Raw genomic sequence first — 55,206 nt, forward strand, 5'->3', positions numbered from 1 at the left:
AGAACTCGGCCTTCAGATCGGGCTTGTCGGAACCGCCAGTGCCGGCGCGCGATGGCGCGAAAGACGGCTTGTTGGAATTGCCGAACTTCACGTCGCCGGTCTGCGCCATGAAGCCGTCGATGACGCGGTGGAAGACCACGCCGTCATAGGCGCCTTCGCGCGCCAGTTCCTTGATACGGCCGACATGGCCGGGCGCCAGATCTGGAAACAATTCGATAACGACCTTGCCCTTGGTCGTGTCCATGATAAGCGCGTTCTCGCGGTCCTTGATTTCGGCCATGTCAGAAATATCCTTTTGAACAATTGGGGTTACTTGCCGTCCGCGGCGATGCGCACCTTGATCATGCGATCGGGGTCGGTCACCGTCCCGTTCTGCGCCTCGTCGCCTTTCTTGATGTGGTCCACCAGCTCCATGCCGCTGACGACATAGCCAACGATGGTGTACTGGCCATCGAGCGGCGGTGCCGGCGCGAACATGATGAAGAATTGCGAATTGGCGGAATTCGGATCGTCGGAGCGGGCCATGCCGACCACGCCGCGCTGGTAGTGCTCGGTGCTGGAGAATTCGGCCGGCAGGTCAGGAAGATCGGAGCCGCCGGTGCCGACAGCGTCGGCATTGAAGCCGCTCTTCATGTTGCCGAACTTGACGTCGCCGGTCTGCGCCATGAAGCCGTCGATGACGCGGTGAAAGGCGACGTTGTCGTAGGCGCCCTGGCGCACCAGCTTTTTGATCTGCGCGACGTGCTTCGGCGCAAGGTCGGGCCTCAGCGCGATGGTCACGTCGCCGTCCTTCAGCGTTACGATCATGGTGTTTTCCGGATCGGCGGCAAAGGCCGACACGGATGCGGTCACAAGACCGGCAAGCACGGCAAGCAAGAAGGCAAGCTTTTTCAGCTGCATGGGATCTTTCTCCGAATATCTTCGTTCATGCATGTCGTTACCCAAAGCCGGGTTCCACTTTTGGGTGACATGCATTTATTTCGCGAATTTGGCGGTGAGCGCGCCGGCCACGGCCGCCGGCACGAAGGGGCGGATGTCGCCTCCCATCGAAGCTATCTGGCGCACAAGTGTGGCGGTAATGGTGCGCACTGAAGGGCTGGCCGGCAGGAAAACCGTCTGCAGCTCCGGCGCCATGGTCTCGTTCATGCCGGCCATCTGCATCTCATAGTCAAGATCGGTGCCGTCGCGCAGGCCGCGGATCATGATCGAGGCGCCATGCTTCCTGGCCGCATCGATGACCAACCCGTCGAAGGCGACTACTTTGATACGCGCACCGTCGCTGCCGAATTCCGCCTTCGCGGCCGTTTCGATCAGGCCAACCCGTTCCTCGAAGGAAAACAACGGTTTCTTGCCGGGATGGATGCCGATCGCCGCATAGATTGTATCCGCCACGGCCAGCGACGCCTTCAGCACGTCGAGATGGCCGTTGGTCAGCGGGTCGAAAGAGCCGGCATAAAGGGCGATGCGTTCGGTCATGGCAGGTGCTTCTAGCGAGCCTCTCCCCTAAAGGCAAATCCGATCGCCAGCCCGCCCCATGAACCTTTTGGCCGACGTGAACGACAGATGAATGTGCCGCTCACAACAGCTTCACGCAGTGTTCACTAAGTTGCAGCTGCAGGAGATGAAACCAAACACCCATCTAATCGTTGTTAGGCGCAGGAGAACACGCACATGCTGATCTACATGCTCGCCACCGCAATGACCGCCGCCATGCTGATCGCTACCGTATTCGGGTTGCATCAGGAAGCACAGCGAGTCCGCGCCAAGGCCAATACCAAGCGGTTCGAAGGCTTCGGCAACCGCAAGCCTTATCGCCACCTCTAGATTGCGGGTGTCTTCACACGCCGGCCCATAGGGCTGGCGTCGTCGTGCCAAACTCACTCGACGGATGTATCGGGCTCCCTACCTTCGGCATCGGCAACAGCGCCGCTTTCAGCATCGACACTCTCTTCGATCTCTTCATCCGCTTGCGGTTCTGAAATTCGCTCCACCGAAACGACCTTCTCGCCCTCTGCGGTATTGAAGATGGTAACGCCCTTGGTGGCCCGGCTGGCGAAACGAATGCCGTTCACTGGAACACGGATAACGGTGCCGCCATCCGAAACCAGCATGATCTGATCGTCATTGCCGACCGGGAAGGTCGCCACCAGGCGGCCGATTTCGGCCGTTTTCGAGACGTCGGTGGCGCGAATACCCTTGCCGCCACGGCCAGTCAGGCGGAAATCGTAGGACGATGAACGCTTGCCGTAGCCATATTCCGTCACCGTCAACACGAACTGCTCGTGCGCCTTGAGGAATTCATAGCGGTCGTCGGAAAGCTCCGCCTCTTCGCCGACCTCTTCATTGGTGAGCTGGATTTCTTCCTCCTCGCCGGCCGCGATGTCAGCAGCGAGCCGGCGTTCGGCCACCACCCGCTTGAGGTAGGCGGCACGCTCCGCCGGCGGCGCATCGACATGCTCGATCACCGCCATCGAGATCACCCGGTCGCCATCGGCCATCGCAATGCCGCGCACGCCGACCGAATTGCGGCTCTGGAAGACGCGTACGTCGCTGACCGGAAAGCGGATGCACTGGCCGGAACTTGCCGTCAAAAGCACGTCGTCATTGTCGGTGCAGGTCTCGACGCCGAGGATCTCGTCGCCTTCCTCGTCCAGCTTCATGGCGATCTTGCCGTTGCGGTTGACCTGGACGAAGTCCGACAGCTTGTTGCGACGCACGGTGCCGCGCGTGGTGGCAAACATGACGTCGAGCTCGCCCCAACTCGTCTCATCCTCCGGCAGCGGCATGATCGTGGTGATGCGCTCGCCCTGTTCGAGCGGCAGCATATTGATCAGCGCCTTGCCGCGCGATTGCGGGTTGCCGATCGGCAGGCGCCAGACCTTTTCCTTGTAGACGATGCCGCGCGAGGAGAAGAACAGCACCGGCGTGTGCGTGTTGGCGACGAACAGCCGGGTGACGAAATCCTCTTCCTTGGTCGACATGCCGGAGCGGCCCTTGCCGCCGCGGCGCTGCGCCCGGTAGAGCGACAGCGGCACGCGCTTGATGTAGCCGGAATGGCTGACCGTGACGACCATGTCCTCGCGCTGGATCAGGTCCTCGTCTTCCATGTCCGCCCCGCCCTCGGCGAGCTCGGTACGGCGCGGCGTGCCGAACTCGTCGCGCACGGCGATGAGCTCGTCCTTGACGATCTGCTGGACGCGGGCGCGGGACGAGAGGATGTCCAGGTAGTCCTTGATCTCGTCGCCGATCGTGTTCAGCTCGTCGGCGATCTCGTCGCGGCCGAGCGCGGTCAGGCGCTGCAGGCGCAGTTCGAGGATGGCGCGCGCCTGCTCCTCGGAGAGATTGTAGGTACCGTCCTCGTTGATGCGATGGCGCGGGTCGTCGATCAGAAGAATCAGCGATTCCACGTCGCCCGAAGGCCAGCGCCGCTCCATCAACTGCTCGCGCGCCGTCTGCGGGTCCGGAGCGCTGCGGATCAGCTTGATGACTTCATCGATGTTGGCAACAGCGATGGCAAGGCCGACCAGCACATGGGCGCGGTCGCGCGCCTTGCGCAGCAGGAATTTCGTGCGCCGGCTGATCACCTCCTCACGGAAGGCGACGAACGCCTTCAGCATGTCGGTCAGAGTCAGCAATTCCGGCTTGCCGCCGTTCAGTGCCACCATGTTGGCGCCGAAGGACGTCTGCAGCGGGGTGAAGCGGTAAAGCTGGTTGAGGATGACATCGGCGACCGCGTCGCGCTTCAGTTCGATGACGACGCGGTAGCCCTGGCGGTCACTCTCGTCGCGAATGTCGGAAATGCCTTCGATGCGCTTGTCGCGCACCAGCTCGGCCATCTTCTCGATCATCGACGCCTTGTTCACCTGATAGGGAACCTCGGTGATGACGATCGATTCACGATCGTTGCCGCGCGCCTCGACGTTGACGCGACCGCGCATGACGATGGAGCCGCGGCCGGTCGAATAGGCGCTGTAGATACCGGAGCGGCCGAGCACGATGCCGCCGGTCGGGAAATCCGGCCCCGGAATGATCTCCATCAGTGCCGGAAGGTCGATCGCTGGATTATCGATGAGGGCAATGGCGCCGTTGCAGACCTCGCCCAGATTGTGCGGCGGGATGTTGGTGGCCATGCCGACGGCGATACCGCCGGAGCCGTTGACCAACAGGTTCGGAAAGCGCGCCGGAAGGACTTTCGGTTCGCTGCCCGACGCATCGTAAGTGTCCTGGAAATCGACGGTGTCCTTGTCGATGTCTTCCAGCAACTCATGCGCGACCTTGGTCAGCCGCGATTCCGTGTAGCGCATCGCCGCCGGCGGATCGCCGTCGATCGAGCCGAAATTGCCCTGCCCGTCGATCAGCGGCACGCGCAGCGACCAATCCTGCGCCATGCGCACCAAAGCGTCGTAGATAGAGGCGTCGCCATGCGGATGGTATTTACCCATCACGTCGGCGACCGGGCGTGCCGATTTCACATATTTGCGGTTCCAGTGATAGCCGCTCTCATAGGCGGCGTAGAGGATGCGGCGATGCACTGGCTTGAGGCCGTCGCGCACGTCAGGCAGCGCGCGGCTGACGATCACGCTCATGGCGTAATCGAGATAGGAGCGCTGCATCTCCTCGATGATGGATATCGGCTCGATGCCGGTGGGGCCGCCGTCGGCGCCGCGCGGTGTCTTTTGGTCGGTCAAATCGGATCACAATCTAATCAGGAATCACTTGGTGCTTATATAGGAAGCCAGCCTGAAACTCCAACAATCGCGGCAGTTTTCCAGTGTGGTTTTTAGCGGCAAATTCAAAAGGATAAACCAATTGCGACGATATGGCCGTGGCACCCTTTCACGGGCGTCGCCGGCGGGCGCGATAAGTACCCGGCGCCTCGCCCATCAGCCGCCGGAAACGGCGGTTGAAGGTCGACAGATCGTTGAACCCCGCCGCAAAGGCGATCGCCGAAATCGTCTGATCTGACGTCCGCAGCCGCACGGCTGCCCTGTGCAGCCGCGCTCTCAGCAGGAACTGGTAGGGCGTCATGCCGGCGACGTGCCGGAAGGTGCGCAGGAAATGGTAAGGGCTGGTGGCGGTCTCGTCGGCGAGTTCGGCAAGCGAGATCGGCCGGTCGGCATCGACTTCGATGCGCCGCACCGCTTCGGCAACACGCTTCTGGTCACGGCGGCTCGGCGTCCGTCCCCGATCCGTGGCGCTGCAAGCCGCTGTCACCGCGGCACCGGCAATGCGCAGGGCGAGTTCCTCGAACGCGCCGGTGTCGGCCATCTCGCGCGCCGCCTCCGCTTCGGCAAGCAACGGCACCAGCGCCGGCAAGGGCGGCAGGCGCGGCGTGCCGAAATCGAGCGTCTTCGTGCCCGGCACGTCGGCGACGATCCGCTCCATATAGGCCGGTCCGAAATGGAAGGAGAGGCAGCGGTCGCCGGCGCCATGCTCGTGACCGCATTCATAGCATGTGCCGGGATTGCCGAGCAGGAGCGCGCCCGGCGCCAGCATCGCCGTGCCCTCGCGCGCACGATAGCGGAAGGTGCCGTTGGTTACGGCGGCAACGCAGAAATCCCGATGCTCCTCCTCGAATGGCCTGTCGGCGGCGCTGGCGGTGCAGATGACATCCGACACCTGCCAGCCTCGGCCCGACGCCAGCCTGTGCGCGCTCGTCGTCATCGCCGAAACATAGCAACTTTTCCCAAGCGCAGAACCCCTGTCGGCCTCTATGCTTGCCGGTCTCCTGACAAGATGAGAGCGAAGCCATGTCCAATTCCTTTGCCAAGGCCCTGCACAGCGATGGGCCCGTACCGGCCCTTGCCGAGAAACTGAATCTTTATGGCCGCTTCGTCGGCGCCTGGACGTTCGACGCCACGCGCCATCTCGAGGACGGTCAGGTGCTGACCGGGCGCGGCGAAGTGCATTTCGGCTGGGTGCTCGAAGGCCGCGCGATCCAGGACGTATGGATCCTGCCTGCCCGTGACGCCGGCCCCTCGCCCTCGCTCGGCAAATGGACCTTCTATGGCACGACGTTGCGCGTCTACGATCCCGGCGTTGACGCCTGGCACATCTTCTGGAGCGATCCGCGCAATCAGTACTACAGCCGCCAGCTCGGCCGTGCCGAGGGCGACACCATCATCCAGCAAGGCGCAGACGGCACCGGATCTGCTGTGCGCTGGAGCTTTTCGCGCATCACCGAAAATTCGTTCCGCTGGCTGGGCGAACGCTCACAGGACGACGGCGCCACCTGGCGTCTCGAAGTCGAGTTTCTGGCGCGCCGGGCCGTCAGCCCCTGATCCGCACGGTTTCCACTGGCTCCGCTTTGCTCTACCAATCCCGTTATCCGGCTTTGCCGGCGGGGAGGGTCAGCATGCCGAGCTTCGACAGCCTGTTCAACGCCTTCGTCACCATACTGGTGACGATCGATCCGCCCGGCCTGGCGCCGCTCTTCCTCGCCGTGACTCGCGGCATGAACCGCGAGGAGCGCAACCAGGTCTCCGTGCGCGCCTCGGTCATCGCCTTCCTCGTAATGGCGTTGTTCGCAATCGCCGGCGCGTCGATCCTGTCAGTCTTCGGCATCACTCTGCCGGCCTTCCGCGTCGCCGGCGGCTTTCTGCTGTTCTTCATCGCCTTCGAAATGGTGTTCGAGCGCCGGCAGGACCGCAAGGAGAAGATCGGCGACGTCGCCATCACCAGGGACATGATCCACAACATCGCCGCCTTTCCGCTGGCGATCCCGCTTATTGCCGGTCCCGGCGCGATTTCGGCGACCGTCCTGCTCTCAAGCTCGTTTCAGGGTTTGGGCGCGCAGACAGCCCTTGTCGGCATCATCGCCATCTGCCTCGTCATCACCTACCTGGTGTTCGTGCTGTCAGAGCGCATCGACCGTATCCTCGGCCAAACCGGCCGTTCGATCCTGACAAGGCTGCTCGGCGTCATCCTGGCGGCGCTCGCCGTACAGTTCGTCGCCGACGGCATCAAGGCGCTGATGGCGACGTAGGAACAGCCCTACTTCGCTGTCGTTTCAATGACTTCGAAGTCGTGGGTAATCTCGGCAGTCTTGGCCATCATTGCCGAGGCCGAGCAGTATTTCTCGATCGAAAGCCCGATCGCCCGCTTCACCTTGTCGTGTGATAGCGCCCGGCCCTTGACGACAAAATGCATGTGAATGCGGGTGAACACCCTGGGATCGGCTTCTGCACGGTCGGCATCGAGTTCGACCACGCAATCTTCGACCGCCTCGCGCCCCTTTTCGAGGATATGGATCACGTCATAGGCCGAGCAGCCGCCAGTGCCGATCAGCACCAGTTCCATTGGGCTCGGCCCCGGCGTCTTGCCCTCCGGCCCGAACGCAGTGCCTAGCACCAGCTTGTGCCCATTGGCGGACTCGCCAACGAAAGTGCGCTCCTCGACCCATTTGACCCTTGCCTTCACCTGATACGTCCTTTCACCGCTCAAACGCACAACGTCCCGAAAATCCAAGACAGATTTTCGGGACGCCATTTCGTGGCCAAGGTGCCGGCGCTTTTCGCCGCAAGGGCAGTCCGCCCGAGAAATCAGAACGGGATTTCGTCGTCCAGCTCGCGCGACGAACCACCGCCGCCGCCCTTGTTGGCGCCACCGCGATTGAAACTTTCGCCCGGGCCGGACTGGCCGAAATCGGAACCGCGGCTCGCACCACCACCGGCATAGTTGCCGACCTGGCCGCCGCCCTCGCCCCGCGCATCGAGCATCTGCAGCTCGCCGCGGAATTTCTGCAACACGATTTCGGTCGTATAGCGGTCATTGCCGGTCTGGTCCTGCCATTTGCGCGTCTGCAGTTGGCCCTCGACATAGACCTTCATGCCCTTCTTCAGATACTGCTCGGCCACCTTGGCGATCTGGTCGTTGAAGATCACGACATTGTGCCACTCGGTCTTTTCCTTGCGCTCTCCGGATGTCTTGTCGCGCCAGCTTTCCGACGTCGCGATGCGGATGTTGACGACCGGGTCACCCGAATTCAAGCGGCGGATTTCAGGGTCCGCCCCGAGGTTGCCCACCAGAATGACCTTGTTGACGCTACCCGCCATGATACTTCTCCGCGCTCATCCGAAACCAAATTTTTGTCGCCGCACCTTACAGGCTATGGACAATCCCTGCCTGCCGTCGCCGCCTTTTCCCACAAGGTTTTTGTTCTCTTTTCGTTCTATAGGAGAGGCCCTTCACTGTCAATAGTTGTCAGTAAGAAGTAGTGTCTTGGCGTCGAATTTCCACAGATCATGGGATCGAGGCGACCGCATGAAGATGGTTGCGCATGACGATCAGCCGCAAGAAGAGTGGCGAGCGGGAGTAAAGACCCGCATGCATGTCTCTGCCCGCAACGGCGCAACTCAACTTTGCATATTCGAACAATGGGTCGAACCGGCGGTTGGCGCCCCCACACATTGGCACCCGGTCGAGGAAGTGCTTACCGTCATCGCCGGCAGGGCCGAGATGTGGATCGATGAAGAGCATCTCGTCTTGACTGCCGGACAGTCGCTTGTTGTTGCAGCGCGCAGGCAACATGGCTTCCGAAACGTCGGCTCCGAACTGCTTCACATCCATGCCGTGCTCGCGTCACCAGTTTTCGAGGCGACGTTCAAGGGATCCCCGGACATGGTGAGACGCTGGCTTCCGGCGAGTTTTTAAAACCTCGCCTGTCTTAAAAAACACCGCCTGTCTTAAAAAACACGGCTTGCCAAACAGATAAGTATTGACTTATGCTTTCGGCATGATCGAAGCAGACATTTTTCGGGCACTAGCGGATCCAACGCGTCGCGCCGTCTATGAGCGGCTCGCCGACGGCGAGATGACGGTGTCGGAACTGCGCACTGGCATACCGGTATCGCAGCCGGCGGTATCGCAACATCTCGCAGTGCTGCGCGGCGCCGGCCTCGTGGTCGAGCGCCGGGCCGGTCGCAACGCCTATTACCGCGTCGATCCGAAGGGGCTTGCGCCACTGCTCGGCTGGATCGAACGCTACCGTGCGTTCTGGCCAGAGCGCATCGAAAGGCTCAAGACGGTTTTGAAGGACATGGACCAATGACCAGCCGAGGCAAAGAACGCGCCGAAATGGCCGCAGACAAGATCGAGTTCGAGTGCGAGCTGCCCGAACCGCCGGAAAAGGTGTGGCGGGCGCTGACGGTGCCGGACCTGCTCGCGGCCTGGATGATGCCGAACGACATCAAGCCCGAAATCGGCAACCGCTTTGCCTTTAAAGCGCCGAATGCGCCGATCGAGTGCGAAATCCTCGACGCGGATCCCGGACGGCTGCTGCGCTATTCCTGGCGGGAGCGGCCGGCGCCCGGCGATACGCAGGTGCCGCCCGGCAGCCCCCTGGACAGCGCAATGAGCGACAGCCCAGTGGACAGCATCGTCACCTTTACGCTCGACCGCACCGTTTCCGGCGGCACGCATCTGCGCATCGTCCATGATGGTTTTGCTCGGGCAGCAGCGCCGGAGATCGCGATGGCAGGCGCCGGTTGCCGGCTTTCCTTTGAAGCGCGCACTCCCAGGCACAAGCAGATCGCCGCAAACACCCCGCGCCTCTTCCTGCGCGCGGCCTGAACGACAACAGTCAACGGAGACAACCGATGAGCGGCCTTGCCAATCTGGTGCCGATGGTGATCGAGCAGTCGAGCCGCGGCGAACGTGCCTTCGACATATTTTCGCGGCTGCTGCGCGAGCGCATCGTCTTCATCAACGGGGCGATCGACGACGGCACCTCGGCGCTGGTCTGCGCCCAGCTTCTGTCGTTGGAATCCGACAATCCCGACAAGGAGGTCTCGCTCTACATCAACTCGCCGGGCGGCGTGGTGACCAGCGGTTTCGCCATCTACGATACGATGCAGTATATCAGCTGCCCGGTCTCCACGGTTTGTATGGGCTTCGCCGCCTCGATGGCCTCGTTCCTTTTGATGGCCGGCACACCGGGGCGGCGCATCGCGCTACCCAACACCAGCATCGTGCTGCATCAGCCTCTCGGCGGTTTCCAGGGCCAAGCCTCCGATATCCAGCGCCATGCCGAGGGCATCCTTCGCACCAAGCGGCGCATGACCGATCTTTACGCCCGCCATTGCGGCCGCACCTACGAGGAAGTGGAACGCACGCTCGACCGCGACTTTTTCATGACCGCGCAGGAGGCCAAGGATTGGGGCCTCGTCGACCATGTTTTCGACACTCGCAAGCAGGCCGCATGAACGAGCCGGGCCGGCGGACGGAACTGAGGCGATTGAGCCCCCGCAATTTCAGCGCCATCGGTCTGGTCTTGACGCTATCGCGGCACTATAGTCCGGCGATGACCGCCAGCCGCTCATCCAGCCTGTTATACCTTACTATCGCTACCGTAGCCGGCACGAACATGCTGGTGGGTATGGCACTTGCCCAAGATAATTCGACGTCTTCGCAAAAGGGCACCCTGCCCGGTGTGACCAGCGATTATCGCATCGCCGAGCCAGCGCCGCGGCCTGAGCCTGACGATGTGGCTCCAGGCAGCGGCAACGGCACCTTTAAGATTGGCGATACCGACGTTCGGATTTCCGGTAGCATCACCATCGATGTCGCTACCGGCGGGATCAGGCCCTCCAGCCGCTAAGTTCGCCTGGTGTGAACCACAAATATTGCGCTTCAAACGAACAGCCCCGCCATTGCGTTTGCAACTGACAGGGCTTTCTTGGATCTGAAATCCAAATTGCCGGGAGTGTACTGCCGGCTTTTTATTTCGGATGCTTCGCGGCGTTCAGCCGACGATCCGACTAGCAGTCTCTGATTGTTGTGGGGATCGGCAGGTCAACGTGGGCAGGTAGCGCTAAACGCCTGACCTGGCTACTTATACCTGCCGCGGCTCCAGCGACACGTGGAGCCTCAAGGAACAATCCGGTGGAGTCATGCCTCTGCTCTCCTTCTGTTCGTTGCGACTGTCGTCGTCGAAGCGCTCATCGCATAACCCGCGGCGTCTCGCAGGCTAGCCCCAGGCCGCGAGGCCATCGAAAGACGGCCGGCTTCGTTGACGTGTCGATTCTGCCCCCATGACGCAGGCACGTCAACCTTGAATAGCCGATTACCGAAAAATGTGATCGCGAATCGCTTTGAAGCCGGCTGCGCGGGCAGCTTTTGTCAGGAGCGTGTTCGGCCTTTGTTCTTTCCGCTTGCCCGTTCGCGCGAAAGGCGGTTAAACGCTTTGGTCGAGAGTTGTGGCGTCTCTCGAAAAGGCGGCGAAATTACCTACATAGGGGATGGTCGGGAAAACCCGCCCATCCCACGAATTCCAGATTCTGAGGCGGCGACCGGCGATGGCCGACCATAAATATCTCTCCATTCGCGGGGCACGCGAACACAATCTGAAGAATGTCGATCTCGACCTGCCGCGTGACAGCCTGATCGTCATGACCGGCCTGTCGGGGTCGGGCAAGTCGTCGCTTGCCTTCGACACCATCTATGCCGAGGGCCAGCGCCGCTATGTCGAGAGCCTTTCGGCCTATGCGCGGCAATTCCTCGAAATGATGCAGAAGCCGGACGTCGACCAGATCGACGGCCTGTCGCCGGCCATCTCCATCGAGCAGAAGACCACCTCGAAGAACCCACGTTCGACGGTCGGCACCGTCACCGAGATCTACGATTATATGCGGCTTTTGTTCGCCCGCGTCGGTGTACCCTATTCGCCGGCCACCGGCCTGCCGATCGAGAGCCAGACGGTCTCGCAGATGGTCGACCGGGTGCTTGCGGTCGAGGAAGGCACCCGGCTGTTCATTCTGGCGCCGATGGTGCGCGGCCGCAAAGGCGAGTACCGCAAGGAACTGCTGGAGCTGCAGAAGAAGGGTTTTCAGCGCGTCAAGGTCGACGGCGTCTTCTACGAGATCGCCGACGTGCCGGCGCTGGACAAGAAGTACAAGCACGACATCGACGTTGTCGTCGACCGCATCGTCGTGCGCGGCGATCTGGCGACGCGGCTCGCCGATTCCATCGAGACCGCGCTGAAGCTGGCCGACGGGCTGGCGGTGGCGGAATTTGCCGACAAGCCGCTCGACGCCAGCCAGACCGGCGAGGATTCGGTCAACAAATCGAAGAACGAGACGCATGAACGCATGCTGTTCTCGGAAAAGTTCGCCTGCCCGGTATCCGGCTTCACCATTCCCGAGATCGAGCCCAGGCTATTCTCCTTCAACAATCCGTTCGGCGCCTGCCCGACCTGCGACGGGCTCGGCAGCCAACGCGCCATTGATGCCAGCCTGGTCGTGCCCGACGAGAATGTCTCGCTGCGCGCCGGCGCCGTCAGCCCTTGGGCGAAGTCGAGCTCGCCCTACTATGCGCAGACGCTGGAAGCGCTGGGCGTTGCCTATGGCTTCAAGCTCGGCGACAAGTTCAAGGATTTGAGCGAGGAGGCAAAGCAAGCCGTCCTGCACGGCACCGGCGAGCGCGAAATCACCTTCCATTACGATGACGGCCTGCGCTCCTACAAGACGACGAAAACCTTCGAGGGCGTCATCCCCAACCTCGAGCGCCGCTGGAAGGAGACGGAATCCGCCTGGATGCGCGAGGAGATCGAGCGCTTCATGTCGGCCACGCCCTGCCCGGCCTGCCGCGGCTACCGGCTGAAGCCCGAGGCGCTCGCGGTCAAGATCGCCGGCAAGCACATTGGCGAGGTCACCGAACTGTCCATCCGCAAGGCCGACCAGTGGTTCACCGATCTGCCCGCTTCGCTCAACGACAAGCAGAACGAGATTGCGGTGCGCGTGCTCAAGGAAATCCGAGAGCGGCTGCGCTTCCTCAACGATGTCGGTCTCGACTATCTGACGCTGTCGCGCAACTCCGGCACGCTTTCAGGCGGTGAGAGCCAGCGCATCCGTCTTGCCTCGCAGATCGGCTCCGGCCTGACCGGCGTGCTTTACGTGCTGGACGAACCGTCGATCGGTCTGCACCAGCGCGACAATGCCCGCCTGCTCGACACGCTGAAGCATCTGCGCGACATCGGCAACACGGTCATCGTCGTCGAGCACGACGAGGACGCCATCCTGCATGCCGACTATGTCGTCGATATCGGCCCGGCTGCCGGCATTCATGGCGGCCACATCATCGCCCAGGGCACGCCGCAGCAGATCATGGCGACGCCCGCTTCGATCACCGGTAAATATCTGTCGGGCGAGCTCGAAGTGGCGACGCCGGCAGCGCGGCGTGAGGCCAAGAAGAACCGCCGGCTGAAGGTCGTCGGCGCGCGCGGCAACAATCTGAAGAACGTCACCGCCGAAATCCCGCTCGGCACGTTTACCGCCGTCACCGGCGTATCCGGCGGCGGCAAGTCGACCTTCTTGATCGAGACCCTGTTCAAGGCGGCGTCGCGCCGCATCATGGGCTCTCGCGAGCATCCGGCCGAGCATGACCGAATCGAGGGGCTGGAATTCCTCGACAAGGTCATCGACATCGACCAGTCGCCGATCGGGCGCACCCCGCGCTCCAACCCTGCCACCTATACCGGCGCCTTCACGCCGATTCGCGACTGGTTCGCCGGCCTGCCGGAGGCCAAGGCGCGCGGCTACCAGCCGGGGCGCTTCTCGTTCAACGTCAAGGGCGGCCGCTGCGAGGCCTGCCAGGGCGACGGCGTCATCAAGATCGAGATGCACTTCCTGCCCGACGTCTACGTCACCTGCGACGTCTGCCACGGCAAGCGCTACAACCGCGAGACGCTCGACGTCCTGTTCAAGGGCAAATCAATCGCCGACGTTCTCGACATGACGGTCGAGGAAGGCGTCGATTTCTTCGCCGCCGTGCCCGGCGTGCGCGACAAGCTGGAGACGCTGAAACGGGTCGGCCTCGGCTACATCCATGTTGGCCAGCAGGCAACGACTTTGTCGGGCGGCGAGGCGCAGCGCATCAAGCTTGCCAAGGAACTGTCGCGCAAGGCGACCGGCAAGACGCTCTACATTCTCGATGAGCCAACCACCGGCCTGCATTTCCACGACGTCGCCAAGCTGCTTGAAGTGCTGCACGAGCTGGTCGACCAGGGCAACACGGTCGTCGTCATCGAGCACAATCTAGAGGTGATCAAGACCGCTGACTGGGTGCTCGATCTTGGCCCCGAAGGTGGTGACGGCGGCGGCGAGCTGGTAGCGTCCGGCACGCCTGAGGACATCGTTCGCGAAAAACGCAGCTATACCGGCCAGTTCCTGAGGGAATTGCTGGAGCGGCGCCCCGGAGGCAAGCGCGAAGCGGCGGAGTGATGGCAAAGACCGGTCTCATCACGGTCCAAAGCCGCTTCGGCGTGGCCGAAACGATCGATCGCCTGGTCGGGACTGTGGAACGTGCAGGATTGCTGGTCTTCGCCCGCATTGACCACGCCGCCGGTGCGCGCAGTGTCGAAGCTTCTCTGCGTCCGACCCAGCTTCTGATTTTTGGCAACCCGAAAGGCGGCACGCCGCTGATGCAGGACCGGCAGCTTGTCGGCATCGATCTGCCGGTCAAGGCACTGGCTTGGGAGGACGAGCAAGGCAAGGTCTGGCTCTCCTACAATGACGCGCACTGGCTCGCTGAGCGCCACGGCTTGGGCGACGCCAGTCGCAATGCCGTCGCCGCGATAGCGGCCGGCATGGACAAGGTGATTGCGGCCGCTGCCGGCGCGGGCCAGTTTTGATCATGAGAGCCGCTCGGGCCGATGATCTCCCCACGGTGATCTCGCTCACCACCGACGCCTACGCGCCCTACACTGCCCTGCTCGGCGCACCGCCGATCCCTGTCACCGAGGACTACGCGCCGCGCATAGAACGCGGCGAGGTCTGGCTTTCGGAGCAGGACGGACAGCCGGCCGGCTTGATCGTTCTCGAACGACATGCGGACCATACAATGATCTTCAGCGTCGCCGTTGCGCCCGCCTTTCAGGGCAAGGGTTTCGGCATCGGGCTGCTCGACTGGGCCGAGCAACAGACGCGCTTGTGGAGCTTGCCGGAAATCCGACTCTACACCAATGCCAGAATGGAACGGAACGTTTCGTTGTATAGGGCCTACGGCTTTCGCGAAACGGGTCGCCGGCCCAATCCATATCGGCCAGGATGGACGGTCGTCGACATGGCGAAAGCCGTCGAGACGACCGCCATCGCGTGATCCTTTTCTGCAAACCGGGAGGACGACCATGACTCAATCAGGAACAATCCGCGCCGGTATGGGCGGCTGGACCTTCGAGCCGTGGGACACGTCCTTCTACCCTGACAAATTGTCAAAGGCCAAGCAACTGCATTATGCCAGCCGGCAGGTGCCCACTATCGAGGTCAACGGCACCTATTATTCGAGCTTCAAGGAACCGACCTTCGTCAAATGGGCCAACGAGGCGCCGGATGGTTTCGTCTATTCGCTGAAGGGCAACCGCTTCGTCACCAACCGCCGCGTGCTCGGCGAGGCCGGGGAATCGATCATGCGCTTCCTCGGGTCGGGCGTCGCGGCACTTGGCGACAAGCTCGGGCCGATCCTGTGGCAGTTCGCGCCGACCAAGAAATTCGACCCGGACGATTTCGAGGCCTTCCTCAAGCTGTTGCCGGAAAAGCAGGACGGCGTTGCGCTGCGCCACGCGGTCGAGGTGCGCAACGACAGCTTCATCGTGCCGGAGTTCGCCGCCTTGGCGCGAAAGCACAAGGCCGCCATCGTCTATGCCGACCACGCCAAATATCCGGGGATTGCCGACGTTACCGGCGATTTCATCTATGCGCGGCTGCAGACCGGCAGCGACGACAATCCCGATTGCTATACGCCAAAGGCGCTCGACGAATGGGCGGCGCGCGCAAAAACCTGGGCGGAAGGCAAGGTGCCGGCCGACCTGTCGCGCGCCGATCCTTCAACCGACGCGCCGGTCAAGCCACGCGATGTGTTCGTCTACTTCATCACCGAGGGCAAGGTCCGCGCTCCATTCGGCGCCATCGCGCTGATGAAGCGGGTCGCAGGCTGACGCCCCGCTGTCGGTGGTCCGCCTGGCTTGGTCCTAAACTACCGGCTATGCGGCGCGTTCGTCCGGACGCCGATCAACCCTGACGATCTCGTTAAAGGCATCGAGATCGACATAGAAGACCTTGGTGATCTCCGCGATGAGTTCGTCGTGGTCATACCCCTGCGATTTCAGAATGTTGATGGCTGTCAGGATGTCGACGCGCTCCGTGAGCCGTCGTTTCTGGTAGTCCTCGACATAGCGCTCCATTGACTGGCCCTGGCTCCCAAGCACCCGAAATGTTGGACGACAACAGATCGCTGGAAGGGCTTGCGCGCAAGCGTGCGGACGCAGCCGCGCCTTCCCCTGATCTGCCAAGTTGAAACTGGTACGGAAAGCGGCCGACTCACCAAGGCCAAGCAAAATCTAGCACGCAATCTGCAGCGCGCCAGAGTTGCAAAGTAATGGAATCAATAAGAATTCAGACAGTCAGGAATTTGCGGACGTCCGCCCGGTCGAGATCCTCGGCGGGGCCGGTATGGACGATCTGACCGCGGTCCATGATGTTGACCTCGTCGGCCAATTCCCGGCAGAAGTCGAGATATTGTTCGACCAGAAGCACGGCGATACCGGCCTGGTCGCGCAGATACCGGATGGCGCGGCCGATGTCCTTGATGATCGACGGCTGGATGCCTTCGGTCGGCTCGTCGAGCACCAGCAGCTTCGGCCGCATCACCAGCGCCCTGCCGATGGCAAGCTGCTGCTGCTGGCCGCCGGAAAGATCGCCGCCGCGGCGCGCGAGCATCTGCTTCAGCACCGGAAACAATTCGAAGACGTGACCGGGAATGTTGCGATCGGCGCGCTTCAACGGCGCAAAACCCGATTCGAGGTTTTCCCGCACCGTAAGCAGCGGAAATATCTCCCTGCCCTGCGGCACGAATGCGATGCCCGACCGGGCGCGATCATACGCCGCGCTCCGGTCGAGCGCCTTCCCCTCGAAGGCAACGCTTCCGCTCGTCAGCCGGTGATGGCCGACGATCGATCTCATCAAACTGGTCTTGCCGACGCCGTTGCGGCCGAGCACGCAGGTGATCTTGCCGGCGCCGGCCTTCAGCGAGACGCCGCGCAGCGCCTGGGCAGCGCCGTAGTGCAGCGCGGCATTGGAGACTTCGAGCATGGTCAGCGCTTTCTCCAACGCGTGAAGAACGAAAGATCGAAATGATAGAACGGAACGCGCCAGACCATGTTCATCTCCCCAGATAGACTTCGACGACGCGCTCGTCGGCCGAAACGAAGTCGAGACTGCCCTCGGAAAGCACCGAGCCTTCGTGCAGGCAGGTGACCTTGACGCCGAGCTCGCGCACGAAATGCATGTCGTGCTCGACGACGATGACAGAATGGTCGCGCGCGATGTCCCTGAGCAGCCGCGCGGTTTCCTCGGTCTCGGCGTCGGTCATGCCGGCAACCGGTTCGTCGACCAGCAGCAGCTTCGGATCCTGCGCCAGAAGCATGCCGATCTCGAGCCATTGCTTTTGGCCGTGGCTCAGATTGGCGGCGAGTTCGTCACGCTTGTCGCCAAGCCGAATGATGCCGAGGATGTCGTCGATCTGCCGCACGTCCGCGGCCGAGCGACGGTGGAACAGTGCCGGGAAGATCGAGCGCGGGCCTTTCAGCGCCAGCATCAGATTGTCCTCGATCGTGTGGCTTTCGAAGACCGTTGGCTTCTGGAATTTACGGCCGATGCCCATCATGGCGATTTCGGCCTCGTCGTGTTTGGTTAGGTCGACCTCACCGTTGAAGAAAACTTCACCCGCGTCGGGCCGCGTCTTGCCGGTGACGATGTCCATCATCGTCGTCTTTCCGGCGCCGTTGGGGCCGATGATCGCCCGCATCTCGCCCTTGTCGAGCACCAGCGAAAGGTTGTTGATAGCGCGAAACCCGTCGAAGGAAACCGACACGCCGTCGAGATAGAGGATGGTGTTGCTCTTCGACATCAGGCCATCACTCCGCCGGCTGCGGTTCGGCGCCGGAGGCCGACCAGTCGCCCGGCCTTCTCGCCGCCGAGCGGTCGGTTTTCGGCGGCACCGGCGCATCGGGATCGATGCCGACTTCCTCGGCAACCGAGGCCGCCCGCAGCGCCTTGGCGTTGCCGCGCCAGGAATCCCACATGCCGATGATGCCCTTGGGCAGGAACAGCGTGACGGCGACAAACAGTCCGCCCAGCGCAAACAGCCAGAATTCCGGCAGCACGCCGGTGAACCAGGATTTACCGGCATTGACCAGAAGCGCGCCGATGATCGGCCCGACGATGGTGCCGCGCCCGCCGACGGCCGCCCACACCACCACCTCGATCGAATTGGACGGCTCGAATTCGCCAGGGTTGATGATGCCGACCTGCGGCACGTAAAGCGCACCGGCGATGCCGGCCATCACCGCCGACACGGTGAAGGCGAACAGTTTGACGTTCTCCGCCCGCCAGCCGAGAAAGCGCGTGCGGCTCTCGGCATCGCGCACCGCCATTAAAAGCTTGCCGTACTTGGAACCGACGATTGCCCAGGTGACGAAGACGGCAAACGCCAGCATGACGGCGCTGGCCGCGAACAGCGCCGACCGCGTCATGTCGGCCTGCACGTTGAACCCTAGAATGTCCTTGAAATCAGTCAGGCCGTTGTTGCCGCCGAAACCCATGTCGTTGCGGAAAAACGCAAGCAGCAGCGCATAGGTCATCGCCTGGGTGATGATCGACAGGTAGACGCCGGTGACGCGGCTGCGGAAGGCAAACCAGCCGAAGACGAAGGCGAGCAGGCCGGGCACCGCAAGCACCATGATCGCGGCAAACCAGAAATGGTCGAAACCATACCAGAACCATGGCAATTCCTTGTAGTTAAGGAACACCATGAAATCCGGCAGCAGCGGATTGCCGTAGACGCCGCGCGAGCCGATCTGGCGCATCAGATACATGCCCATCGCATAGCCGCCGAGTGCGAAGAAGGCGCCGTGGCCGAGCGAGAGGATGCCGCAATAGCCCCAGACGAGATCGAGCGCCAAGGCGAGCAGTGCGTAGCAGAGGTATTTGCCGGTGAGCGCGACGATATAGGACGGCACGTAAAACGCACTTGTCGGCGAGACCGCAAGATTGAGCAGCGGCACGACGATTGCAACCGCCAGCAGGATGAAGATGGTGATGGCGACGCGGCGGTCGGCGCCGGCGGCAAAGAAGCGTCCCGTGATCATGCTTCCACCGACCTGCCCTTTAGCGCGAACAGACCGCGCGGGCGTTTCTGGATGAACAGGATGATCAGCACCAGGACGACGATCTTGCCGAGCACCGCTCCGGCATAAGGCTCGAGGAACTTGTTGACGATGCCGAGCGAGAAGGCGCCGACCAGCGTGCCCCAGAGATTGCCGACACCGCCGAAGACGACAACCATGAAGCTGTCGATGATGTAGCCGCGGCCGAGATTGGGCGAGACGTTGTCGATCTGGCTGAGCGCGACACCGGCGATGCCGGCAATGCCGGAGCCGAGTGCAAACGTCAGGGCGTCCACCCACGGCGTCCTGATGCCCATCGAGGCAGCCATGCGGCGATTGGCGGTGACGGCACGCATCTGCAGCCCCCAGGGCGTGCGTTTCATCACGTAGAGCAGCACCGCGAACACGCCGAGCGCGAATACCAGGATCCAGAGCCGGTTCCAGGTCACGGCAAGCTGGCCGATATTGAACGAGCCGGACATCCATGACGGGTTGCCGACCTCCTGGTTGGTCGGTCCGAACATGGTGCGTACGGCCTGCTGCAGGATCAGCGACACACCCCATGTCGCCAGCAGCGTCTCCAGCGGCCGTCCATAGAGGAAGCGGATCAGCCCGCGCTCGATGACAAGGCCGACGAGCGCCGCCACCAGGAAGGCCAGCGGCAGGGCGATGACCAGCGACCAGTCGAACAGGCCGGGAAAGGAATTACGGATAACCTCCTGCACGACGAAGGTCGTGTAGGCGCCGAGCATGACCATCTCGCCATGCGCCATGTTGATGACGCCCATGACGCCGAAAGTGATGGCAAGGCCAATCGCCGCCAGCAGCAGCACCGATCCAAGCGATATGCCATACCAGATATTCTGGCCGGCATCCCACAGCGCCAGCGTCGAATTGATGTTGGATATCGCCGCGGTCGCCGCGTCCTTCACCGCACCTTCGGAACTGGCTTCTACCGACGTGAGCAGCGACACCGCATCGCGGTCGCCGCGCGCACCGATGAGCGCGATCGCCGCCAGTTTGTCGGCCTCCGGCCCGTCGGAAACGAGAATCGATGCGGCGCGGGCCTGTTCTAGCAGCGCCTTGACGCTTGCCACGCTCTCATTGGCGATCGCGGTGTCGAGCGGCTCGATGTTTGCCGCGTCCGGCGTCTTGAACATGGTGTCGGCGGCGGCAATGCGCACGGCCGGGTCCTTGGAGCCGAGCGTCAGCGTGCCCAGCGCGTCGCGGATAACGCGGCGCAGCGTGTTGTTGACCTTGATCTTGCTGATGTCGGCCTTGGCAGCTTCGCCCGATCCTTCGCCGGTAAGCGCATCGAGCAGCTCGATACCGTCGCCGCTCTCCTTGCCGACAAAGACCAGTGAATCGGCCTTGCGCACGTAAAGGCTGCCCTCCGCAAGCGCGGCAAGCGGCCGTGCTACGGCCGGATCGCCGGAAGCCGCAAGCTCGCGCACCACGGCTTCTATCGCCGGAAAATTGGCGGCGGCGGCGAATTTGGCGATGATCGCGCGCAGATCGGCTTCGCTGGCGTTCGACGGCAGCAGCGTCCCCAGGAGGAGCAGCAGCATCAGGCCAATCGCGCGGATCAGGATCATTGGTTTCTGGTGGCCCTTGAAGATTGAATGTCGCCTCCGGGCAGGCTGGAGGAGGAGCCTGCCCGGAGGCTTGCGGGTCTGGGAGGACAGACCGGGAGGATCAGTTGGTTCCCTTGCCGCCGCATTTGCCGGTGGCAACGTTGAAGTTGCCGCAGGACAGAGGCGCGCGCCAATCGGAGATCAGGTCCTTGGAGTCAGGCAGATAGTCGGACCACTCGTCGCCCATCACCAGGCCGGGCGTCTGCGAGACGGTTTCGAACTGGCCGTCGGCCTGGATTTCGCCGATCAGCACCGGCTTGGTGATGTGATGGTTCGGCATCATCGTCGAATAACCGCCGGTCAGGTTCGGCACCGAGACGCCGATCATGGCGTCGATGACCTTGTCCGGATCGGTGGTGCCGGCCTTCTCGACCGCCTTCACCCACATGTTGAAGCCGATATAATGGGCTTCCATCGGGTCGTTGGTGGTGCGCTTGTCGTTCTTGATGAATTTGTGCCAGTCGGCGATGAACTTCGCGTTCTCGGGCGTGTCGACGCTCTCGAAATAATTCCATGCGGCGAGATGGCCGACCAGCGGCGCGGTGTCGAGACCGGCAAGCTCTTCCTCACCAACCGAGAAGGCCATGACCGGAATATCCTCGGCCTTGATGCCCTGGTTGCCGAGCTCCTTGTAGAACGGCACGTTGGCGTCACCGTTGACGGTCGAGACGACGGCGGTCTTCTTGCCGGCCGAACCGAATTTCTTGATCGCCGAGACTTCGGTCTGCCAGTCGGAGAAGCCGAACGGCGTGTAGTTGACCATGATGTCTTCGGCGGCGACGCCCTTGGCCTTCAGGTAGGCCTCGAGGATTTTGTTGGTGGTGCGCGGGTAGACGTAGTCGGTGCCTTCGAGAACCCAGCGCTTCACCGAACCGCCGTCCTCGCTCATCAGATAGTCGACCGCGGGAATGGCTTGCTGGTTCGGCGCCGCACCGGTGTAGAACACGTTGCGCTCGCTCTCCTCGCCTTCGTACTGGACGGGGTAGAACAGGATGTTGTCGAGCTCGCTGAACACCGGCAGCACCGATTTGCGCGACACCGAGGTCCAGCAGCCGAACACCGCGGCGACCTTGTCCTTCGAGATCAGCTCGCGCGCTTTTTCTGCGAACAGCGGCCAGTTGGAAGCCGGATCGACGACCACCGCCTCGAGCTTCTTGCCGAGTAGGCCACCCTTGGCATTCTGCTCTTCGATGAGCATCAGCATGGCGTCCTTCAGCGTCGTCTCCGAGATCGCCATAGTTCCCGACAGCGAATGTAGGATGCCGACCTTGATGGTGTCGTCGGCCGCCTTGGCGGGAATGCTCATCAGCAGACCGGCGGTGACCACGCCGGCCGAAAACATTTTTGTTATTGTCGAGAAACTGCCCCTCATACTTTTAAACTCCCAAGCTGGTTAACTGCATCGGAACAGGACCATGCAACGGCTGTGCCAATCACCGGCGAAAGATCGGAGGGTTTGAGATTTCCCAGCCCTGTCAGTCGGTTAATGTATTAGCCGCAGGAGATGAACCTCGCCTGCCAGGTTTGAAATGAGAAAAGATCACTCGTACCAGCCTAAGTTTTACTCATATACAGGCCAATGCCTGAATTTTGAGCAGCATCATATGAGCGCTGGCGAGGATTGCAGCGCCGCAGCGAAATGAGGCAAGTTCGAACCCTTAAACGAGCGACGCCATGGCCTTCCGAACGTCTTGCATTTTCATCACCATGCTTCTGCTGGCGACGACGACCGCAGCGCGCGCCGGCTTCAGCGACGGCAAGCTGCCGGACGGCTCCTATCATTGCGAAGTCTATCTGCTAGGCATGTTCCTCAGCCTCGGCGACATCACCATCAAGGGAAACGTCTATAGCGGTCCGGTTAGCTTCGGCACCGCGCCGCAGAGTTATAACTACCAGATGGATGCAGACGGGGTGATTACCTGGCTGGGTCCGCTGGGCGGCTACACCAGCGGTGGCAACTCGATCTCGCTTACGCAAGCGACGCTGGAAAGCGGAACCACCCCGTCCTTCGACATCATCATGAAGCAGCCAGACGGCGCCTTTACCGCCTCGACCTGCACGAAGCGTTGAAAAGTACGGAACCTGGCGAGGTTGCCGTACTCCGAAGTAGAAGCCGCCTAGCTCTCCGCCGCCATGTCGAGCGCTAGCCGGGTCATATCGGTGAAAAGGCCCTGGCGTTCGGAATAGTCGGTCTGCTCGCCGGTTGCCACATTGTCGACGACGGTCAGGATCGACAGCGCCCGGGCGCCGAAATCGGCCGCAATGCGGTACAGTGCGCTGGTTTCCATATCCACGGCGAGCGCCCCCTGTGCCTGTGCTTCGGCAAAGCGTTCGCGCCCCAGCGGATGATAAAAAATGTCGCTGCAGATCGTCAGTCCGGCCCGATGGTCGATGCCGAGTTCCGAAGCGCGGGCCAACGCCTGGGCCAACAATGCAGGATCCGGGTCGGCATCGGCACGATAGAGACCAAAAACCTGGCCGCTCTCCGCATTTTCGCCGCGCACCGATTGTGCGATCACCAGGCTGCGCAGCGCCATCTCGGCGGTCAGGCCACCGCAGGTGCCGGTGCGGATCAACGTTTTCGCACCGTAGAAATCCAGCAGCTCGTGCACGTAGACCAGGAATGACGGGACGCCGATGCCGGTGGACTGGACGCTGACAGGCTTGCCGCGAAACAACCCGGTAAAGCCGAGCGCGCCGCGGCGGCGGTTGACGCAGCGCGGCGCTTCCAGAAAGGTCTCCGCCATCCATTCAGCGCGCTGCGGGTCGCCCGGCAGCAGCACCGTGCTTGCGTAGTCGCCTTTGCTAGCCTCGTTGTGTGGCGTCACGGCATGCTTTCCAAAACCCGTCGCCCGTTTCGCCTGCAATCATGGCAGTCTCACGACATTGCGCAAGCGGAGCGTTGGAAGGGTCAGGATTCCAGCATGTCCTTTACGATCGTGGCCAATTGCTTGAGCGAAAACGGCTTCGGCAAGAAGCCGAAATGCGCGTCGGCCGGCAAGTTCTTGGCGAACGCGTCTTCGGCATAGCCGGACACGAAGATAAACTTGATGTCGGGCTGCCGTTTGCGCAATTCGCCAAGCAGCGTCGGGCCATCCATTTCCGGCATCACCACGTCCGACACCACGACGTCGACCTTGCCGCCGAGCGCTTCGTAGACTTCAAGCGCCTCGACGCCCGACGACGCCTCGTGGACGGTGTAGCCGCGCGATTTCAGCGCCCGCATGCCGCCCATGCGCACGGCGTCCTCGTCCTCGACCAGCAGCACCGTGGCCGAGCCCGACAGATCCTTGGCTGAGTCGGCGATCTTGGCAGGGGCGGCCGGCACTTCTCCAGCCTCGCCCGCCTTCCTTGCCTCCGCAATATGCCGCGGCAGGAAGATGCGGAACACGGATCCCTTGCCGACTTCGGAATCGCAGAAGATGAAGCCGCCTGTCTGCTTGATGATGCCATAGACCATGGACAGGCCGAGGCCGGTTCCCTTGCCAACCTCCTTTGTCGTGAAGAAGGGCTCGAAGATCTTTTTCAGCACATCAGTCGCGATGCCGCTGCCGCTGTCCTCGACCTCGACCAGCACATAGTCGGCCGGTGTAAGTTCGCGATAGGAAAAGGTCTTGCATTCCCCGGCGCTGACGTTGCGGGTACGTACGGTGAGTTCGCCGCCGGCCGGCATCGCGTCGCGTGCATTGACCGCCAGATTGACCACCACTTGCTCGAATTGCCCGATATCGACCCTGACCGGCCACAGGTCGCGGCCATGGTCGATCTTGAGCTTGATGTCGTTGCCGACCAGCCGGGCAAGCAGCATCCTGAGATCGGCGAGCACATCGGTCAGGTTGAGCACTTCCGGCCGCAGCGTCTGCTTGCGCGAGAAGGCCAGCAACTGCCGCACCAGCGAGGCCGCCCGGTTGGCATTCTGCTTGATGTTCATGATGTCCGGGAACGACGGATCGGACGGCCGGTGGTTGGTCAAAAGCAGGTCCGAGGCCATGATGATGGCGGTCAGCACATTGTTGAAATCATGCGCGATGCCGCCGGCGAGTTGGCCGACCGCCTGCATCTTCTGGCTCTGCGCCATCTGGCCCTCGAGGGCCTTTTGCTCAGTGGTCTCCACGGCATAGACGATGGCCGATTCCTCGGCGCCCTCGCCACCGGTACCGTCTGCGACCGCGTTGACGTAGAAGCGTATGTGGCGCTCCTCATTGCCGGGCAGCACCGTATCGATCGGCTCGATGTCAGCCTGTTGCTGGCGTGCCTTTTCAAAGGCCGCGGCGAAAGCCGGCCGGTCGCGCTCGTGGATCACCGTATCCAGCCGCACACGCCGATCGACCGCGTCGCGGTCGACGACCGAGGAAAACAGCGACAGGAACGGCGCATTGGTGCGCAGGATGCGGCCGGCATGGTCGACGCCGGCTATCGCCATCGGCGTCGAGTTGAAGAACCGCGTGAAGCGTATTTCCGATGCGCGGAGGTCGGCCGAAGCGTCCTCGCCTTGCGTCCGGTTGAGCACGATGGTGCGAGTCGGGCCGTTGAGCCCCTCTCGGCTGGCCGAGACACGATGCATGAAGCGCACCGGCAGCGCCTCGCCGGTCATCGTCGTCAGATCGAGGTCGATAACGGCATTGCGCGTGGTACCAGCGTCGGCCTTGACCGAACGGACCAGCGCCATGCCGTCGCCGGCGACGATCTCCGGCAGCGTGATGGCGCCGGGAGTGAAGCTGGCCAGGTCGATGCCCAGCCACTCCGCAAGGGTCGCGTTGATATAGGTGACGCGGCCTTCCTGGTCAGCGGAAAAGAAACCGGCCGGCGCATGGTCGAGGTGATCGATGGCCTTTTGCAGGTCGAGAAAGAACCGCTCCTGCTCGGCCCGTTCCTGCGAGATATCGGCAAGCTGCCAGGCAAGCATGGGCAGCCGCTGGCCGGGAACGCTGAACGCGCGGGCACCGACGCGGTACCAGCGCGCGCCCGGTTCGGCGCCTGGCCGAATGGACTGGGCCAGCCGAAACTCGCCGTCGCCCGGCTGGCCGTCGCGCAGGCCCGACGCCAGCCGGTATATGGTCACCGAGGCCTCGGGAACGTCTGAAAGCAAACCTTCGACCGTCTTGAGGTCGGCCGCCGACTCGGCGCCCGTCATATCGGCATAGGTCCGGTTGGCGTAGATGATGCGGCCTTTGGTGTCGGTGACCAGGAGACCTTGCGACATCGAATCGACGAAGGCTTTCGACAGTTCGTCGCTTGTCGAGCGCGGCGTGATGTGCACGAAGCCGATCGCAGTGGCGAACAGAAAGCCGACGCCGATCATCGCCAGCACGCCAAGCATGCCGAGCAGGAATGGATCGCCAAGTCGCTCGCGGAAAAGGCCGAAGACGATCGCTGCCCCTGTCAGGACGACGATGAAGACGATGAGCCGGGTGACCGCGCCCGGTCGCGTGTTCTGGTCGACGATAGGTACCGGATAGAAATCGCCGCGCGCTTCCTTGGCCATGTGCCCCCTGCTCGTGAATTCCGGTGTCGGTTGAATCATATTCTCATGGTCGGGAAAAGGCCCGGCGGCAAATGTCCGCTAAAAATGACGCCGTTCGGCTCCCGGTGCTTCAAGCTGTTCACGAAGCGTGAAAGGCAACTTGCGGTGGCCTGCCGCAACAGTCTAGTGTCGCCTCTCTTCGAAAGCTGATTTTGGGGGAACCAATGCTGCAATGGCTGGATGGCGTGGCGGGTCCTGGTTATGCCGCAGCAATCCTATGGACGTTTGCAGTACTTGTCCTTCTGCTCATCATTCTTCTTATCATCAGGCTGGTCCGCAGCCTGACGTTCGGGACATTCGTCGCCGGCGGCAGGAACCGCAAGACGCGGCTGGCTGTCATGGATGCCACAGCGGTCGACAGTCACCGGCGGCTGGTGCTGGTGCGCCGCGACGATATCGAGCACCTGCTTTTGATCGGTGGCCCGACCGACGTCGTCGTCGAGCGCGACATCAGGCTCTCGGCGCTGCGCCGCCCGGCATTGACCGGAGACAACAGCCACCAGCCGGCAGCAAGGTCGGCTCAGACCACAGCCGCGCCGGCGAGGCAAGCGCCGCCGCAGCCGGCAAGTGCAGCCGCAACGCCCGTCCGAGCCCGCCAGACGGCGACAATCCCGGCAATAATGCCGGCGCCGGCGCCGAAACCGGCATCGAACGTCACACCGTTGCCAAGTTATGGATCCGTCAACGCCAATGCCTCGCGACATGCACCGCCGCCGGCAAGACAGGACTCCCCGGCAAGATACGAGCCGCCGGCACAGCACGAGTCGATTGACGATGCGCTGATGAAGGAGCTGGAGGTTTCCCTCGACGAGCCACGCTTCAGCCAAACGCCGAGCAAGCCGGTGGCGAAGGCATCGCCCTCTCTCGACGACGAGATGACGAAGCTCCTCGGCGAGTTGTCCAATCAGAAAAGATAGGCCGATAGCGAACGGCCAATGAAAATGGCCGGAAAACCGGCCATTGTGAACGCTTTACCGATGCTGCTGTTTTTCCCGGCGACTCAGTCGTCGCGGTAGACCTTCTCGCGCCGCTCATGGCGCTCCTGTGCCTCGATCGACAAGGTGGCGATCGGGCGCGCGTCGAGCCGCTTCAGCGCGATCGGCTCGCCCGTCTCCTCGCAATAACCGTAAGTGCCTTCGTCAAGGCGCTGGAGGGCCGAATCGATCTTGGAGATGAGTTTTCGCTGGCGATCGCGGGCGCGAAGTTCGATGGCGCGGTCGGTTTCGGAGGAGGCGCGATCGGCGAGGTCGGGGTGGTTGGCGTTTTCCTGCTGCAGGATTTCGAGAGTTTCGCGTGCTTCGCGCAAGATGTCGTTCTTCCAGGTGACGAGCTTCATGCGAAAGTAGGATTTCTGCCGCTCGTTCATGAACGGCTCGTCTTCGGAGGGCACGTAATCGGCGGTAACGATGTCGTTCATTCGACTCACCCAACAAACCCCAAATTTGGCGCCTATATATTCGCGGACCGAAAGCTGCACAAGGTCAATCGACAACAGTTTCACGCAATTGTTAGTCTCGGACAAACCAGCATCTGCGATGCCCTTTTTGCGAAGAATACGACCGAATCCGTACATGATTCGCTATGCTTGAGGGGTGCTTGCCATTGCGCACGGAGCTCTTCTGATGGCAAATCCTGCGGCGTGCTGACGGGTTCGGTGCCCGGCACAACGGGGATCCGGTGACCAGACTTTACCTGCTGAGGCATGCGAAGGCCGGCTGGGCGCTGCCTGGCGTGGCTGACTTCGATCGCCCGCTCGATCCATCCGGCTTCGCCGATGCCGAAGCGATGGGCGTGCTGATGCGTTCCCGCAAATACGCACCGGCCCTCACCCTTTGCTCAAGCGCCAAGCGCGCCCGCCAGACGCTGGAAAGCTTGGCTGGCCAGACGGACACGGGCCGGGTGCTGTTCTGTGACACCCTCTACAGCGACGATGCCGCCGCGTACCTCACTGCCATCCGGCAGAATGGCGGGCTGGATGCCTTGCTCGTCATCGGCCACAATCCGATGATTGAGGATCTCGCCATGGCGCTCTCAGGCGACGGCAACGAGACCGCGCGGACCATGCTGAACCACGGCTTCCCGACCTCCGCACTTGCGGTGGTCCGGTTCAACGGCAGACTTGCCGAGGCTGCGCCAGGCACCGGCTATCTCGAAGCCTTCCTGACGCCTGCCGATATCTGAGGCCATTTCAAAGCCGCGCATCAAAGCCTATATCGGATCCTGACCGGCCCGCGAGAACAGATTTGGCATCATCGCTGACGACTTTTACCGACGAGGCGAAGATTGCCTTGGATACGTTGTCAGGCCGCGCTGCCGGGCTTTTCGCTCCGTCACTGCGTCTTGGCGTGACCGGGCTGTCCCGCGCCGGCAAGACGGTGTTCATCTCGGCCCTTGTGCACAATCTGGTCCATGGCGGACGCTTGCCGCTGTTTGAGGCACAAAAATCGGGGCGCATCGCCCGGGCTTTTCTCGAAGAGCAGCCGGACGACGCGGTACCACGCTTCCAGTACGAGGATCACATCGCGGCTCTTGTCGACGATCGCGTCTGGCCGGATTCGACGCGCGCGATTTCCGAACTGAGGCTCACCATCGAATACGAATCGGCCTCTGGCTGGAGCCGCATGTTTTCCGCCGGCAAATTGTCGGTCGACATCGTCGATTATCCCGGCGAATGGCTGCTCGACCTGCCGCTGCTCGGCAAGTCCTACGCCGATTTTTCGCGTGAGGCCTTCGAGATGGCCGTGTTGCCGGTGCGTGTCGACCTTTCGCGGGAATGGCGGACGCTCTCCAATCCGGTCGACCCCAACGCCGAGGCCGACGAGATGACGGCGCGCCGCCTCGCTGAGAGCTTCGCGGCCTATCTCAAGGCCTGCAAACTCGACGAGCGGGCGCTTTCGACCTTGCCGCCCGGCCGCTTCCTGATGCCCGGCGATCTTGAAGGCTCGCCCGCTCTCACCTTCGCGCCGCTGCCGAATCTGGGCGGCCGGCGCGCCCGCTCGGGATCGCTGCAGGCTATGATGGAGCGGCGCTACGAGGCTTACAAGACGCATGTCGTCAAACCGTTCTTTCGCGAACACATCACGCGTCTCGACCGCCAGATCGTGCTCATCGACGCATTGCAGGCATTGAATGCCGGCCCTGGTGCGATGGCCGATCTGGAGCGCGCGGTCACCGAAATCCTGTCCTGTTTCCGGCCCGGCCGGGGCAACTTCCTGACCGACCTGTTTTCGAGGCGTATCGACCGTATATTGGTGGCCGCGACCAAGGCCGACCATCTGCACCACGAAAGCCACGACCGGCTGCAGGCGATCGTGCGGCGGCTAGCCGACCGAGCCGTGGCGCGGGCGAATTTCACCGGCGCCGACGTCGACGTCGTCGCTATGGCTGCCATGCGCGCGACCCGGGAAGGCACGGTCAAGCAGGGCCGCGAGACTTTGCCGGTCATTATCGGCACGCCATTGCGCGGCGAAAAAATCGATGGCGAAACCTTTGACGGAAAGACCGAAACAGCCATATTTCCCGGTGACTTGCCGGAGAAAGTTGATGCGGTGTTCGACTTTTCCGAATCGACCCGCCGGCAGAACAATGACGACCCCGCGATCCGCTTCGTGCGCTTTCGCCCGCCGAAACTCGAGCGCACCGCCGAGGGTGTGACGCTGTCGCTGCCGCATATCAGGCTCGACCGCGCGCTGCAGTTCCTGATCGGAGATCATCTCGCATGAGTGCGCCCCGCAGACCGGCGGCCTTTCGCATAGAGCCGGAGCCCCAGCAGAAGGAAGATTCGACGGCTCACCATGCTGCGTCCGAGGCCGCGCCGGCGCGAAAGCCGCGTACCGTGACGGCGGATCTTGCCGTGGTCACACCGGCGGAGATCGACGTCTTCGACGAGCCTGATATCGTCGCTGCCGAACCGCCGCCGGCGATTGCGCCGCGAAAACGTTCGCCGCTTGGCAGCCTGTTCTTCGGCGCGCTGGGCGTTCTGGTTTCGCTCGCCGTCGGCCTCTGGACCGACCAGCTGATTCGCGACCTGTTCGAGCGCGCCGAGTGGCTGGGCTGGCTGGCTGCCGCTATGGCCGCGATCGCCATCCTGGCGCTTCTGATCATCCTCGTGCGCGAATTCATGGCGATTGCCCGCCTTGCCGAGGTCGAAAAGTTGCAGAAGCGGGCGCTCGATGCGATTGCCCGTGACGATCCGAAGGCCGCCCGCGCCGTGGTCGACGAGTTGTCGGTCTTTGTCTCGGCCAAGCCTGAAACCGCGGCCGGCAGGCGCTCGCTGGCCGAATTGCGCGGCGAGATCATTGACGGCGGCAATCTGGTGCGGCTGGCCGAGACCGAGATACTCGGCCCGCTCGATGCCCGCGCCAGGGTGATGATCCTCGAAGCGGCGAAGCGCGTCTCCCTGGTGACCGCGGTCAGCCCCCGCGCCCTGGTCGACGTCGCTTATGTCGTGTTCGAAGCCGGCCGGTTGATTCGCCGGCTGTCGGATCTTTATGGCGGCCGCCCCGGCACGCTTGGCTTTTTTCGCCTGGCGCGCAGCGTTCTGGCCCATCTCGCGATCACCGGGTCGATCGCCGTCGGCGACAGTTTCGTCCAGCAGATCGTCGGCCACGGCCTTGCCGCCCGGCTCTCGGCCAAGCTCGGCGAAGGCGTCGTCAACGGCATGATGACTGCGCGCATCGGCATTGCAGCGATGGAAACCGCAAGGCCCCTGCCCTTTTACGCGGTCAGGCGGCCCGGATTGGGCGATTTCCTCTCCGCGCTGACCTCCTTTGCAGCAAAGAAAGAAAAAGAAACATCCGCTTCCGGAACGTGACTATTGCCTTGGGGTGACAAAGCATTAACCAATCTTGTCCATGGTCGGAAGCGTCCAAACCAGTCTCTTTGTTGCCGGGTGTCGTCGATGAAAAGCGTTATTCTGTCCAGCGGGCTGCCCGTGGCGCTCGCGCTTGTCGCAACCGTCGGCATTGCCGGAAAGACCTCGGCGGCGGAACCGGACAAGCAGTTCTTTCGGTCGGTCGAAGGCAAGTGGGTCGGCCCCGGGGAAATCGTTGCCGGCAAATACAAGGGCACGAAGTTCACCTGCAGCTTCATCGGCTCGACGCCTGACGGCAAGGTCGGCATGTCGCTCGACGGCGGCTGCCGGGTAGGCATGTTCACCCAGCAGATGTCGGCAACGATCGAACACAAGGGCCGGCAGGGCTACAAGGGCAGCTTTATGGGCGGGGCCGCCGGCTCCGGCCTCGACATTATCGGCGGCAATGTCGTCGATGTGCACAAGGTGGTTTTCACCATCAATCGCAATCAGTTGCGCGGCGTGATGCAGGCGCTTGTCCCCGACGACAATTCGATGACGGTGACCGTTGCCGTGCGCGTCGACCAGCAGCTGGTCCCGGTCATCGGCATGAAGTTGAAGCGGGTCGATACGGTAGAAGTTGGCTCCATCTCTCCGAACTGAGCCCCGGCATGAAAAAAGGCGGCAGACAAACGGCGCCGCCCTCTTTGACATGCAACTGGGCGCTCAGGCTTTGATCGCGGCAATCAGCTCGTCATAGGCCTTGCAGGCGTCGGCCGCTGTCGTGCCGCTCTGATATTTGGTTGTGACCGCCTGGACCTTGGCCCCGAGGTCGGCTGCCTTGGCCGGATTCTTGGTAATCGCAGCCTGAAGTGCCGCAGTCATGTCCTGGGCCTTCTTGGTCAGCATCTCGGTTGTGCACTCCGGCGCCTTCGAACAGGCAGAACCGGCAAGTGCCGCGATGCCAACGGCAAGCAGCAAAAACGTCTTCATGTCAGTCATCTCCTCAAAAAAGGGCCGCGACTTGATCGTCGCTCGCCCTTCACTGGCCGAAGCCGGGCGTCCTTAGCGCCGGATTGCTGGAACAAGCAACGCCCGGGAGCCCATTATCCTGTTCAGTGCGCCTGCAATATCGCCTTCACAACGCGCCGGATTCGCACTGTTCGATCCGCCCCGTAGCCCCTATCTTGGCCGCTTGTTGCAAGAGAGCGGGACGGCAGGCATGGCGGCAGAGGCATCGAACGGCGATCTGATCCAGGTGGTGGCGCTGCTTGCCGCCGGCGTCATTGCGGTGCCGATCTTCAGGCGTTTGGGACTTGGCTCCATCCTCGGCTATTTGGCGGCCGGCGTCGTGATCGGCCCATTCGGCCTGCGCATTTTTTCCGAATCGGAAGCCATTCTTCATGTCGCCGAACTCGGCGTCGTTATGTTCCTGTTCATCATCGGGCTGGAGATGCAGCCATCACGGCTATGGGGCCTGCGCCGCGAGATTTTCGGGCTTGGCGCGCTGCAGGTCGGCGTCTGCGCGGTCCTGCTGACCGGCGTCGGCCTTGCGGGAGGTTTCCCGATCGCGCAATCCTTCGTCGCCGGCGCCGGTTTCGTACTCACCTCGACGGCAATCGTCATGCAATTGCTGGAAGAACGCGGCGACCTGGCCACGCCCAAGGGCCAGCGCATCGTCTCGGTCCTGCTTTTGGAAGACCTGGCCATCGTGCCATTGCTGGCGCTGATCGCCTTCCTCGCGCCGGGCGGCGCCGATATGAGCCTGTCGGATCGGTTGACGGAGGTCGGCATCGGCCTTGCCGCGATCGTCGGGCTGGTGCTTGCAGGACGCTATCTGCTCAATCCGTTCTTCCGTATCCTGGCGGATGCGCGCGCCCGTGAGGTGATGACCGCAGCCGCCCTTCTGGTCGTGCTCGGGTCGGCGCTCGCCATGCAGCTTTCCGGCCTGTCGATGGCCATGGGCGCCTTCCTGGCCGGCGTGCTTTTGTCGGAATCGACCTTCCGCCATCAGCTGGAGGCCGACATCGAACCGTTCCGCGGCATTCTGCTCGGACTGTTCTTCCTCGCTGTCGGCATGTCGCTCGACCTGCATGTGGTCGTCGTCAACTGGCAGCTCATTGCCATCTATGTCGTCGCCTACATGATGATGAAGGCGATCGGCATCTATATCGTCGCCCGCATTCTCAAAACCGGCCACCGGGAAGCGCTCGAGCGCGCGGTCTTCATGGCGCAAGGCGGCGAATTCGCCTTCGTCCTCTATTCCGCAGCGGCGGCTGTCGGTATCATCGATAGCCAGGCCAATGCGATGCTGACCGCCATCGTCATCATTTCCATGGTGCTGACGCCCTTAGCGATCATAGCATTGCGGTATCTGACGCCACGCGACGAGCAGTCGCTTGAAGGCGTCGATGTCGCCGAAGGCCTGACCGGCAGCGTGCTGATCATCGGCTTTGGCCGGTTCGGCCAGATCGCCAGTCAGCCGCTTTTGTTGCGCGGGATTGATGTGTCGATCATCGACAATGAGGTCGAGATGATCCAGGCGGCGGCCGATTTCGGCTTCAAGGTCTATTACGGCGACGGCACGCGGCTGGACATCCTGCGTGCCGCGGGAGCCGGGCGCGCACGCGCCGTGCTGATCTGCGTTGACAAGCCCGATGCCGCCGTGCGCATCGCCGAGCTCATCAAGGCGGAGTTTCCGTTGCTGACGGTGCTGGCGCGGGCTTTCGACCGCGGCACGGCGTTGCAGCTCATTCGTGCCGGCGTCGACTATCAGCTCCGCGAGACGTTCGAATCGGCGCTTGTCTTCGGCGGCTCGACACTGGAAGCTCTCGGCGTCGATCCGGAAGAGGTCGCCGAGGTAGTCGAGGACGTCCGCCGCCGCGATGCTGCCCGTTTCGAACTTCAACAGGCAGAAGGCATCCGCGCCGGGCGGCGCTTCCTCAAAGGCAATATCGGCACCCCCATCCCGACGCCGCTCAGCACGCCACGGCGCGTGGGCCAGGCGCTCAACGAGGAGACCGCCGGCGTGCTGCAGAAATCCGAACCGGCCGATTAAACGTTGGAAAGACGCGAATGATGAACGAACTGGACGAGCGCGCTGTCTCCATCACCAGATTCTGGCGCGACGCCGGGGAGGACGCGTGGTTCGAGAAGAACGACGCCTTTGATGCCGACTTCCGCACCCGGTTTCTCGATCTGCACTTTGCCGCCGCCCGCCGCGAATGCGACGGCTGGTCCGAACACGCCGAAGGATCGCTGGCACTGATGATCCTGCTCGACCAGTTTCCGCGAAACTGCTTTCGCGCCACCGGCCACATGTACGCCACGGACCCGCTGGCGCGGCATTTCGCCGGGAAAGCGATCGCTGCCGGCCATGACCTTGCACTCGACGAAGAGCTCCGCGTTTTTCTCTATCTGCCCTATGAGCATTCGGAGGACCTCGCCGATCAGCTCAAATCGGCAGAGCTTACCGCCGCCAAAGCCCCGATCTATCTGAAATATGCGATCGAGCATCGCGACATTATCCAGCGCTTCGGCCGCTTTCCGCATCGAAACAGGATGCTTGGCCGCGAGACGACACCGGACGAACAAATGTTCCTCGACGGAGGTGGGTTCTCCGGTTGATTTCAGGCACCGATGGCGGCAGCGTCAGGTTTTCCACCAATCCCGGCCTGACGGCAGCCGTTCAATGCCCGATGTGTCGACGGCGGCCAGCCGCTCCGATACGCTCTTGCCGTCGACCACAAGCTCCGGCGCAATTTCTGCCAGCGGCGCCAGCACGAAGGCGCGCTCCAGCATGCGCGGATGCGGCACCTCCAGTCCGGTCTCGTGGATGATGCGGTCGCCGAACACCAGAATGTCGATATCGATCAGGCGTGGACCCCAGCGCTCCTCGCGCACCCGCTTCAGTTTTCGCTCGGCGTCGAGGCAAAGGTCGAGCAAAGCCCGTGGCGCGAGCGCGGTCGAGATTTCGGCCGCCGCGTTGAGGAAATCCGGCTGATCGAGCTTGCCCCAGGGCGGCGTGCGGTAGAGCGACGAAACGGCAACGACGCGCGTTCTCTCGTTGACATCCAGAATGCCCAGTGCCGCAGCCATCGACTTCGACGGATCACCGAGATTGCCGCCAAGGCTGAGATAGACGGTGTTGTTGTTGTTGTTACTATTCTGGCCAGACAACGGTCACCTCGACATGATCGAGCACACCCGGCACCGGGGCGTTCGGCTTGCGCACGGTGATCTCGGCCTTTTTGATCTGCGGAAACCGCGCCGTCAGCGCCCTCGCCACTTCGAGCGCCAGCGCTTCGATCAGAAAGCGCCGTTCGCCGGTAATGATCTTCTCGATGACCGCAAAGGCGATGCCGTAATTGACGGTGTCCTCGATGGAATCCTCGACCAGCGCCCGCCCGGGATCCACCGTGAGTGCCGCATCGACATAAAAGCGCTGGCCGAGCGTCTCTTCTTCGTCCAGCACACCGTGCCGGGCAAAGAAGGCGCAGTTCTTCATGCGGATGACATACATGGCTCAGCTTTCCCCGATCTCACGTGCCAGCATAGCATCGGCGATGGCCAGCGCATCCACGTTGATTGCGACATCGTGGACGCGAAAGAGATGCGCGCCTTTGAGCCTCAGGATGACGCTGGTGGCCGCGGTCCCGGCGCCTCTTGCGGCTGCGTCGCGGCCGGTGACGGTGCCGATAAAGCGCTTTCGCGATGTGCCGGCCATCAGTGGAAAACCCAGCGCATGAAGTTCGGAAAACCGTGCCATCAGGTCAAGATTTTCCGCTGCCGTCTCCTTGGCGAAGCCGAAGCCCGGATCGAGCACGATATGATCGTCGGCAACACCGCTCCGCCGCGCGATTTCCAGCGACTTCCTGAGGAAGAAGAGCTGATCGGCAATCACGTCGGGCAGTTTCTGCCGGTCCCGTCCCGTGTGCATGACGACAAGGCCAGCGCCGGTTTCGGCCGCGACGCGGGCAATGCCCGGTTCGCGCTGCAGGCCCCAGACGTCATTGACGATATGCGCGCCGGCTTGGACGGCAAGCCGGGCCGTATCCTCGCGATAGGTATCGACCGAGATCAGCGTTCCGCCAGACGTCGCGAGCGCCTCGATGACCGGCAATATGCGAGCCTGCTCTTCCTTTGCGGAGACCGCAGACGCCCCGGGACGTGTCGATTCTCCGCCGATGTCGATGACGGAGGCCCCCTCCTCGACCATGCGGCGCGCCTGGGCCACTGCTTTTTCCGGCGCATCGAACAGGCCGCCGTCGGAAAAACTGTCCGGCGTGATGTTGAGGATGCCGACGACCACGGCCTTGCCGCCAAGGTCGAGATGGCGTCCGTGCGCCAACTGCCATCGCCCTGTCATCATTGCCCATCAACCATGTTCGATCCCGCGGCGTGGCGGGGGATCAATTCCGTTGCGCCGAGGACGGCGGTAAAGCAAGGTGGGGAAAGAGGCAACACGATGAAACGATCCCTCCTTTGCGCCCTGATGCTCGCTCTGACCGCATTCCCGGCCGGCGCTGCAACTCTCGTCAAGACATATAGTTATTTCCCGATCGGCGGCAGGACGCTCGACGACATCGAGACCCAGCTGTCGAAACTCGGGCCTCAGGTGAAAAGCACCGGGTCGCGGCATCCGGGAGCTACCCAGATGGCGTTCACCACCCGCGTCAGCTATGCGCAAAAGCCGGGCTCGTGCTGGATTGCCGACGCTGTCGTCACCGTCAAGGTCAAGGTCATCCTTCCTGAGTGGCGCCGCCCGCGCAAAGCCGATGCCGGCGTCAGGCTGTTCTGGGATACGTTGTCCGCCGACATCAAGCGCCATGAGGAACGCCACGTCGAGATTGCCAAGAACCACGGCCGCGAACTAGAAGACGCCTTGAAGGCGAGCTACCCGGAAAAGACCTGCGAACTGGCAAAGGCCAAGGCCGCAAAAATCACTGCGGCCATGCTTGCCAAACACGACCAGGACCAGATGCGCTTCGATCGTGTCGAAAGCGCCAATTTCCAAAGCCGCATCCTGCGGCTTTTGCACTATCGCATCGAGCGCATTGAGAACGGCCGACTCGCTCCCGGCTGAACTCCGCGTCGTCGGACAAAGCCAATTTTGCCGAAACATAGTGCCAGCTTCGGAAAACTTTCGAGCCGCTGTCGAAATCGGCCTATAGCGAACGACATATGCCAGGTTCGCAGGGATCAGCCTCCGGCAAACGCCAATCGGCGTACTAGATGCTTCCCAGCCCGTCGCGGACGTGCACGCAGGCATAATGGATGAACGGATATGGACCAGGCTGTCGACAAGCAAACGATGGTGGAAACCAGCGCGCCGCTGACCGAAACCGAGAAAAACGCCATCATCGGCGGCGTGCTTTTGTCGATGCTGCTGGCGGCGCTCGACCAGACCATCGTCGCGCCGGCGATGCCGACGATGGCACGTCTGCTCGGGCATGCCGAATATCTGCCATGGATCGTGACCGGCTATCTTCTGACCGCGACCGCCGTGGCGCCGCTCTACGGCAAGATCTCCGATATTTATGGTCGCCGGCCGACCGTCTATGCTGCAATCCTGATCTTTCTCGCCGGCTCGCTGGTCAGCGCCACGGCCCCTAACATGCTGGTCCTGGTTGTCGGCCGGGCGATCCAGGGCGCCGGCGGCGGCGGGCTGTTCGCCCTGACGCAGACCGTGATCGGCGACCTCGTGCCGCCGCGCGAGCGGGCCCGATACGCCGCCTGGATCTCGGGCACATGGGCCGTCGCCAGCATCGCCGGGCCGCTGCTCGGCGGCACCTTCGCCGAACATCTGCATTGGTCGCTGATCTTCTGGATCAACATTCCGCTCGGCCTGCTGGCCATGGCGATCATCAACAACCCGCTCAAGAAGCTGCCGATCGCCGCAAAACATCACCGCATCGACGGCCTCGGCGCGCTGCTTCTGGTCGCGGCCACCTCGCTGCTGCTGCTTGCCTTGAACTGGGGCGGCAGCGAGTATCCGTGGCTGTCGCCTGAAATCCTTGGACTGCTCGCCTGCTCAGCGGTGTTCTGGAGCGCGTTCGCGCTGCGGCTCATGCGCGCGGCCGAACCGCTGATCTCGCTCGAAGTGCTCGGCAATCCGATCGTTCTCGCCGGCACATTGTCGATGTTCCTGCTGCAGGCCGCCAATGTCGGCTTGTCAGTCTATCTGCCGGTCTACCTGCAATCGGTCGTCGGCCTGTCGGTCAGTCAATCGGGCACCGCGTTGCTTGGGCTGATGCTCGGCACGGTGGCCGGTGCGACATTCAGCGCGCGAATGATCCCGCGCTTTTTCCACTATAAGCGCATTGCCATGATCGGAACTGTTTTCTCGATCCTGTGCCTCGGCGTGCTCAGCCTGGTCGCCGGGCACGCCTCACTTTTGCTCGTCGAGGTGTTGACGACCTGCGTAGGCCTGGGTACAGGCACGACCTTTCCGGTTGCCACCGTCTCGGTCCAGAACGCCGTCGATCGCATGCACCTTGGCGTAGCGACCGGCGTTCTCACCTTCCTGCGCTCGCTGGGCAGCGCGCTTGGCGTCGCTATGCTCGGTGCCGTCGCCCTTGGTTACGGGCTGCCGCTGGCCAGCGAAGGCACTCAGCCGGCCGGCCATATCGCTTCGGCCATGCCGTTCGTGATGATCTTTCTTGCCGCGGCCGCGATCTTGCTGTTGTCGCTCATCACGCTCTGGCTGATGCCGGAGAAAACGCTTCGCGGCCATGCCGAGGCTGTGGCCCCAACCCTGGCCGAATAGACCTGTCCGGCGAAATCCGGCGAGCTTCAGTCGACCACGCCGAGCTTCTTGTGCAGGCTGGTCGACGAGGTCGTATACTGGAATACGATGCGCTCGCCGGGGCTGACGATGCGCTTGGCCGCTTGCGCCATCAAGGCGACCTCGTGGAAGCCCGACAGGATCAGCTTCAGCTTGCCGGGGTACCAGTTGATGTCGCCGACGGCGAAGATGCCGGGCACCGACGTCTGGAATTTTTCGGTGTCGACCGGGATCAGGTTCTCGTGAAGGTTGAGGCCCCATTCGGCGATTGGGCCGAGCTTCATCGTCAGGCCGAAGAACGGCAGCATCCGCGTACACGGCACTTCGATATCGCCCTCCGGCCCCTTGATGGTGGCGGAGGCGAGCTGGCCGTCGGCGCCGGTCAGGCCAGTCACCTGTCCAACCTGGAATTCCAGCTGCTTCATCTCCTGCATGGCGTACATCTTGTTGACGCTGTCGGGCGCTGCGCGGAATTCGGGCCGCCGGTGCACCAGCGTCACGCTCTTGGCGACCGGCTGCAGGTTCAGCGTCCAGTCGAGCGCCGAATCGCCGCCGCCGACGATGACGAGGTCGTGGCCGCGAAAGTCCTCCATCCGGCGCACCGAGTAGAACACGCTCTTGCCTTCATAGGGTTCGATGCCTGGAATCGGCGGCCGCTTCGGCTGGAACGAACCGCCGCCGGCGGCAATCACCACAATTTTGGCTTCGAACACCTCGTTTTCGTCGGTAATGACGCGGAAGCTGCCGTCCTCCAATCTTTCCAGGCTCGAAACCATGCGGCTATAGGTGAATTCGGGCTTGAACGGCGCGATCTGCTCAAGCAGCTTGTCGACCAGGCCTTGCGCCGAGATCGAGGGCCAAGCCGGAATGTCGTAGATCGGCTTTTCCGGGTAGAGTTCGGCGCATTGCCCGCCGGGCCGGTCGAGTATGTCGATCAGATGGCACTTCATGTCGAAGAGGCCGAGCTCGAATACGGCAAACAGGCCGACAGGCCCTGCCCCGACAATGAGTACGTCCGTCTTGGTGATAGCGGTCATGAAGCATGCGCCTTTATGGGAAAACGGCGCGACACTGCATGACCATTGGTCCGCTGCCAAGCGGCAGCCGCAAAAATCGGCTTCAGCCCTGGCGGGCCGGCACGCGCACGACCAGCCCGTCGAGGGCGTCGCGCACCTTGATCTGGCATGACAGCCGCGAGTTCGGCTGGACCTCGTAGGCGAAATCCAGCATGTCCTCTTCCATGGCTTCCGGCTCGCCGACCTCCGCCGTCCAGGCTTCGTCGACATAAACATGGCAGGTCGCGCAGGCGCAGGCGCCGCCGCATTCCGCTTCTATTCCCGGCACCGCATTGCGGATCGCATTTTCCATGACGGTCGAGCCGTTTTCGGCATCCACGTCAAAATGCGTGCCGTCATGGGCGATGAAGGTCAGCTTGGTCATTTGTCACCTGAAGGGAGTCTGAGCCGACATAATCACTCTGCCGGACAAGTCAACTGCGGCGCCAAAGCGCCGCTGTGTGGCGTTTTGGGAATAAGCGCTATCGGCTGATGGCGGCGACGAAGTCGCGCACTTCTTCGATCAGCGAGCCAAGCCGCTTCAGCGTGCTGGCGTCTTCGGGCCGGCATTCGATCGCGCTGGCGCAATCGGCAATGGCGAAGGCGCCGACCCCGCGCGCCGAGCCTTTGAGCCCGTGTGCCAATAGCAGCCGCTGCCTGACATCCGCATCGACGATCTTGTCGCGCACCGACAGCGCCTGCTGCACGAACAGAGCCAGCACCTCCTGCTCGAGGCTCCGATCGCCCATCGTCTGGCGCGCAAGATGCGCCAGGTCGATCGGCCGCGCCCCGGCTGTCCCCGACACGTCGCCGCCGGGCATCGAGAAGGCAATGCCGTTTTCGCCACGTATCACTTTGAGACTCCGTTCTTCGACCGCCGCAAAAACTAGGCGTATCCGGTGGACAACGGGTTAATGATTGGCCCGGAAAAATGTCGCGATAACGGCGCCAGAATCACGGCTGTGTTAACCTTATATTTAAAGTTTTACGTATCGGGCGGAATGCATGTTTTCTTTACCCGGCTGTGTCATTACGATACGACAGGTCCATTTTCAGCCTCCTGCGCGGGACACGCTAGGCACAATCAATAAGCAGAACCATAAGTCCCGCGGCAGCTTGTACAGGGTAGCGAAGGCATGGCGAAGAAACCAACGACGACAAGAACGCTCGACAGCGACGTAGCCAGGGAACTTGAAAAGGCACTTGAGATCGATCTGAGCGGCGATGCCGGCGGCGACTTCGACATGGCTGCATCCATGGAAGATCTCGAAGCGCAAATATCGCAAGCCGCCGACGAGCTGGCGCGCGAAGGTCGCAGCCAGAACGAAGCGCCTGCCCTGGACCAGACCCAGAACGCGGCACCTGCCGCCAATCAAAGCCAGATCGCAAATCCCGCGCCAAAGGCCAAGCAGGCTGAGTTGCGTCCTGTCGCAACGCGCAATGGCTCGCAGCCGGCAGCTTTCTCGCCGGCCAACGACGATCGTCAAAAAGATTATAAGACGCTCCTGCACACCCTCAATCGGCGCGCCTCGAACACGATCTACTGGGTCGTGGCTTTCGTTTCGCTGGCCTGGATCGCCGGCGCTGGCGGCCTTGCGAACCTGTTGTTCGGACCTGGCATCTGGAACATCCGCACCTTCGATCAGTTTTTCGCCCGTCCGGAGCTGATCGGCCTGGCGGTCGCGGCAATCGTGCCCGTCATCCTGTTCTGGGCATTCGCAGTGATGATTCGGCGCGCTCAGGAGATGCGCCTTGCCGCGCAGTCGATGACCGAGGTGGCCTTCCGTCTGGCCGAGCCGGAAAATCTTGCCCAGGATCGCGTCATGATGATCGGCCAAGCGGTTCGCCGCGAGGTGGCAGCCATGGGCGAAGGCATCGAACGCACGCTTGCGCGTGCCGTCGAGCTCGAAACGCTGGTCCACAGCGAGGTGAACCAGATCGAGCGCTCCTATTCAGAGAACGAGTCCCGCATCCGCTCGCTGGTCGACGGGCTGGGCAGCGAGCGCGAAGCGGTCGTCACCCATGCCGAGCGCGTGCGCGCCTCGATCACCGGCGCCCACGAGACACTGAAAGACGAGATCAACGCCGCCAGCGATATCATTCGCGACAGCATTCTCAACGCCTCGACCAAGCTGTCGATGACGATCAACGAATCCGGCGATACGCTGATCGACAGGATCAACGGAAGCTCGTTGTCGATCTTCGATTCGGTGGAAGGCCGGCTCGAATCGATCACCGATCGGCTGTCGACGTCGGGCGAGGCCTTCGCCAGCCTGCTCGACACCCGGATCGCCAAGCTGACGGACACCACCGATGGCCTGACGCGGTCACTGACCGACCTGCTCGACGACCGCACGAGCGGCATGGTGTCGCTGCTCGGCGGTGCCGCCCGCACACTCAATTCGGAATTCGAAGCCAGCCTCAACGGCATCGAGCGGACGCTTGCCGAACGTGGCCAGGCGCTGATCAGCGAGTTCCAGACCCGCGCCGAGGCGCTCGACACCGGCACGCAGAAGCTCAACGCCGCGCTGGAGGCTCGCGCACGCCAGATCAACGAGACGCTGGTCGAGCGCGCGCGCGAAATCGCCCACACCTTCCAGGATAGCAAGGAGACGCTGTCGGCGATGATCGATCAGGGCAAGACCCAGATCGGCGCCGACATGGCCGACATCATTTCATCGACCTCGACCATGCTTGAAGCCCGCGCCGGCGATTTCGCCGGGCGCATGGAAGCGGCGCGCCATGTTGTATCGCGTTCGTTCGATACGGACATCCAGCGGCTTGCCGATGCTCGCGCCGGCATCGAGGAAGCCGTCGAGAACCACAGCCGCAAGCTTTCCGAAAGCCGCGACCGGATGGCGGCGGCAATGCAGGCCGATCTGGCGAAGTTCGCCGAAGGTCGCGCCGAAATCGACGCAGCGGTGGCTAACCAGGTGCAGAAGCTAGCCGAAGGCCGCGGCCTGATCTCGCGCGCCCTTGAAGAGGATCTGCGCAAGGTCAACGAATCGCGCGCAGCGATCGACGCCTCGCTGGGCAGCCATCTCGAAAGCCTTGAAGAGGGTCGCAACAGGCTTGCCCAGGCCTTGAACGAAGACTCTGGAAAACTCGTGCAAGCCCGCACGATAATTGATGAAATGGTTGCCGGGCACGTCGGCAAGCTCGCCGAAGGCCGCAGCATCCTTTCGCGCGCGCTCGAGGCCGACCTCGGCAAGCTGGCAGAGAGTCGCGCCAGCATCGACGGCCTCGTCGCCGGTCAGGTCGAAAAGATCGCCGAGGGCCGCGCCATACTCGCCAGTGCGCTGGAAGCCGACATTGCCGGCATCAATGGCCTCATCGAGGCCCATTCGGCGAAATTGGCGCAAGACCGCAGCGGGCTTTCCCAGTCACTCGATAACGACCTGTCCGACATCAGGAGCCTGATCGCCGATCATTCGGGCAGGCTCGCCGATGATCGCAGCCTGCTTTCGAAGACGCTTGAAGACGATCTTGCCAAGCTGGCCGAAAGTCGGTCGAGCATCGACGGGCTGGTTGCCGGCCAGGTCGAGAAGCTGGCCGAAGGCCGCGACATCCTCAAGCGCGCGCTGGAATCGGACCTGAACGCTATCAAGGGCGTCATCGCCGGCCAGTCCGAAAAGCTGGCGGAAGACCGTGGCCAGTTGTCGCGGGCACTGGAGAGCGACCTGCAGGCCGTGCGGGGCGTTGTCTCCGATCACATGAACAAGCTCACCGAAGACCGTTCGACCCTTTCGAAGGCGCTCGAAGACGATCTCGCCAAGTTGGCCGAAAGCCGCTCGAGCATCGATGTGATGGTTGCCGGCCAGGTCGAAAAGCTGGCAGAGGGCCGCGACATCCTCAAGCGTGCGCTCGAAGCCGATCTGAGCACCGTCAAGGGCGTTATCGCCAGTCAATCCGAGAAGCTGGCGGAGGATCGCGGTCAGCTGTCACGGGCACTGGAGACCGATCTCGAGACCGTGCGGGGCGTCGTCTCCGATCATATGAACAAGCTCGCCGAGGACCGTTCGGCCCTGTCGAAGGCGCTCGAGGACGATCTCGCCAGGCTGGCAGAGAGCCGGTCGAGCATCGACGGGCTGGTCGCAGGCCAGGTCGAGAAGCTGGCCGAGGGTCGCGACATCCTCAAGCGCGCGCTGGAAGACGATCTTGCCAAGCTGGCCGAAAGCCGCTCGAGCATCGACGGACTGGTTTCCGGCCAGGTCGAGAAGCTGGCCGAAGGCCGCGACATCCTCAAGCGCGCCTTGGAGGCCGATCTCAGCACGATCAGGGGCGCCATCGCCGATCAGTCGCAGCTATTGACCGATAATCGCGCGCAGTTTTCGCGTGCGCTGGAAGCCGATCTCGGCAACGTCAACAGCCTTGTCGCAACCCACGCAGAGAAGCTCGTCCAGGACCGCTCGACCCTGTCGAAGGCGCTCGAGGACGATCTCGCCAAGCTGGCCGAAAGCCGCTCGAGCATCGATGGGCTGGTTGCCGGCCAGGTTGAGAAACTGGCGGAAGGCCGCGACATCCTCAGGCGCGCGTTGGAAGCCGATCTGGAGAGGCTTGCAATGAGCCGCAGCGAAGTCGACGAGATCGTCGCCGGTCATGTCGGCAAGCTGAGCGAGGGCCGCGACATGCTGACCCGCGCATTGCAGGACGATCTCTCCAGGCTCGCCGAAACGCGCAAGGATGTCGACCGTTCGCTGTCCGGCCATATCGACCAGATCGCCGCCAGGAGCACCGACATCTCCGATGCGATCGCTGCGGACGTAGAAAAGATCGAGCAGGCGTTCAGCCGGCAGACAGGCATCATTGAAGAGCGCGCCAGCACAATGGAGCGAGCGCTGTCGACGGGTGTCGACAACGTGCGCAGTGTGCTCGAAAGAAGCGCGGTCTTCGTCGCCGGCGCGCTGCGCGAGAAGGTCATGGAAGTTACCAGCGCGCTGCATGAGCAGGCGGGCGCGGCATTCAGCGATGCCGACCGCAAGATCGCCGAGCGCGCCGAGCAGACCTCGGCCGCCCTGCTCGCCAGGGCGGAGGACATCGCCCGCACCTTCGAGGAGGCAGATCGTCGCCTCGCCGCCCGCGCCGAGGATACGTCGAGCGCACTGATTGCCCGCGTCGACGACACGTCGAACAGCTTGCTCGCGCGTGCCCAGGAAACGGCCGATCAGCTGGCAGCCAGAGCAAGTGAGATTGCCGGCACCTTCGACGCGGCGGACCACAGGCTGGTCTCTCGAGCCATCGAAACGGCCCAGTCGCTGGCGGCACGTGCCGGCGACATCCTGCGCAATTTCGAAACGGCCGACGAGCGGCTGGGCGTGCGCATCGGCGAATCCGCCGAAGCGCTCGCGGCACGCGCGTCGGATCTCGGTCGCATTTTCGATGCCGCCGACCAGCAACTTATTTCGCGCATTGCCGAAGGCTCCGAAGCACTTTCGGCCCGTGCGTCCGAGATCGGCCGCATCTTCGAGGAGGCGGATCATCGTCTGGTGTCCCGCATTGCTGACAGCAGCACCGCCATCGGCGAACATGCCGACACCATTGTCGGTGCCTTCGCCAGCACCGAGCAGCGGGTTGCCGAACGCGCCAGGCAGACTGGCCAGGAACTCGCCGTCCATGCCCGTGAAATCGAGCAACTGCTTGCCGGTGCCGACGAACGCCTGGCATCGAGTGCCGCCGCCACAGCGGTCCGCGTCGAGGAGCAGGTCGCCGGCGTCGAGAACCGCCTCGCCTACTCCGCCGAGACAATGGGCCAAAAGCTCAATGAACAGGTCTCGAATGCCGAGGCGCAGTTGGTCTCGCGCGCCAACTCGATCGCCGAAACCTTCACCGCGGTCGGCCAGCATATCGGCCAGAGCACCAATGACGCTGCAAAGACCATCGGTGCCAATACTCGCGAGCTCAATACGATGCTTGCGGCACGTTCGGCCGAAATATCGAAAATCCTGGACGAGACGGCACGGCCTCTGGTCGAGCGCTTCGCCCAGGGCGGCTCCGAGCTGCAAAAGAGCATGGAAGAGGTCACCGAACGTGCGACCGAGAAGCTGCGCACTCAAAACGCCGCCCTCGTCGACGCCCTCGCCAGCCGTACGGCCGAAACCCTGTCGGCCGTCGAAGGCGCGCGCTCGACGCTTGCCGACAGCGTTGCCGACCTCATCGGCCGCATGACCACCTCCAGCTCGCAGCTCGGTCAGTTGATCGAGCAGGCGGCGACCAATCTCGGCCAGGTCGACGAACGCCTGACCGGGAGCACGCAAAGCTTCGCGGCGACCACGGAAAAGACCGCGCAGACCTTCGCCAGTTCGGCGCGTCTGGTCGATTCGAACACGACGCGGCTCACCGAGCTGTCGTCGTCGACCTTGCGCGAGGTTGCTTCAATCGCCACCAAGTTCGACGAGCACAGCCGGTTGCTTTCCAGTGCCTCGGACCTGTTGAGCTCGGCCCAGAGCAATCTTGAGCACACGCTCGAAAGGCAATCGTCGCTGGAGGACCTTGCCGTCGGTCTTGTCAAGAAATCGGAAGATCTCGAAAGGGTCATGCGCTCGTTCGAGAATCTGGTCGGCCAGACGCTGCAGAACGCCGAAGGCAAGACGCTGGAATCCGCCGACAAGATCCGTACCGCGATTTCCGAAGTGGTCGATTCGGCAACCAAGCGCTTTGCCGATGCGACCGAGGAGATGCGGCGTACCGCCGGCTCGATCAAGAGCGAGCTCGACCTCACCCGGGCCGAGCTTAAGAAAGGCGTCATCGAGATGCCGGAAGAGGCAAAGGAATCAACCACGGCTATCCGCCGTGCCGTTTCAGAGCAGATCAACGCGCTGAAGGAACTTTCTGAAATCGTTGCGAAATCTGGCCGCAGCGCCGACAGTTCGGAACAGCGCAACCTGCGTCCGGCGCCGCAAGCGCCTGCCGCACGCCCCGCCGAACCGCCACGTCGCCCGGCTCCGGCTCCCGAACAGCGCCGTGCACCGCAGGCGCCTTCGGGCGAGACGGCGCTGCGCGGCACGCTCGACCTCGAACGTCCCGCAGACCAAGCGCCGCGCCAGCGCGACCCCAACGGCCGCACGCCGCAGGGCGGTTGGGTGCGTGACCTCCTGACCGGTGCATCACGCGAAGACGACGCCAAGCCGGCAGCGCCTGCCGAAGCGCCGCGCCCGGCTCCCGCTGCGCGGTCGCCGCTTCATGTCGTGGAATCGCTGAACTCGCTCTCGGTCGATATCGCACGCGCCATCGATCACGATGCCTCGATCGAGCTGTGGAACCGCTACCGGCGCGGCGAGCGCGACGTCTTCACGCGCCGACTTTACACGCTGAAGGGCCAGCAGACGTTCGACGAGATCCGCCGCAAATATCAGTCGGAGGCGGAGTTCCGCGCTGCTGTCGATCGTTACTGTGACGATTTCGAAAAGCTGCTCAAGGACGTGTCGCGCAACGACCGCGACAACATCATGGCACAGACCTACCTGACGTCGGATACCGGCAAGGTCTACACCATGCTGGCCCACGCCAGCGGCCGCCTGCACTAAGCGGGCGACAGAGAACAAACGAAAAGGCGGGATTTCCCGCCTTTTTCATGCCGTACTGAATTCCATTGGCGCTGTAGAGTGCCGTGCCGGCAGTTCCGGCTGTGTCAGATCACGGTGTCGGTCCAGCGGACGATTTGCCCGGCCGCATCGCCGAACGCGGCATCGAGCGCGCCGACATAGGCCTGGTTGCCATGGCCCGAAACGGGCGCGATGGCGCTAAACGTCTTCGAAGCGCGCACTTCACCGTTGCGGTCATTCAACAGGCGCACGAACAGCTCGACCTCGGCATGTTCGCCGCCATCGACACGCACCTCGAACGAGCGGATCTCGACGATCACCTGATAGTCGATCGCCAGCCCCTCGCCTGGCTTGCCGACGCCGGTGAAGCTGCCCGAGCGCTGGAACGTCTCTGCCAGCCGCGCCTGTACGATCATCGGCAGCCGGTCGGCCCATTGCGCGCCCTTGAGATACTGGATCGATCGCGGCGATGGCTTGATGACGATGTTCTGGCTGTCCAGCGCCTTGAGCGCCGATGGCTGGGCGATGAGGATCTGGCGACGGCTGTGGGCACGCGCTTCCAGCGACGGCGCCGAAAGCTCGAACGTATCCAGCGGCGCCGGCTTGCCGCCCAGCGCCGCGCAGCCGGCGAGCGAAAGTGCCAGCAGTGCCGCTCCGGCCTTGAACCCACTCGATCTGACGCTGCCTGAACTGATCGACTTCAAACGCGATCCCCCCCGGATCGTGGAAACAATGCGCATCTGCCAGCTATGTTCTTGCGGTGGGCGCAGGCCGAAGTCAACGGCGCACCCTGCCGTCGAACTGCCGGACCTCACCCTCGCCGCCGGACAGGATCCGCTGTGGATTGCGGCTGAGGTCGGTCACCGCCTCTTCGATGCGGTTGATCGAACGACGGCTGTCCTGGACCAGCGATTCGACGTTTTGCAGCCCCTGTCCCGAGAACCGCGCCAGATTGTCGGTGATGGTGCCGAGGCGGGCGTTCAGCGTGTCGGCGACCTGCTTGAACGATTTGAGCGTCGCCCTGGCATCGGCCATGACGCCGTCGGCCTGACCGGAGCCGAGCAGTTTGTCGACCTTGGCAAGGATACCGTCGACTCGCACCGAGGCATCGTTGAGGCGTCCTGCGAGCTGGTGCGCGTCTTTGATGGTTTCGTCGATGTCGTCGGCCCGGTTGGCGAACTTGTTGGTCACCTTGGCGATGTCGGCGGCAGCTTCATTGGCGTTTTCGCTGGCCTTCTGGATATTGGCCAGCGCGGTGCGAACCTCAGCCGGATCGATGCCGTCGAGAACGCCGTCGACCTTGGCCAGCGTGCCTTGCGTCTTCTGGGCGAAGTCGTTGATCGAGCCTACCGCGGTGTCCACGTTCTTGATGACCGTGTCGAACTGCTTGCTGGTTTCCTTGAGGTTGGAAGTGACCGTGTCGACATTGGCGACGATGCTCTTGATCTGGTCCTTGTCGACGGCGTTGAGTAGCCCTTCCGCCGCCTTCAGGGTGCCGTCGAGCTTGCCCGAAACACCCTTCAGTTCGTCCGCCAGCGAGCTGACGCTGGCCAGGAACTTGTCGACGCCGTCCGCATTCCTGGCCAGTGCATCGGAGAAGGTCTGGACATTGTTGACGGTCTGCGTCAGCGGCCCGCGAACATCCTTGGTGAAGCCTTCGAGCTCCGAAAGGACCTTGTCGGCGCGGGTGAAGATGTTCTGCGCCGTCTGCAGCAGGTTGGTGACCGCCGACGGGTTGGCAACGATCTCGGCGACACGGCCTTCCTTTTCCGCCTCGTCGAGGAGTTTTGGCTCCTTGGGGTCGGCGCCCTTGAGCTCGATGTTGGCCTGGCCGGTGAGGCCGGCAAGCCCGATATCGGCCTGCGTCGACTTGGTGATAGGCGTATTCCGGTCTATTTCGGTGTCGGCGATAGCAGCGGTCGGATTGTCGACGTCGATATAGACACGGCGCACGTCGCCGACTTTGACGCCATTGAACAGCACGAAACTGCCACGGCCGAGGCCCGAAGCGGAGCCTGGAATGCGCACGCGCAGCACCGTCGTCTCACCCTTTTCGCCGATCGCCGCCGTCCAATAGACGAAAGCGAAAGCCGCGAGGATCGCGGCCAGCGTGAAAATGCCGACAATGACGTAGTTGGCCCTGGTTTCCATTGCTCACTTATGGCTATGCGCGCGCCGCAAGATCAAGTTGCCGGGCGCGTTTTCCGCGGAAATAGGATTTTACCCAGGGTTCCTCGCTCCTGAGCATGTCGTCGATCGTGCCCTCGACCAGCACTTTCTTGTTGCCGAGCACCGCCACGCGGTCGCACGCGGTAAACAGCGTGTCGAGATCGTGCGTGACCATATACACGGTCAAATCCATCGTATCGCGCAGTTTGACGACCAATTCGTCGAACTCAGCCGCGCTGATCGGATCGAGCCCGGACGTCGGTTCGTCGAGGAAAACGATATCCGGGTCGAGTGCCAGGGCGCGCGCCAGCGCAGCACGCTTGATCATGCCGCCGGAGAGCTCGGAGGGGAATTTCTGCGCCGCCTCCGGCGGCAATCCGACCAGCTCGACCTTGAGCATGGCAAGTTCGTCCATCAGCTTCTTCGGCAAATCGAGATATTCGCGCATCGGCACCTGGACGTTTTCGAGGACGGTCAGCGCCGAAAACAGCGCACCATGCTGGAACAGCACGCCAAGCCGCATGTCGATGCGAAGGCGCTCCCTTTCGGTTGCCCTCTCGACGTCGACCCCGAACAGTTTGATTGTTCCCGATTGCTTGCGCGTCAAGCCAAGGATGGTGCGCAAGAGAACAGATTTGCCCGCACCGGAGGCACCGACGAAGCCGAGAATCTCCCCGCGCCAGATATCGAGCGACAGTTTGTCGAGAACGACCTGATCGGCGAACGACACCGTGACGTCGTGCGCCGACAGCACGATCTCGTCTTCTTTGGCTTTCGCCGCCACCTTGGTCGTGTTTGTGCCCGGCAGCGCCATCTCAGAACTCGATCGCTGCATAGAACATGGCGAAAAGCCCGTCGAGGATAATGACCACGAAGATCGACTTCACCACGGAGGCGGTCACATGCTGGCCAAGCGATTCGGCGCTGCCGCCAACCTTCATGCCCTCGACCGAGGCAATTATGCCGATGATCATGGCCATGAACGGCGCCTTGATCAGGCCGGCAAAGATGGTGCTGAGGTCGATTGCGACACGCAGTCGGTCGATGAACGCTGCCGGTGCAATATCGGAGTAGAGCCATGCAGCCAAAATGCCGCCGCCCAGCGCGGCAAAGTTGGCGATGATCGTCAGGCAAGGCAGCGCGACGACCAGCGCGACCAGCCGCGGAAACACCAGCACGCCGATTGGATTAAGACCGATCACCTTCAGCGCATCGACCTCCTCGCGCATCTTCATCGAGCCGATCTCGGCGGTGATCGCACTGCCGGAGCGGCCGGCGATCATGATCGCCGTCATCAGCACGCCGAGCTCGCGCAGGATCAGCACCCCGACCAGGTCGACGACGAAGATGTCGGCGCCGAAATAGCTGAGCTGATAAGCGCCTTGCTGGGCGACGATCGCACCGACGATGGCCGACATCAGCACGACTACCGGTATGGCGCCGACACCCATGCGATCGATCTGGTTGAAGATCGCCGCCATGTTGACGGCATGGCCACGGCCAAGCTTCATCTGCGAGCCGCGTATCGTGGCGCCGAGGATATTCATTGCGGCCAGGAAATCGTCGCGCATCTCATAAACGCGCCGGCCAACCGCCTCGAGCCCGCGAATGATGATGTTGGGCGGCTTTGCCGGACCTGATTCGGGCTCGCGTCGGACCGCATCACCGACGGCGCCGAGCAGGATCGAGGCAATCTCGCTTTGCCCCTGCATCGTGATCTCGACGCTCTTCTTTTCGAAGCTGCTGACCAGGCGGTCGATCAGCCACGCCCCGGCAGTGTCCATCTTCTCGATTTGTGAAAGGTCGAGCGCCAGCGTCTTGAAGCCGCCGCGCTTCTCGATCTTACGCATCTCGGCATCGACCAGGGCAACGGTACGTGTCGTCCAGGTTCCCGAGAAAGCGCAGCCGAGAACGTCGCCCTCCTCGCCGATCGCGATGCGCGGCTGGTGGTCGGGCTCCTTGGCAGGGCCGCTTGCGTCGCGTTTGCGGATGGTCAACATGGCATCCTGTTTAGCCTGACGGGGCCGACCTGTCGATTTGCCGATATCCTCCTTGTCGCACAGCTGGAGCAGAAAAATATGGCGCGTGTCATTTCGGTCGAGGCCGAGCGCTTTCCGATAGCCGGGACCTTTACCATTTCGCGCGGCTCGAAGACCGAAGCGGAGGTGATTTCCTGCGCCATCACCGAAAACGGCCGTACAGGCCGCGGCGAATGCGTTCCTTACAAGCGCTATGGCGAAACCATGGAGGGTGTGCGCGACGCGATCGAGGCGATGCGCAGCGAGATCGCGCGCGGCATCAGCCGCATCGCCCTGCTCGATGCCATGCCTGCCGGCGCGGCACGCAGTGCCATCGACTGCGCGCTCTGGGACCTGGAAGCGAAGATCAGCGGAACACCGGTGGCGCATACGATACGAACCGTTCCGTTACGACCGCTTGAGACGGCGTATACATTGTCGCTCGCCGAGCCGGGGGCGATGGCGGCGCAGGCCCGCGCTAACGCCCAGCGCCCGCTACTCAAGGTCAAGATCGGCGGCGACAACGACATCGCGCGCATCCGTGCAGTGACGGCGGCAGCACCCGACAGCCGAATCATTCTCGACGCCAATGAGGGCTGGAATGACGACAATATCGTCGCAAACCTCGCCTTTGCCGCCGAGCACGGTATCGCCTTGATCGAACAGCCGCTGCCGGCGGGACATGACGGTGTTCTTCGCCACATCGCGCATCCGGTACCGATCTGTGCCGACGAAAGCGTGCACGAGGCGAAGGACCTTGAAGCGCTTGTCGGCCTTTACGACGCCGTCAACATCAAGCTCGACAAATCGGGTGGCCTGACCGCTGCACTCGTGCTTCGCGACCGCGCCCGCGAACTGGGTCTTGGTGTCATGGTCGGTTGTATGGTCGGCACATCGCTTGCGATGGCGCCGGCCGTGCTGTTGGCGCAGGATGCCGATTTCGTCGATCTCGACGGTCCGCTGCTGCTGGCCCGCGACCGCGTTCCCGGTCTCGTCTACCAAGGTTCGCTGGTGTCACCGCCCGAGCGGGCGCTGTGGGGCTGAACGCGCGGCAAGCCCGATCAGAGTCAGGCCCGTCAGAGCGATCGGGATCATCGCAAAGAAGCCATTCGCGCCGAAGCGGTCGTAAAGAGGACCGGAAATCAGCGTCGCCGCCGCCATGAAGAAGCCATTGGAGAAGTAGGCGATGCCTTGCGCCGCCCCGGTGCGTTCTTCCGCGACCGTCTCACCGATCATCTTTTGCAGGCCGATCAGCACCAGCGCCACCGAAACCGCGTGCAGCGTCTGGATCGCGAAAAACCCGCCAACGCCAAGCCCAAGCGGCCAGATCAGCGGAAAGGCGAACCAGCGCACGATTGCGCCAATCCCGGCAATCAGCATGATCGAGACGACCGAGAAGGAGGCGAAAGCGCGGGTGAAAACGACGAACATGCATATCTCGGCGACGACGCCCCACCCCCACAGAAGCCCGACAACCGAATCGCTGATGCCGATCGACTTCCAGTAGATCGACACGAAACCGTAGAGAAATGCGTGGCTGGCGGTGATGACGCCGACGCCTGTCGAAAAATAGAGGAAGTACCGGTTGAGGAGTTTCGGTGCCGATTGCTGGATATCGGCGGCCGAAAGCGGCGAGGCGCGGCGTGGACGGCCGAGGCGCGGCGCAATCAGTCCGGCGGCTAGCGCGGCACACAGCGCCGCGAAGATGATCACCGGGACAGCCTGGGCACCGCTCGCCGACAGGATGAAACCGCCGGCGAGATTGGCGCAGAGATAGGAGATCGAGCCCCATTTGCGCATGCTTGCGTAATTCGAGCCGAAGCGGCGAACACCTGAAAGGGCGAGCGAATCGGCAATCGGCGAATGCGGCGTCCAGACGACCGTCAGGGCCAACGACACGGCAAGTACCGTTGCGTAGGTCGGCGGCAGGAGGTAGCCGGCGGACAGGATCAGCGATGCGGCGACCAGCGCAACATAGACATTGGCGCGGTCGCTCGCTTTGTCTGCCAGCGCAGTAAGAAAAGGCGTCGTCGCCACGCGCAGGAACATCGGCGCGGCGAGGATCACGGCTATCTGTTCGGCATGGAACCCCTTCGCCTGCAGCCACAGCGGGAAATACGGCACATGCGTCCCGAGCGGAACGAAGAGCGTGAAGAAGATCAAGCTCATTCGCAGTTCGAAATGGCGTGGCTTGACGAGTTGTTCGGGCGAAAGCGGCGGCAGCGAGGACATTGACAGGCGATCCGTCGGCACGGCATTCAGCCGGGTCGGCCCGCCACACCTGCCGCTGCTTAACACGGCGAAAAAGTCGATGAAACCGCTGGACTAACCGATTGAAGCGAGGTGCGGCCGGATTTGGTCAAGCCGCCTGGACTGCCCTGCCCTTGATGTCGATCGGCACGAGCACCTCGCTGCCGACCGGAGTCTCCGGCAGGACATGCGCCCAGTGCAGGATCTCCATCCGGCCGTCAAAATGCTCGACCACCGCCGTGCAGCTCTCCACCCAATCGCCGGTGTTGATATATTGCACGTCCTCATAGCTTTCGATCGCGGCATGGTGGATGTGCCCGCAGATCACGCCGTCGACATGCGAGCGGCGCGCCTCCTCGGTCAGCACGGTCTGGAACGAGCCGATGAAATTCACCGCCTTCTTGACCTTGACCTTGGCCCAGGACGAGAACGACCAGTAAGGCAGGCCGAGCACCTGGCGCAGGCGCGTGATGACGCGGTTGACCAGCATCGCCGCGTCATAGGCGTAGTCGCCGAGATAGGCCAGCCAGCGCGCATTATGGACGACGGTGTCGAACTGGTCGCCATGGATGACGAGAAGGCGTTTGCCATCGGCGGTCTCATGGATGGCGCGGTCGGCGACGACAATGCCGCCGAAATGAACGCCCTGGAACTGGCGCGCGAACTCGTCGTGATTGCCGGCGATGTAGGTGATGCTGGCGCCCTTGCGCGCCTTGCGCAGCAATTTCTGGATGACGTCATTGTGGCTCTGCGGCCAATGCCAGCTTCGTCTCAAGCGCCAGCCGTCGACGATGTCGCCGACGAGATAGATGATATCGGCATCGTGATGGCGCAGGAAATCGATCAGGAACTCGGCCTTCGCCGCCTTCGATCCGAGATGGACGTCGGAGATGAACATGCTGCGGAAAGTGCGGGGCTCTGCGCCGGACATCATTTGTCACCGTTGCTTTCGCGTGAGCCTATGCCCCGATTCATGCAACAAGCGTATGACGGTTGCGATTGGTCCAGCCATACGGGTAGGTTGCCGCGGCAATCAGAGGAGAAAACCACCATGGATCTCGGCATTCGCGGCAAGAAGGCCATCGTCTGCGCTTCGAGCAAAGGCTTGGGACGCGGCTGTGCCATGGCACTGGCAGAGGCAGGTTGCGATCTGGTCGTCAATGGCCGCAACGCCGACGTGCTGGCCAAAACTGCCGCTGAACTGCGCGAGAAATTCGGCGTCAAGGTGACCGAAATCGTCGGCGACATATCCAAGCCCGATGTCCAGAAGGCGCTGCTTGC

55 protein-coding genes (2 of these 55 running past the window's edge) are annotated in these 55,206 nt (G+C 62.7%); 26 read left to right on the forward strand and 29 right to left on the reverse strand.

The genetic code is table 11. The features are described 5' to 3' along the window. The 3 genes from NKJ23_RS24220 to coaD all read right to left on the reverse strand — a co-directional run. A protein-coding gene (locus NKJ23_RS24220; RefSeq protein WP_352682882.1) for a peptidylprolyl isomerase crosses the window boundary here: on the reverse strand, positions 1–280 show its 5' portion. It extends 233 nt beyond the left edge of the window; only the first 280 of its 513 coding nucleotides appear in the window; it begins with the start codon at positions 278–280; its stop codon lies beyond the left edge, outside the window. Positions 281–309: 29 nt separating this feature from the next. Next, complete coding sequence (locus tag NKJ23_RS24225; protein WP_352682884.1) at positions 310–900, reverse strand: peptidylprolyl isomerase; 591 nt, start codon at positions 898–900, stop codon at positions 310–312. Between the two features lie 75 nt (positions 901–975). Further along, positions 976–1,476, reverse strand: a complete 501-nt coding sequence (gene coaD, locus NKJ23_RS24230) for a pantetheine-phosphate adenylyltransferase (protein WP_352448768.1) — start codon at positions 1,474–1,476, stop codon at positions 976–978. Between the two features lie 195 nt (positions 1,477–1,671). Here coaD and NKJ23_RS24235 point away from each other — a divergent pair, with 195 nt between their 5' ends. After that, positions 1,672–1,824, forward strand: a complete 153-nt coding sequence (locus tag NKJ23_RS24235; RefSeq protein ID WP_352448767.1) for a hypothetical protein — start codon at positions 1,672–1,674, stop codon at positions 1,822–1,824. Between the two features lie 53 nt (positions 1,825–1,877). Here NKJ23_RS24235 and gyrA read toward each other — a convergent pair whose 3' ends face one another. Both gyrA and NKJ23_RS24245 read right to left on the reverse strand, forming a co-directional pair. Further along, positions 1,878–4,688 (reverse strand): DNA gyrase subunit A, encoded by a 2,811-nt coding sequence (gene gyrA / locus NKJ23_RS24240; protein ID WP_352620072.1) that lies wholly within the window; start codon positions 4,686–4,688, stop codon positions 1,878–1,880. 148 nt (positions 4,689–4,836) lie between these two features. Beyond that, positions 4,837–5,664 carry a helix-turn-helix transcriptional regulator gene (locus tag NKJ23_RS24245; protein WP_352682886.1) on the reverse strand — a complete coding sequence of 276 codons (828 nt, stop codon included), beginning with the start codon at positions 5,662–5,664 and terminating at the stop codon, positions 4,837–4,839. Between the two features lie 86 nt (positions 5,665–5,750). On the opposite strand from NKJ23_RS24245, the gene NKJ23_RS24250 reads away from it, so the two are divergent. Continuing rightward, positions 5,751–6,281 carry a hypothetical protein gene (locus NKJ23_RS24250; protein ID WP_352455708.1) on the forward strand — a complete coding sequence of 177 codons (531 nt, stop codon included), beginning with the start codon at positions 5,751–5,753 and terminating at the stop codon, positions 6,279–6,281. 74 nt (positions 6,282–6,355) lie between these two features. Further along, positions 6,356–6,985, forward strand: a complete 630-nt coding sequence (locus tag NKJ23_RS24255; protein WP_023674869.1) for a MarC family protein — start codon at positions 6,356–6,358, stop codon at positions 6,983–6,985. Positions 6,986–6,993: 8 nt separating this feature from the next. Here the strand turns inward: NKJ23_RS24255 and NKJ23_RS24260 are convergent, their stop codons facing one another. Both NKJ23_RS24260 and NKJ23_RS24265 read right to left on the reverse strand, forming a co-directional pair. Next, on the reverse strand, positions 6,994–7,419 hold the full coding sequence (locus NKJ23_RS24260; protein WP_352682888.1) for an OsmC family protein: 426 nt from the start codon (positions 7,417–7,419) through the stop codon (positions 6,994–6,996). 122 nt (positions 7,420–7,541) lie between these two features. Further along, positions 7,542–8,054 (reverse strand): single-stranded DNA-binding protein, encoded by a 513-nt coding sequence (locus tag NKJ23_RS24265; protein WP_352448761.1) that lies wholly within the window; start codon positions 8,052–8,054, stop codon positions 7,542–7,544. A gap of 208 nt (positions 8,055–8,262) precedes the next feature. Between NKJ23_RS24265 and NKJ23_RS24270 the strand changes: the two genes are divergently transcribed. The 9 genes from NKJ23_RS24270 to NKJ23_RS24310 all read left to right on the forward strand — a co-directional run bounded on the left by NKJ23_RS24270 (position 8,263) and on the right by NKJ23_RS24310 (position 15,928). Next, the gene (locus NKJ23_RS24270) at positions 8,263–8,652 is read left to right on the forward strand and encodes a cupin domain-containing protein (RefSeq protein WP_352682890.1); all 390 of its coding nucleotides are present in this window, start codon (positions 8,263–8,265) and stop codon (positions 8,650–8,652) included. Positions 8,653–8,734: 82 nt separating this feature from the next. Next, the gene (locus NKJ23_RS24275; protein ID WP_352448759.1) at positions 8,735–9,049 is read left to right on the forward strand and encodes an ArsR/SmtB family transcription factor; all 315 of its coding nucleotides are present in this window, start codon (positions 8,735–8,737) and stop codon (positions 9,047–9,049) included. Next, a complete protein-coding gene (locus tag NKJ23_RS24280) occupies positions 9,046–9,570 on the forward strand; it encodes an SRPBCC family protein (protein ID WP_352682892.1) in 525 nt (174 codons plus the stop codon). The genes NKJ23_RS24275 and NKJ23_RS24280 overlap by 4 nt, the downstream gene beginning before the upstream one ends. Before the next feature lie 26 nt (positions 9,571–9,596). After that, positions 9,597–10,202, forward strand: a complete 606-nt coding sequence (locus tag NKJ23_RS24285; protein ID WP_352502501.1) for an ATP-dependent Clp protease proteolytic subunit — start codon at positions 9,597–9,599, stop codon at positions 10,200–10,202. Continuing rightward, positions 10,199–10,597 carry a hypothetical protein gene (locus NKJ23_RS24290; protein ID WP_352682894.1) on the forward strand — a complete coding sequence of 133 codons (399 nt, stop codon included), beginning with the start codon at positions 10,199–10,201 and terminating at the stop codon, positions 10,595–10,597. Before NKJ23_RS24285 ends, NKJ23_RS24290 begins: the two co-directional genes overlap by 4 nt. A 697-nt stretch (positions 10,598–11,294) precedes the next feature. Then, entirely contained in the window at positions 11,295–14,216 is a 2,922-nt protein-coding gene (gene uvrA / locus NKJ23_RS24295; protein WP_352682896.1) for an excinuclease ABC subunit UvrA, read from the forward strand. Then, entirely contained in the window at positions 14,216–14,626 is a 411-nt protein-coding gene (locus NKJ23_RS24300) for a DUF302 domain-containing protein (RefSeq protein WP_352682897.1), read from the forward strand. The genes uvrA and NKJ23_RS24300 overlap by 1 nt, the downstream gene beginning before the upstream one ends. Beyond that, entirely contained in the window at positions 14,623–15,093 is a 471-nt protein-coding gene (locus NKJ23_RS24305; RefSeq protein WP_352682899.1) for a GNAT family N-acetyltransferase, read from the forward strand. Before NKJ23_RS24300 ends, NKJ23_RS24305 begins: the two co-directional genes overlap by 4 nt. A gap of 28 nt (positions 15,094–15,121) precedes the next feature. After that, positions 15,122–15,928, forward strand: a complete 807-nt coding sequence (locus NKJ23_RS24310; RefSeq protein WP_352682901.1) for a DUF72 domain-containing protein — start codon at positions 15,122–15,124, stop codon at positions 15,926–15,928. 45 nt (positions 15,929–15,973) lie between these two features. Here NKJ23_RS24310 and NKJ23_RS24315 read toward each other — a convergent pair whose 3' ends face one another. From NKJ23_RS24315 to urtA, 6 genes are all read right to left on the reverse strand, one after another. Then, the gene (locus tag NKJ23_RS24315) at positions 15,974–16,174 is read right to left on the reverse strand and encodes a hypothetical protein (RefSeq protein WP_023674857.1); all 201 of its coding nucleotides are present in this window, start codon (positions 16,172–16,174) and stop codon (positions 15,974–15,976) included. Positions 16,175–16,385: 211 nt separating this feature from the next. Continuing rightward, complete coding sequence (gene urtE / locus NKJ23_RS24320; protein ID WP_352682903.1) at positions 16,386–17,081, reverse strand: urea ABC transporter ATP-binding subunit UrtE; 696 nt, start codon at positions 17,079–17,081, stop codon at positions 16,386–16,388. Between the two features lie 70 nt (positions 17,082–17,151). Then, entirely contained in the window at positions 17,152–17,898 is a 747-nt protein-coding gene (urtD, locus tag NKJ23_RS24325) for an urea ABC transporter ATP-binding protein UrtD (protein ID WP_023674855.1), read from the reverse strand. 7 nt (positions 17,899–17,905) lie between these two features. Then, positions 17,906–19,138, reverse strand: a complete 1,233-nt coding sequence (gene urtC / locus NKJ23_RS24330; RefSeq protein WP_352455696.1) for an urea ABC transporter permease subunit UrtC — start codon at positions 19,136–19,138, stop codon at positions 17,906–17,908. Beyond that, the gene (urtB, locus tag NKJ23_RS24335) at positions 19,135–20,751 is read right to left on the reverse strand and encodes an urea ABC transporter permease subunit UrtB (protein ID WP_352682905.1); all 1,617 of its coding nucleotides are present in this window, start codon (positions 20,749–20,751) and stop codon (positions 19,135–19,137) included. Before urtB ends, urtC begins: the two co-directional genes overlap by 4 nt. 100 nt (positions 20,752–20,851) lie before the next feature. Next, positions 20,852–22,162: an urea ABC transporter substrate-binding protein gene (urtA, locus tag NKJ23_RS24340; protein WP_352682907.1), complete on the reverse strand. Its 1,311-nt coding sequence runs from the start codon at positions 22,160–22,162 to the stop codon at positions 20,852–20,854. Positions 22,163–22,464: 302 nt separating this feature from the next. On the opposite strand from urtA, the gene NKJ23_RS24345 reads away from it, so the two are divergent. Continuing rightward, positions 22,465–22,860, forward strand: coding sequence for a hypothetical protein (locus NKJ23_RS24345; RefSeq protein WP_352682909.1), 396 nt, complete (start codon positions 22,465–22,467; stop codon positions 22,858–22,860). 47 nt (positions 22,861–22,907) lie between these two features. Here the strand turns inward: NKJ23_RS24345 and NKJ23_RS24350 are convergent, their stop codons facing one another. Both NKJ23_RS24350 and cckA read right to left on the reverse strand, forming a co-directional pair. Further along, positions 22,908–23,618 (reverse strand): purine-nucleoside phosphorylase, encoded by a 711-nt coding sequence (locus tag NKJ23_RS24350; protein ID WP_352682911.1) that lies wholly within the window; start codon positions 23,616–23,618, stop codon positions 22,908–22,910. Between the two features lie 83 nt (positions 23,619–23,701). After that, entirely contained in the window at positions 23,702–26,275 is a 2,574-nt protein-coding gene (gene cckA, locus NKJ23_RS24355; protein ID WP_352682913.1) for a cell cycle histidine kinase CckA, read from the reverse strand. 203 nt (positions 26,276–26,478) lie between these two features. Here cckA and NKJ23_RS24360 point away from each other — a divergent pair, with 203 nt between their 5' ends. Then, a complete protein-coding gene (locus NKJ23_RS24360) occupies positions 26,479–27,231 on the forward strand; it encodes a hypothetical protein (RefSeq protein ID WP_352682915.1) in 753 nt (250 codons plus the stop codon). An 83-nt stretch (positions 27,232–27,314) separates the two neighbouring features. Here the strand turns inward: NKJ23_RS24360 and dksA are convergent, their stop codons facing one another. Further along, entirely contained in the window at positions 27,315–27,731 is a 417-nt protein-coding gene (gene dksA, locus NKJ23_RS24365) for an RNA polymerase-binding protein DksA (RefSeq protein WP_023674847.1), read from the reverse strand. A 260-nt stretch (positions 27,732–27,991) separates the two neighbouring features. On the opposite strand from dksA, the gene NKJ23_RS24370 reads away from it, so the two are divergent. From NKJ23_RS24370 to NKJ23_RS24385, 4 genes are all read left to right on the forward strand, one after another. After that, positions 27,992–28,495, forward strand: coding sequence for a SixA phosphatase family protein (locus NKJ23_RS24370; protein ID WP_352682917.1), 504 nt, complete (start codon positions 27,992–27,994; stop codon positions 28,493–28,495). A 62-nt stretch (positions 28,496–28,557) separates the two neighbouring features. Further along, complete coding sequence (locus tag NKJ23_RS24375) at positions 28,558–30,036, forward strand: YcjX family GTP-binding protein (RefSeq protein ID WP_352682919.1); 1,479 nt, start codon at positions 28,558–28,560, stop codon at positions 30,034–30,036. After that, a complete protein-coding gene (locus NKJ23_RS24380; RefSeq protein ID WP_352682921.1) occupies positions 30,033–31,127 on the forward strand; it encodes a YcjF family protein in 1,095 nt (364 codons plus the stop codon). The genes NKJ23_RS24375 and NKJ23_RS24380 overlap by 4 nt, the downstream gene beginning before the upstream one ends. Before the next feature lie 87 nt (positions 31,128–31,214). Beyond that, positions 31,215–31,769: a hypothetical protein gene (locus tag NKJ23_RS24385; protein WP_352682923.1), complete on the forward strand. Its 555-nt coding sequence runs from the start codon at positions 31,215–31,217 to the stop codon at positions 31,767–31,769. Between the two features lie 63 nt (positions 31,770–31,832). Here the strand turns inward: NKJ23_RS24385 and NKJ23_RS24390 are convergent, their stop codons facing one another. Further along, a complete protein-coding gene (locus NKJ23_RS24390; RefSeq protein ID WP_352682925.1) occupies positions 31,833–32,099 on the reverse strand; it encodes a hypothetical protein in 267 nt (88 codons plus the stop codon). A gap of 229 nt (positions 32,100–32,328) precedes the next feature. Between NKJ23_RS24390 and NKJ23_RS24395 the strand changes: the two genes are divergently transcribed. Then, positions 32,329–34,164, forward strand: coding sequence for a monovalent cation:proton antiporter-2 (CPA2) family protein (locus NKJ23_RS24395; protein WP_352682927.1), 1,836 nt, complete (start codon positions 32,329–32,331; stop codon positions 34,162–34,164). Positions 34,165–34,181: 17 nt separating this feature from the next. Continuing rightward, on the forward strand, positions 34,182–34,733 hold the full coding sequence (locus tag NKJ23_RS24400; RefSeq protein ID WP_502894566.1) for a DUF924 family protein: 552 nt from the start codon (positions 34,182–34,184) through the stop codon (positions 34,731–34,733). A gap of 24 nt (positions 34,734–34,757) precedes the next feature. On the opposite strand, the gene folK is transcribed toward NKJ23_RS24400, so the two are convergent. From folK to folP, 3 genes are read right to left on the reverse strand one after another with little or no spacing between them, the layout of a single operon-like run. Beyond that, positions 34,758–35,285 (reverse strand): 2-amino-4-hydroxy-6-hydroxymethyldihydropteridine diphosphokinase, encoded by a 528-nt coding sequence (gene folK / locus NKJ23_RS24405; RefSeq protein WP_352682928.1) that lies wholly within the window; start codon positions 35,283–35,285, stop codon positions 34,758–34,760. Then, on the reverse strand, positions 35,269–35,628 hold the full coding sequence (folB, locus tag NKJ23_RS24410) for a dihydroneopterin aldolase (RefSeq protein ID WP_023674838.1): 360 nt from the start codon (positions 35,626–35,628) through the stop codon (positions 35,269–35,271). The genes folK and folB overlap by 17 nt, the downstream gene beginning before the upstream one ends. Before the next feature lie 3 nt (positions 35,629–35,631). Next, positions 35,632–36,477: a dihydropteroate synthase gene (gene folP, locus NKJ23_RS24415; RefSeq protein ID WP_352568756.1), complete on the reverse strand. Its 846-nt coding sequence runs from the start codon at positions 36,475–36,477 to the stop codon at positions 35,632–35,634. A 96-nt stretch (positions 36,478–36,573) separates the two neighbouring features. On the opposite strand from folP, the gene NKJ23_RS24420 reads away from it, so the two are divergent. Next, on the forward strand, positions 36,574–37,191 hold the full coding sequence (locus NKJ23_RS24420) for a DUF922 domain-containing Zn-dependent protease (protein ID WP_023674836.1): 618 nt from the start codon (positions 36,574–36,576) through the stop codon (positions 37,189–37,191). Between the two features lie 201 nt (positions 37,192–37,392). Continuing rightward, positions 37,393–38,874, forward strand: a complete 1,482-nt coding sequence (locus NKJ23_RS24425; RefSeq protein WP_352455682.1) for an MDR family MFS transporter — start codon at positions 37,393–37,395, stop codon at positions 38,872–38,874. Between the two features lie 26 nt (positions 38,875–38,900). Here NKJ23_RS24425 and NKJ23_RS24430 read toward each other — a convergent pair whose 3' ends face one another. The 3 genes from NKJ23_RS24430 to NKJ23_RS24440 form a co-directional block, all read right to left on the reverse strand. Next, the gene (locus NKJ23_RS24430) at positions 38,901–39,929 is read right to left on the reverse strand and encodes an NAD(P)/FAD-dependent oxidoreductase (RefSeq protein WP_352682930.1); all 1,029 of its coding nucleotides are present in this window, start codon (positions 39,927–39,929) and stop codon (positions 38,901–38,903) included. An 82-nt stretch (positions 39,930–40,011) separates the two neighbouring features. Beyond that, on the reverse strand, positions 40,012–40,332 hold the full coding sequence (locus tag NKJ23_RS24435; RefSeq protein ID WP_023674833.1) for a 2Fe-2S iron-sulfur cluster-binding protein: 321 nt from the start codon (positions 40,330–40,332) through the stop codon (positions 40,012–40,014). A 97-nt stretch (positions 40,333–40,429) separates the two neighbouring features. Beyond that, positions 40,430–40,798: an Hpt domain-containing protein gene (locus NKJ23_RS24440; RefSeq protein WP_292660938.1), complete on the reverse strand. Its 369-nt coding sequence runs from the start codon at positions 40,796–40,798 to the stop codon at positions 40,430–40,432. A gap of 285 nt (positions 40,799–41,083) precedes the next feature. On the opposite strand from NKJ23_RS24440, the gene NKJ23_RS24445 reads away from it, so the two are divergent. After that, a complete protein-coding gene (locus NKJ23_RS24445; protein WP_352682932.1) occupies positions 41,084–47,470 on the forward strand; it encodes an apolipoprotein A-IV repeat region-like domain-containing protein in 6,387 nt (2,128 codons plus the stop codon). A 104-nt stretch (positions 47,471–47,574) separates the two neighbouring features. Here NKJ23_RS24445 and NKJ23_RS24450 read toward each other — a convergent pair whose 3' ends face one another. The 4 genes from NKJ23_RS24450 to NKJ23_RS24465 are packed head-to-tail and all read right to left on the reverse strand — an operon-like array spanning position 47,575 to position 51,657. Then, entirely contained in the window at positions 47,575–48,228 is a 654-nt protein-coding gene (locus NKJ23_RS24450) for an ABC-type transport auxiliary lipoprotein family protein (protein ID WP_352682934.1), read from the reverse strand. 37 nt (positions 48,229–48,265) lie between these two features. Continuing rightward, positions 48,266–49,639, reverse strand: a complete 1,374-nt coding sequence (locus NKJ23_RS24455; protein WP_352540616.1) for an MlaD family protein — start codon at positions 49,637–49,639, stop codon at positions 48,266–48,268. A gap of 13 nt (positions 49,640–49,652) precedes the next feature. After that, complete coding sequence (locus tag NKJ23_RS24460) at positions 49,653–50,471, reverse strand: ABC transporter ATP-binding protein (protein WP_352682936.1); 819 nt, start codon at positions 50,469–50,471, stop codon at positions 49,653–49,655. Position 50,472: 1 nt separating this feature from the next. Further along, positions 50,473–51,657: an MlaE family ABC transporter permease gene (locus tag NKJ23_RS24465; RefSeq protein WP_352682938.1), complete on the reverse strand. Its 1,185-nt coding sequence runs from the start codon at positions 51,655–51,657 to the stop codon at positions 50,473–50,475. Between the two features lie 78 nt (positions 51,658–51,735). Between NKJ23_RS24465 and dgcA the strand changes: the two genes are divergently transcribed. Continuing rightward, positions 51,736–52,719: an N-acetyl-D-Glu racemase DgcA gene (dgcA, locus tag NKJ23_RS24470; protein WP_352682940.1), complete on the forward strand. Its 984-nt coding sequence runs from the start codon at positions 51,736–51,738 to the stop codon at positions 52,717–52,719. On the opposite strand, the gene NKJ23_RS24475 is transcribed toward dgcA, so the two are convergent. Then, positions 52,690–53,907 carry an MFS transporter gene (locus NKJ23_RS24475; RefSeq protein ID WP_352682942.1) on the reverse strand — a complete coding sequence of 406 codons (1,218 nt, stop codon included), beginning with the start codon at positions 53,905–53,907 and terminating at the stop codon, positions 52,690–52,692. The two genes, dgcA and NKJ23_RS24475, sit on opposite strands and share 30 nt — an antisense overlap. Here NKJ23_RS24475 and NKJ23_RS24480 point away from each other — a divergent pair. Then, positions 53,825–54,004, forward strand: a complete 180-nt coding sequence (locus NKJ23_RS24480) for a hypothetical protein (protein WP_352682949.1) — start codon at positions 53,825–53,827, stop codon at positions 54,002–54,004. The genes NKJ23_RS24475 and NKJ23_RS24480 overlap by 83 nt on opposite strands. Before the next feature lie 30 nt (positions 54,005–54,034). On the opposite strand, the gene NKJ23_RS24485 is transcribed toward NKJ23_RS24480, so the two are convergent. Beyond that, complete coding sequence (locus tag NKJ23_RS24485) at positions 54,035–54,856, reverse strand: UDP-2,3-diacylglucosamine diphosphatase (RefSeq protein ID WP_352682944.1); 822 nt, start codon at positions 54,854–54,856, stop codon at positions 54,035–54,037. A gap of 120 nt (positions 54,857–54,976) precedes the next feature. Between NKJ23_RS24485 and NKJ23_RS24490 the strand changes: the two genes are divergently transcribed. Next, on the forward strand, positions 54,977–55,206 hold the 5' portion of the coding sequence (locus NKJ23_RS24490) for an SDR family oxidoreductase (RefSeq protein WP_352682946.1). 550 nt of this gene lie beyond the right edge of the window; only the first 230 of its 780 coding nucleotides appear in the window; its start codon is at positions 54,977–54,979; the stop codon falls past the right edge of the window.

This window comes from Mesorhizobium sp. M0184, from assembly GCF_040322215.1.
In the GTDB taxonomy this organism is placed as follows: domain Bacteria; phylum Pseudomonadota; class Alphaproteobacteria; order Rhizobiales; family Rhizobiaceae; genus Mesorhizobium.

What these genes read in the sequence shown, in the direction of transcription:
- coaD (WP_352448768.1), bottom strand. Translation starts at nt 1,476, where the DNA reads ATGACCGAACGCATCGCCCTTTATGCCGGCTCTTTCGACCCGCTGACC.
- NKJ23_RS24445 (WP_352682932.1), top strand. Translation starts at nt 41,084, where the DNA reads ATGGCGAAGAAACCAACGACGACAAGAACGCTCGACAGCGACGTAGCC.
- NKJ23_RS24455 (WP_352540616.1), bottom strand. Translation starts at nt 49,639, where the DNA reads ATGGAAACCAGGGCCAACTACGTCATTGTCGGCATTTTCACGCTGGCC.
- NKJ23_RS24280 (WP_352682892.1), top strand. Translation starts at nt 9,046, where the DNA reads ATGACCAGCCGAGGCAAAGAACGCGCCGAAATGGCCGCAGACAAGATC.
- NKJ23_RS24420 (WP_023674836.1), top strand. Translation starts at nt 36,574, where the DNA reads ATGAAACGATCCCTCCTTTGCGCCCTGATGCTCGCTCTGACCGCATTC.
- NKJ23_RS24270 (WP_352682890.1), top strand. Translation starts at nt 8,263, where the DNA reads ATGAAGATGGTTGCGCATGACGATCAGCCGCAAGAAGAGTGGCGAGCG.
- NKJ23_RS24475 (WP_352682942.1), bottom strand. Translation starts at nt 53,907, where the DNA reads ATGTCCTCGCTGCCGCCGCTTTCGCCCGAACAACTCGTCAAGCCACGC.
- NKJ23_RS24275 (WP_352448759.1), top strand. Translation starts at nt 8,735, where the DNA reads ATGATCGAAGCAGACATTTTTCGGGCACTAGCGGATCCAACGCGTCGC.
- NKJ23_RS24450 (WP_352682934.1), bottom strand. Translation starts at nt 48,228, where the DNA reads ATGCGCATTGTTTCCACGATCCGGGGGGGATCGCGTTTGAAGTCGATC.
- NKJ23_RS24425 (WP_352455682.1), top strand. Translation starts at nt 37,393, where the DNA reads ATGGACCAGGCTGTCGACAAGCAAACGATGGTGGAAACCAGCGCGCCG.
- NKJ23_RS24360 (WP_352682915.1), top strand. Translation starts at nt 26,479, where the DNA reads ATGCTGCAATGGCTGGATGGCGTGGCGGGTCCTGGTTATGCCGCAGCA.
- NKJ23_RS24380 (WP_352682921.1), top strand. Translation starts at nt 30,033, where the DNA reads ATGAGTGCGCCCCGCAGACCGGCGGCCTTTCGCATAGAGCCGGAGCCC.
- NKJ23_RS24285 (WP_352502501.1), top strand. Translation starts at nt 9,597, where the DNA reads ATGAGCGGCCTTGCCAATCTGGTGCCGATGGTGATCGAGCAGTCGAGC.
- NKJ23_RS24255 (WP_023674869.1), top strand. Translation starts at nt 6,356, where the DNA reads ATGCCGAGCTTCGACAGCCTGTTCAACGCCTTCGTCACCATACTGGTG.
- uvrA (WP_352682896.1), top strand. Translation starts at nt 11,295, where the DNA reads ATGGCCGACCATAAATATCTCTCCATTCGCGGGGCACGCGAACACAAT.
- NKJ23_RS24385 (WP_352682923.1), top strand. Translation starts at nt 31,215, where the DNA reads ATGAAAAGCGTTATTCTGTCCAGCGGGCTGCCCGTGGCGCTCGCGCTT.
- NKJ23_RS24465 (WP_352682938.1), bottom strand. Translation starts at nt 51,657, where the DNA reads ATGTTGACCATCCGCAAACGCGACGCAAGCGGCCCTGCCAAGGAGCCC.
- cckA (WP_352682913.1), bottom strand. Translation starts at nt 26,275, where the DNA reads ATGGCCAAGGAAGCGCGCGGCGATTTCTATCCGGTACCTATCGTCGAC.
- urtA (WP_352682907.1), bottom strand. Translation starts at nt 22,162, where the DNA reads ATGAGGGGCAGTTTCTCGACAATAACAAAAATGTTTTCGGCCGGCGTG.
- NKJ23_RS24315 (WP_023674857.1), bottom strand. Translation starts at nt 16,174, where the DNA reads ATGGAGCGCTATGTCGAGGACTACCAGAAACGACGGCTCACGGAGCGC.
- dgcA (WP_352682940.1), top strand. Translation starts at nt 51,736, where the DNA reads ATGGCGCGTGTCATTTCGGTCGAGGCCGAGCGCTTTCCGATAGCCGGG.
- NKJ23_RS24265 (WP_352448761.1), bottom strand. Translation starts at nt 8,054, where the DNA reads ATGGCGGGTAGCGTCAACAAGGTCATTCTGGTGGGCAACCTCGGGGCG.
- NKJ23_RS24300 (WP_352682897.1), top strand. Translation starts at nt 14,216, where the DNA reads ATGGCAAAGACCGGTCTCATCACGGTCCAAAGCCGCTTCGGCGTGGCC.
- NKJ23_RS24430 (WP_352682930.1), bottom strand. Translation starts at nt 39,929, where the DNA reads ATGACCGCTATCACCAAGACGGACGTACTCATTGTCGGGGCAGGGCCT.
- folB (WP_023674838.1), bottom strand. Translation starts at nt 35,628, where the DNA reads ATGTATGTCATCCGCATGAAGAACTGCGCCTTCTTTGCCCGGCACGGT.
- urtB (WP_352682905.1), bottom strand. Translation starts at nt 20,751, where the DNA reads ATGATCCTGATCCGCGCGATTGGCCTGATGCTGCTGCTCCTCCTGGGG.
- NKJ23_RS24435 (WP_023674833.1), bottom strand. Translation starts at nt 40,332, where the DNA reads ATGACCAAGCTGACCTTCATCGCCCATGACGGCACGCATTTTGACGTG.
- NKJ23_RS24345 (WP_352682909.1), top strand. Translation starts at nt 22,465, where the DNA reads ATGGCCTTCCGAACGTCTTGCATTTTCATCACCATGCTTCTGCTGGCG.
- folP (WP_352568756.1), bottom strand. Translation starts at nt 36,477, where the DNA reads ATGATGACAGGGCGATGGCAGTTGGCGCACGGACGCCATCTCGACCTT.
- urtD (WP_023674855.1), bottom strand. Translation starts at nt 17,898, where the DNA reads ATGTCGAAGAGCAACACCATCCTCTATCTCGACGGCGTGTCGGTTTCC.
- urtE (WP_352682903.1), bottom strand. Translation starts at nt 17,081, where the DNA reads ATGCTCGAAGTCTCCAATGCCGCGCTGCACTACGGCGCTGCCCAGGCG.
- NKJ23_RS24290 (WP_352682894.1), top strand. Translation starts at nt 10,199, where the DNA reads ATGAACGAGCCGGGCCGGCGGACGGAACTGAGGCGATTGAGCCCCCGC.
- urtC (WP_352455696.1), bottom strand. Translation starts at nt 19,138, where the DNA reads ATGATCACGGGACGCTTCTTTGCCGCCGGCGCCGACCGCCGCGTCGCC.
- NKJ23_RS24235 (WP_352448767.1), top strand. Translation starts at nt 1,672, where the DNA reads ATGCTGATCTACATGCTCGCCACCGCAATGACCGCCGCCATGCTGATC.
- NKJ23_RS24460 (WP_352682936.1), bottom strand. Translation starts at nt 50,471, where the DNA reads ATGGCGCTGCCGGGCACAAACACGACCAAGGTGGCGGCGAAAGCCAAA.
- NKJ23_RS24400 (WP_502894566.1), top strand. Translation starts at nt 34,182, where the DNA reads ATGATGAACGAACTGGACGAGCGCGCTGTCTCCATCACCAGATTCTGG.
- NKJ23_RS24395 (WP_352682927.1), top strand. Translation starts at nt 32,329, where the DNA reads ATGGCGGCAGAGGCATCGAACGGCGATCTGATCCAGGTGGTGGCGCTG.
- NKJ23_RS24310 (WP_352682901.1), top strand. Translation starts at nt 15,122, where the DNA reads ATGACTCAATCAGGAACAATCCGCGCCGGTATGGGCGGCTGGACCTTC.
- NKJ23_RS24485 (WP_352682944.1), bottom strand. Translation starts at nt 54,856, where the DNA reads ATGTCCGGCGCAGAGCCCCGCACTTTCCGCAGCATGTTCATCTCCGAC.
- NKJ23_RS24250 (WP_352455708.1), top strand. Translation starts at nt 5,751, where the DNA reads ATGTCCAATTCCTTTGCCAAGGCCCTGCACAGCGATGGGCCCGTACCG.
- NKJ23_RS24245 (WP_352682886.1), bottom strand. Translation starts at nt 5,664, where the DNA reads ATGACGACGAGCGCGCACAGGCTGGCGTCGGGCCGAGGCTGGCAGGTG.
- NKJ23_RS24225 (WP_352682884.1), bottom strand. Translation starts at nt 900, where the DNA reads ATGCAGCTGAAAAAGCTTGCCTTCTTGCTTGCCGTGCTTGCCGGTCTT.
- dksA (WP_023674847.1), bottom strand. Translation starts at nt 27,731, where the DNA reads ATGAACGACATCGTTACCGCCGATTACGTGCCCTCCGAAGACGAGCCG.
- NKJ23_RS24390 (WP_352682925.1), bottom strand. Translation starts at nt 32,099, where the DNA reads ATGAAGACGTTTTTGCTGCTTGCCGTTGGCATCGCGGCACTTGCCGGT.